This window comes from Cloacibacillus evryensis DSM 19522 (genome assembly GCF_000585335.1).
GTDB classification, from domain to species: Bacteria; Synergistota; Synergistia; order Synergistales; family Synergistaceae; genus Cloacibacillus; species Cloacibacillus evryensis.
The window spans coordinates 2,443,125-2,500,795 of record NZ_KK073872.1; the positions used below are offsets into that span (position 1 = coordinate 2,443,125).

Here is a 57,671-nt window from a genome sequence, read left to right on the forward strand (position 1 = left end):
TTCCGTGGGAAACATGAGATAATATAAAAAACACAGCCGCTCCGCCGGCATCCGGCGGCGGGCGGCGATCACAGAGAGGGAATCTACAATGTTCTGGAGCAACGTATTTGAAACAGTGATGCTGTTGTGTTTCGCCGCCGCCTGGCCGGCTTCGATATACAAATCATGGGTCAGCCGCACAAGAAAGGGCAAGAGCCTCGCCTTCATGCTGATCGTGCTGGTGGGATACATGGCCGGGATCACCAAGGTGCTCGTGAGCCACACGGCGATATACATGCTGATCCCCTACACCGTCAACACGACGCTCGTCGCCTGCGACATCGTGCTCTACTACCGGAACTACCGCATCGACGAGGGAATGCCGCATATATTCGGGGAACATTGATAACACTACTATTCGAGCGGCGGCATGTTGTTTTTCTGCCGCCGTTTTTACAGCCCGCAACATTTGAAACACAAATATTATTTTTGTCGCGAACATCTGCGTTTTTCAAAAAGTTACTAAATTTCATTGTCATTAGCCTTGTTACAATAGAGATAAAACTGTATACTTTTTAATAATATGATGGGAGGCGGTTCTATGCCTTTTAAGAAAAATCCAACGTCACGCCATCGAGGCGCCGCGTTGCTGATGATAGTCCTAGTGGGATTTGCCGTGCTCTCAATTATAAGCGGAGTGGCGATCAATGTTGCATGGCGCACACTCCGTGCCGAGGCAAAACAGACACAGGAAATAGAAACAATCAGAACAGACGCGCTTGCACGCTCCGCAGTAAATACCGTTATTGAGGCGGCAAATGCAACTTCGGGTGATTTCTTCGGAGGAGCGTCAAATTCCATATCGTATGAAAGCGAGCAAGAAACGATCTTCTCCGCCCCCGATAAAACAACACTAAAGATAACGCTCAATGGAACGGCTAGAGACTACAATGTCACCGCCATAGTTTCCGCAGATACGAAAGCGTCTTCTGAGATACGGGCTGATGTGCTTCAAAGCGGCGACAAATACCTCATAACATGGAGGAAAATCAAATGATGCGGCGAGGCAGCTTACTTGCGGAGGTACTGGTTTCAATACTGGTATTCACCATCGGCCTACTGGCCCTCGGCGGTTGCATCCTCTACAGCATGAGACTGATCGCAGCCTCGAAAGAAACATTGCAGCAGGAGCAGGATGTCATAAACGCCTATGACAAATACATGCTGAAACGCGTCATTGACAATGACGGCACGCCGGAGGGAGCTCAAAGCGGCGGCAGCGGTACGATAAGGTTCAGCGGGAACGGTAGTGAGGAAGAAATTTCATACAACCTCTACCGTTATTCCGTAACCGGCAAAAAGGGCAGTGAAATATATGTCATACAGAGGGATAATTGATGAAGCGTTACATAAAGCTGAGGGGATTTACCCTCGTAGAGATGCTTATCGGGATCGTGATGATGGCGATAGTTATCGGCGGGATAACCTTCGGCATCAATGCGGGTCTTAAAATATATACGCGCGCCGACGCAGAAAGTGAGATCCTGAGCGGCATGAGGTGGACGCTAAGGGGTTACAATACCGAAGTCTCGCCTCTGCTCGCGAACGCCGTATCGATAGATATCCGCTCGCGCGACGCGGCCTATCTCAATACGATAAAAGACCTTAGTATCGACAACAACGAGTATTACCTCTACATGGACCCTTCCGCAAATGCTCTGCGTTTTAAAACCAGCTCCGAGGACGCCATACTTGCCGGTTCTGAATATCTGGAAGAGTTGCTTTTTTATATATTCAAAACAGATGATTATCTACTGAAAATGGGAATTACGACGCGCCATCCCGAATTTCGAGACTTGAAACTGCATGTCGACGTAAACCAGGGGCTTTATAACAAGCCTAAAAAGGACGGAGACAGCGCGAGCGATATAACTGACAAAAACATGTATACCGGGAACGTGATTCATTTCTGGGTACCCAGTAACGACGGGATAGAGGCCTCGTTGGATATCGTAAGCGACAGTACGAAAAGAATATTGAATTATGCGAGCGTTGACAAAGACATCGTCCTGCTGGCGAGCTACGACCTTTCGGTTTCCGGACATAACTTCTCGACCGGGACCTCTGGCGACAAATCTGTGATCGAGTGGTACATTTCGGCATCGTCCTCCGATTCTGCGCCCAGATATGCGATATCCGGCAGCAGCGGCGACATCACTCTGGATACGGAACAGAAAAAGAACGATTACAAATTCAAGGTAACCTCCGGGGATTCCGCTGTGACATGGGGAATGTTCGGCGTTATACGCTACAAGCTGATCCCAACCGTGGAATCGGACGGAGTGACGTACACGGGGAAAGAACAATGGAGCCCTTGGGTGGAACTGACGATGAAGGAAAACATTGATGGCAGCGCAGAAGGATTAACAAGCGACATATTTAAGCGCGGAGACGAATTAGAAAATAATAACGTCCAGGGAGAGCAAACCTTTAACACAACAACAGGGATATTGACCAATACAAGGCATGACGAGCAGACACAAATAAAAACCAAACTGGCGTCCTCGACGGAAAATGGGGAGAAGTACCTTACTTTGACGCCTCAAGGGGGAAAAGCCGCCCAAAAATGGACTTCGGATTTGGCCATTGATTTAATAACGACTATCAAAAGCAAGGATCTGTATTTTAACAGGTTTGGGAAAAATGTACCGAATTTCACTACACCGACCAACTACTCTGTCGTCGTAGACGCGGAGATAGCAGACGCCGACGCCTACGGGCTTTTCCTCAGCGGCGCCGTCAAATACCAAAATAACCCCAATAATGTCAAAAACGCAGAGAACTCCGGATATCTATTCCATTATGGATGGTATGGAGATCCTACATACCAAAACCGTTTAAAAATGCGCCTAATCTCTGGTATGGCAGATAATACCAATAAACCCGGAGATCACCTTAGCGATATCTCAGCAGAAATAGGCTATGATAGCAATTATTCATTAGATAAGCATTACCATTGGACGCCTAGTTATCTTCAGAACAACTCATTTACGTCATCGGAGACGAAAGAGTTCTGGCATTCTCGTCGAAGAGTAATATATACGATTCTGGAATATTATGACAATATCGAAAAAGCAACGGCCCCACGCTATATTGTCCGTGCCAGATATCTGAAGCAGCCTGATGAGATTCTCTCATCGCTATCTCTTGAAGAACGATATCGCGTCAAGAAGCTTGATCCATGGTACACAGGGAGACTCTTTTTCGACTCAGAACCGGCATGGTGGGGCGGATATATGGGGATGGCTCCGGAAAAGACTAATGACCCCCTCGTTGTAAAATACAAGATAATGAACTACACGGAATACGCTGGGAAATACTGGGAAACGCTCAAAGTTTTTGATACTGAAGAGAAGACAAGATACCCATTAAGATGCTCAGAGAGTGTAACAGCAATTCTTACAGCAAGGTCCATGGATATCATAGCGGATGTTGATAAATTCAATCTGAATAATATAGACATTTTTAAGTCCCGTACAAGAGGACGGTTCCTTGGCATCAATGTCTGGGTCAATGATATAGGCAACATCAAAGACATCGGCATGAAACTCTTCGAGTTCAACCTAGCTCCCGGTTTTTCAAAAGCGGAACTTAAAGCGATCATGCCAAAAGGCGCTAAGATGTACGAACTCAGCGATCTGGTCGGCAGCGACTGGCAATCAAATTATCCATGGCTAAACAGTGGCAATCAAAATATGAACAGCGCATTATTCAGCGGTGCCTCTTCAAACGGAGACGGCAATGGCAGCATATACACAAAAAGAGGCTCCGGCATTATGGGACTGCAGCACATACCCAGTGATTCATGCGAATGCCCATTGTGCCTAAGGCAGGCCGGAAAAGAGTATTAACGTCAAAGGGGATGTCACTATGAGGAAAAAGGCTTTCACTCTGGCAGAAATATTGATCGTCATCGTCATCATCGGCGTACTGGCGGCCATTGCCATGCCGTCGCTCACCGGTTCCACGGAGAGCGCGAAAGAGGCGGCGTGCAACGGAGAGATGGAAAAAATAAAAAATGCCATTTCGCTTGAAGAATTTGGCAGAAACGCGAACTTCGCCGAAACGGTCGAGAAAATAATGAAGGAAGCACCCAAAGCGAAAAAAGGGCAGGTCGGAGACGATTTGGCTTATTATTCCGGCCTTTGTCAGGATGATGGTATATATTTGATAACACGCGGTAATATGAGCGCAAGCGTAAGGTGTACGAAGCATGGAGGAACCGTTGCGACAGTTCCTGTTACAGCAAATAATATTATCGCTGAACTCGATAGAATGACAAATACTCTAAATAATGCTGCAAACAAATACTTTTCAAGTCGAAACCCTAAATTTGAAAATGGCGTTGCGCAAACAACGCTCGATAAGAACGGCAAGAACTTTGCGCCTGACGTAAATAGTATCCTTGAGAACTTGTTCGGTTCAGATGTTAATTTGGGAACATGGCGGATTGAATTGACATCAAAAGAATCGCCGTTCGGATATAATTATTTTTACACGGCCTCGGATATTACAAAAATGAACGTAGGCGAGATGGTCGACGTGTCCGCCGTCATCACGAAAAATTTTACGGACAATGAGAATACATATTCAGAAGGGACTTATACTGGGCAGGCAAGCGTTGAAACGAAATCTGTTGATAATGAAACGGTATATTACCTTAAGCCAATTTATTCATCTCTGAAATAATCACTGTAAATAAAAAACAACAGTGACATCGAGGACATGTTTCCTGCGGCCTGTTAAAATCAATAATACCCGTGCTGTTCGGCAGCACGGGTATTGGTAGCTAACTGTCGATGCGGTCACATTAGCGCCGCCCACACTTTCCGTGATATCCGCGATGTTTTTGTATAATTTACTGCGCAGTGATGATACAATAAATTCGCGGCAGAGAAAAAACAGGAGGCATTATGATGATCGACGAAAATAAGCGGGAATCTTTCGGGAGCCGGGTCGGCTTTGTGCTTGCGGCGGCGGGGTCGGCGGTGGGACTCGGCAATTTGTGGAAGTTTCCGTATATTGCGGGAAAGAACGGCGGGGCGGCTTTTCTTTTTATTTATATTGTGATAATCGTCTGTATCGGCGTCACCGCGATGACGGCGGAGGTCCTTATCGGGCGCATGGGCAGGCTGAACGCGGCGGACGGCTTTGAAAAGCTCGGCGGCAAGAGGTGGAAGCCGGTCGGGCTGGCCGGGATATTGTGTACCTTTATCATCCTCTCGTATTATTCCGTCATCGGCGGCTGGATCGTAAAATATTTCTTTATGTCTTTCACCGATCTTTTAGAATATGCCGGAGCGGGAAAAACCGGCGAGATTTTCGGAGCCTTTGTTTCAAATCCGACGGAGGTGATCTTCTATCAGGGAATATTTATGCTGGTCACGGCGATCGTCGTATTGTTCGGGATAAAGGGCGGCATCGAGCGGAGCTGCAAGATAATGATGCCGATGCTGTTCGTGGCGATGCTTATCCTCATTCTCCGCGCGGTGACGCTGCCGGGCGCGATGGCCGGGATAGAGTTCTATCTCAAACCCGACTTCTCAAAAGTGACCTCCGAGACGTGGCTCGCGGCGCTGGGGCAGGGATTTTTCTCGCTTTCGCTCGGCGCGGGCGCGATCATGATCTACGGCAGTTATCTGCCCAGGACGGAGAACATCATCTCTTCGGTGAAGCAGATATGCTTCATCGACACGGCGGTCGCTTTCCTCGCGGGGCTGATGATCTTCCCCGCCGTTTTCGCCTTCGGCGCGGAGCCGGCGGCGGGTCCCGGACTGACCTTCATCACCGTCCCCACTCTCTTCGCGAAGATGAGCGGCGGCGTGGTCTTCGCGGTGATTTTTTTCCTGCTCTTTTTCGTCGCGGCGCTGACCTCCTCGATATCGCTGCTTGAGTGTTCCACGGGATATTTCGTGGATCACGGCATGGACAGGAAGATGGCGACGCTGATTACGGCGGTGCTGATTTTCATCACCGGCATTCCCTCGGCCTGCTCGCTCTCCGGCGGCCTCAAGATCGGCAGCCGCGACTTCATCGACGCGGCGGGTTATCTGACGGACAGCATCATGATGCCGCTCTGCTCGATGTTCTGCTGCCTCTTCGTCGGCTGGGCGCTGAACAGGGAGCTGGTGAAGCGTGAGGCGACCAACGACGGGAAGATCAGCTTCGGGCTTTTCGATATCTGGATGATAATGGTAAAGGTGATCGCCCCCGCCGCGATCCTGGTGATTTTCTTTACGGGGCTTAAGTGGTAGGGGAAAAGAACAAACAGCTCTAATGTATAAGGCAAGGAGGGAATGGCTTTTACCTCGCGCCCTTCCTTGTCTTATATAAGATGATTTATTTCAGAAATGGTGAGAATCCAGGCACTTCGGTCCAAGTAACATTTACCAGCTCTGATCCATATATTATCTCCGAACCGTTTTTTATTGACCCATACACCTGATTTTTTATGTCACCATTCATGGCTGCTGTATTAATTGATGGAGAACACTTATACCATCTATCTGTTTCGCTGTTATATACATACTCCGCTACATAGCTATTGGCTCCGCCAAACTTATTTTCACTTGCATATAACAGAGGATCTCCGCTTTTGCCCTTTATATCCGCTTTGACATAATATTCCTTGCCGTCATAAACATAAGGGCCTCCCAAAAGTTTTCCCACTAATTCCATTAATTTGCGCCCCGACGGCCACTCCACGCCACTCGCCATCTCTTTATATGCGGCCAGCACATGTTCATATATTGTTTTCGTTCTGTCCATTTTTTCTTCATCATGCCCCTCAATGGAGCATGATATCAACAGCCTATCATTACTCGTAGTCGTCATTGAATATGTGCCTCCTGCATGACATACTCCGAGGCAGAAAGCTGAATCATCCGCTGTACTCAGATTTTTAACCTTTGTAAACTGCGCCATCGCCTTTTCCAAAGATTCTTTGAAAGTTTTCCCATTTTCCGCGCGCTCCACATAATAGGCGCTCTTTATCGTGCGGCGATCCCCCCGGCACGCCGTTTTCTCCGCCGTTTCCGTCGACGAACCGGCGCTCAGCGCCATGAGGCCGGCGAGGATGCCGATGATGATCACGACGATCAATATCTCCACGAGGGTGAATGCCCTCTTTTTTTTATTTTTCAAAAGTTTATCCACAACGACCACCCGCTTTCAAAGCCCGCGATATCCGGGGCTTTCTAATTTCATCCTTATAAAAACAGTCGCTTTACTTTTTATAGGGACTCTCCCATGTCTATTATTTTAAGGCATTTTCAGGTATCTGGCGAGCGTATCGCAGAGCAGTTTCGGGTCGATCGGTTTTGCCAGATGTTCGTTCATTCCCGCGGATTTGGATTTTTCCACGTCCTCGTCGAAGGCGTTGGCGCTCATCGCGACGATCGGGATGCTGCGGGCGTCGGCTTTTTCGGTATGGCGGATGGATCTGGCGGCGGTAAGCCCATCCATCAGCGGCATGCGGATGTCCATAAGTATGAGGTCGTAGTAATGATCGGGGTTTGCGACAAACGCCTCTATCGCCGCAAGACCGTTTTCCGCGACCTCCACTTCGAGGCCCACGGAGGTGAGGAGGCGCCTGGCAACTTCGACGTTGAGCAGGTGGTCCTCCGCAAGCAGCACGCGGCGGCCGCTGAAGTCATATTTTATCTTCGGCTCCCGCGCCCCCGCGTATTTTTTTTCACCGCGGCAAGGCCGCTCTTCGCAGAGTTCAAGAGGCAGCGTGATGACAAATTCGCTGCCGGCGCCCTCTATGCTGCTCACCGTTATGCGGCCGCCCATGAGTTCCGCGAGGTTCCTGGATATCGCCAGCCCCAGCCCGGTGCCGCCGTAAGCCGAGGAGGCTCCGGAGTATTCCTGTTCGAACGGATCGAAGATTTTCGTAATAAATTCTTCTTTTATGCCGATCCCCGTGTCGTTGACGGAGAAGCGCATGTAGGCTTTGCCGGCGGATATCCTGTCCTGGCTGACCGCAAACCGCACGCGGCCTCCCGCCGGAGTGAATTTTATCGCGTTGGAGATGATATTTATCAGTATCTGCTGGAGTTTAATCGGGTCGCCAAGATAGCCGCTCTCTGTGAAGGTCATCATGACGCAGTCGTAGTCGACGCCCTTCGCCTCCGCCTGTTCGCAGCAGATGGTATTGATGCCGTTGATGAATTCCTCAAAGGGGATCTTTTCTTTCTTGATGACGACTTTGCCGCTTTCGATGCGGCTCATGCCAAGTATGTCGTTGATAAGGGTCAGCAGGAAGCGCGCCGATATCCCGACTTTCGCCAGACAGTCAGAGACCTGTTCCGGGTCGTCCACACACTGCGCGGCGATCGCCGACATCCCTATTATCGCGTTCATCGGCGTTCTGATCTCATGGCTCATGCGCGAGAGGAATTCAGACTTGGCGAGGCTGGCCTGCTTTGCCTGGGCGAGCGCCTCTCTGAGCATCTCCTGCTGCCTCGCCTGCTCGTTGAAGATCTCAGTCACATCGCTCTTCGTCGCCAGTATAAAACGTCTGATGTCGTCAAGATAGCAAAACTGCCATTTTTTCCGCGCTTTTCCGCCGCGTTTATCCTGCACGTTGAAGGAGCAGCTGAAGAGCTCCTGTCTTTCAAGTTCGCGCAGTATATTGTCCAGCTTCATCACCCGCACGGCTTCCGGCAGTTCTTCGTCCAGCACGTAACCGCCCAATATCGTATTCAGCCCGTTCCTGTAGTTGGAGGCGTCCGGACAACTGTCCTCAAGGGATTGATATATCGTCATCGCTCCGGTGCTGACGTCGATGAGGACGATCCGGTCATATTCTATCTCGGTTATCCGCTTGGTGATCATCTCCGGGTTTTTCTCTTTGCTGATATCATAGGTATAGAGGAAGCACATTATATCCCGCGTCTCCGGGTGGAGGAACCGCTTCGCGGAGGTACGCGCCCAGATGACTCCCCCGTCGTTGGTCCCGCGCAGGTACTCGAGCGTCGCCGGCGTCTCTTCGAGCGAGATCGGGGCGGAGAGGTTTTCGAGGCTGAACGTATCGAGTATTTCCTTTCTCTTTTCGTCCCTGATCGCGGTGGCGGAAAGAGCGGAGACCGCCCGGCTGAAGGGCATCCCCTCATGGCAGACGCCGATGTTGGGACCGGCCCGATAGACTTCTATGATATCTTTGGTGATGTTGGCCCTTGCCCTTGTAAGCGCGTTTTTGCTTTCCGCCGTATCCTGGAAACGCTTTTCTTCTTCAAAACGACGCTCCATCTCCTTCAGCCCGGTCATGCGGAGGTTCGCATTCCGGACGGCGGCATCCGCCTTTTGCCGCTTCGAGCGGGCGAGCGGACGTTCTTTGCCAAACCGCTCTCTCTTCCGTTCCGCCGTCACGTCGGAGAGCAGACAGGCGCAGTACCCCTCCGCAAGACGGTAGCTGAACACGCAGAGGTATTTATCTATTTCAGGACTGTAGTCGACGATGGAGATCCCCGCTCCGGCAGAGGCCGCCCGTCCGTAAAAGTCCAGCCACTTGCGGTCGGCGTTGTCAAACAGCTTGTAAAAACACTTGCCGTTGACGTATTCCGCATCGAAACCCTCCAGCCGTGCGAGCGCCCTGTTGAGGTAGACGAAGCGAAAGTCCGCGAAATTGCCGTGATCGTCTTTCAGCATCTCTATTATGCAGGACGGCTGCGGGCTGTCGTCAAAACAGGCGCGAAAATCATCAAGCCTCTCCGTATTTTCCATCGGCGTCCTCTCCTTTATGATATCAAACCGTCATCTTTCAAAAAATTTCGCAAGCACTCTGTAGAGTACGGATATATCTATCGGCTTCACCACATGCGCGTTCATTCCCGCCGCGCGCGTCTTTTCCACATCCTCGTCGAAAGCGTTGGCAGTCAGCGCGATTATCGGGACCGTCAGAGCGTCGGCGCGCTTCATATTCCTTATCGCGCGCGCCGCCTCGTATCCGTTCATGATGGGCATCTGGATATCCATAAATACGGCGTCTATATCTCCCGGCTCCGAAGCCGCGAAGATGTCGGCGCATATTTTGCCGTTATCGGCCATGAGGCATTCGATTCCTTTTTTCTCAAGTATTTTCCGCACGATGTTTGCGTTGACCGGGTGGTCTTCGGCGATTATCATTCTTCGCCCTTTGAGATATTCCCCGGACTTCCGGGAGGCATCCGGCCTGGCCGATACGGCGGGCGCGCGCTCCAGGCACAGTTCAAAGGAGAAGCGGCTGCCCTTGTCAAGTTCGCTTTCAACGTTTATCCAGCTCCCCATCATCGCGGCGATCCTGGATGCTATCGCCAGCCCCAGCCCCGTGCCTTTTATGGCGCCGCTGTTGCGCCCCTCCTGTTTGAACTCGGTAAATATCGCGTCGATGTTTTCTTTTTCTATACCGATGCCGGTATCCTCCACGGAGAACGAGACAACGGCCTCTCTTTCGGCCGCGCGGAGCAGCTCGGCGCGAAGGGTCACCTCTCCTCCGGGACGGTTATATTTGATGGCGTTCGAGATAAGGTTTATCAACAGCTGCTTGATGCGCAGCTCGTCAGAGAGGACGTACAGGCTTCCCTCAAAGGACGCCAGTCTGAAAGCCAGCCCCTGCCGCGCCGCCGCGTCGGAGTATATCAGCCCGATGGCGCGCACCGTCTCCGCCAGGTCGAAGGATTCTTTGCGCAGCTCCATCTTCCCTTCGTTTATCTTACTCATGTCGAGCACGTCGTTTATAAGGGAAAGAAGGTGCCTCGACGCCTTTTTGATTTTCGCGCTCGCCGTCTTTATCTCCGCGAGGGATTCGGCTTCGGCGATCTCGTCGTTGATGCCGATTATCGTGGTGAGAGGCGTGCGTATCTCATGGCTCATGGAGGCAAGGAATTTGCTTTTCGCCTCGTTCGCCAGCTCAAGTTCCTCGTTCTTCTCTTTTTTTATCTTATACATGCCGCAGAGAAACAGGAACGCCGCCAGCGTCGCCGCAAAGAGACCGGCCAGCGCGCCCGCCTTCATGGGGTCGGTGTAGAATATGTCGCTCCACTTGGGCTGGTAAAATTTTTCCGTGTTCCTGCGCACGATATCGCGGATGTCGCTCGCGGGAAGGCTTTCGAGAGTCTTGGTGATTATGGAAAAAAGCAGCGGGTCGGCCTCGGCCGACACTCCGAGGGAAAGGCGCTGAGTTTCTCCCGATACCCCGATATAATAAAGGTTCCGATACTTGGCGAAGGACGAATAGTAACCGGCCTCGTAGGCGTTTATGAAAGCGCAGCCGGCTTCGCCCGTCCTTACCGCCTCTATGCAGTCCAGGGCCGAGGGGTAATAGTCGTACTTGAGGCCGGGGACGAATTTCCTCACCCTGGAGGAGATGTATTTGCGGTCAGTCACCGCCGCGCTGACGGCGGGGGCGGAGCGGCTCTTCCTCACGCAGACCACCATGGCCTGCGTGAAGGGCGGCGTAACGTGCGCCCCTTTTTCAGCGGCCCAGGCGTAGTCATAGGTCATGGCGCTGACTATATTTTTTTCGTCTTTCGTCCCGCCCTCCGGCCGGTCGACGCTCTCCGCGGCGAACTTGATCCCCGATTTTTCAGATATCAGTTCGACGATCTCGGGGACGATGCCGGAGAACTTTTTCTCCCTGGCGTCATAGTACTCCATCGGATGCCATCCTTCGTCATAGAGGGCGACGACGCGGGGAGAGCTCTTGATGTATTCGCGTTCTTCCCGCGTGAAGACGACGGGCGTCTCGCGCTCCGCGCCGTAATATTTGTTGTAAAGATCTGAATTGAAGCCGGGATAAGAAAAATTGATCTGATTAAGAGCCATATTAAGCTTTTCCAGGAGGGCGATGTTGTCCTTCCTCACGGCAAAGTAAAAGTTTTCAGGGGCGAATCTGGCGACGACTTTGAGGCCGCCGTCCATCCGGAAGTTGTCGGAGAACAGGATGTCCGCCTTCCCCGCCGCTATCGCGAGGCCGGCCTCCTCATAGTTTGGGTAAAACTGATTGCCGGTGGCGAAACCTTTAGAGCGGCAGTAATCGAAATATTTCTCGTTGTTGGGGTTGCCGGCGACAAGCGCGGTACGCGCGCCGTCAAAAGAGGCAAAATCCTCGTAGGCGAAGCGGTCGTCATCTCTCCTCACGACCAAACAATAGGCGTTGCGCCCGGAAGCGAGAGCCGTAAAGGCCAGTTTCTTTTCCCTGTCCCGGTCCTTGCGCAGATAACCGACGACATCCACTTCACCGCGTTCAAGTCTGCCGAGCGTCTCCGCGAGGGTACCGTTTATGAACTCATATTTCCAGCCGGTAAACTGCGCGATCGCTAAAAAGTATTCGTAAATGTAGCCATTATGGCCGCCGGGCATCCCGTCGTCTCCGTACAGAAAGCTGCCTACACGCAGGACCGCCCCTCTGCCGTACTGTTCGGCCGGCGCGGCCTCCCCGTGTTCGCAGGGGGACAGGACGGCAAGCGCCGATAGGATGATACACAGGGCGAGGCGTCTCCATAGACACGGCACGCGCCCGCCGCGTTTCGGCTGCCGATTTGCATTTTCGTACACAGGCATCAACTCCCTGCCGGCGGACATATCAGTACCGGGCAGCGCCGCCCGATACATATGCCTCTATATTGACCTATTGATTATAACATCCTTGATGTAATATAAAACCAAGGGCTGGCGCATCAACAGGCCAACAGAGGGCGAATTGGCGTTTATAAGCGATCACGATGGAAAGATAAGCTGCGATTTACATGACCTTTTTCGACGCGCCGGCGCTATATCAGCCTTTCAATATATGGGATACGGCCTCTCCGCAGAGCTTGACCGCCCTTTCCGCCGCCTCCGGGTCTATCGTCAGCGGGGGGTTGAAATAGATGACGTCGCCCAGCGGCCGCAGCAGCAGCCCAAAATCAAGGGCGCGTTTATATATTTTATAGCCGGTTCGTTCGGAGGCGGGAAAGGGCTCTTTTGTTCTCCGGTCGCGCACAAGCTCAACGGCGTTGACGAGGCCGATCCGGCGTATTTCCCCGACGTTCGGATGTCCGCCCAGCCGCTCCCTCAGCGCGGCGTTGAGAATGTCGGCCACGGCGGCCGCCTTTTCGAGTATTTTATCCTCGCGCAAAACTTTCTGTACCGCGAGCGCCGCGGCGCAGCCCAGCGGATTGCCGCTGTAGGTATGGCTGTGCATGAAGGCGCGCCCCTCGCCGTAATCGGCGTAAAAGGCGTCGTATATCTCGTCGGTGGCGACGGTGATCGCCATCGGCAGGTATCCGCCGGTGAGGCCCTTGGAGACGCACATGATGTCCGGGCTCACGCCGGCATGGTCAAAGGCGAACATCTTCCCCGTGCGGCCGAAACCGGTGGCGATCTCGTCGGCGATGAGAAGGACGCCATAGCCGTCGCAGAGCGCGCGCAGTTTTTTCAGGTACAGCGGCGGGTATATCCTCATGCCGGCGCTGCCCTGAAGAAGCGGCTCGACGATCATCGCGCAGCACTCGCGCGCGTGGCGGGCGAAGGTTTCCTCCGCGGCGGCGAAGCATTCGCAGCCGCAGCTATCGCGCTCCAGGCCATATTTGCAGCGGTAGCAGTCGGGCGCCTCGACGCGCACGGTATCCATCAGCATCGGCCGGTATATCTTTGCGTAGAGGTCCATCGTTCCGACGGAAAGGGCGCCGATCGTCTCCCCGTGGTAACCGTCTGTGAGGCAGAGGAAGCGCGTCCTTTCGGGATGGCCGCACTGGTGCTGATATTGGAAGCTCATCTTGAGCGCGCATTCCACCGAGGCCGAGCCGTTGTCCGAGAAGTTGAATTTCGACAGCCCGCGCGGCACGATCCCCGCAAGCTCCTCGCATAACCGCACCGCCGGTTCGTGCGTAAAGTTGGCGAATATGACATGTTCGAGCCGGTCCAGCTGCTCCTTTACCGCGGCGTTTATCACGGGATGGCAATGGCCGAGAAGGTTGCACCACCACGAGCTGACGATGTCGATATATTCTTTGCCGTCATAGCCGTAGAGGTATACGCCGCGTCCCTCCTTTATCGCGATGGGGGGAAGTTCCTCGTAGTCCTTCATCTGTGAACAGGGGTGCCATATATGTTTCAGGTCGCGCTCCGCAAGGCCGCTCATCTAATTCCCGCCTCCGTAAAGTTTCCGCAGCTCCGCCGCCCCTATGCCGATGTCCTCGGCGCCGCGCGCCACGGTCGCGACGACCGGCACCCCCGCAAGCTCTTCTATCATCATTCGGTTGTCCTCCTCAATAATGCCGCCGGCAGTCCAGTTGTTCATGATCACGGCGCGCGGTTCCAGGCCGCGCGCCCGCATGTAGCTGACTGTGAGGACGGCGGCGTTGATCGCCCCCAGCCCTGATCCCGAGACGACGACGGAGGGAAGCCCAGTCTCGCGCACGATATCTTCGAGCATCAGGCGCGGCCCTTCGCCGAACGATATCGGGCAGACGATGCCGCCGCTGCCCTCAACGGTCAGGAGGTCGAATTTTTTCATCATGCGCAGAAAGTCTCTCCGCACGACGGCAAGGCTCGCCGGCCTCCCTTCCATTCGCGCGGCGAGGTGCGGCGAATAGGGATGTTCGTAGATATGGGAGACCGCCTCCGCGGGGTCTCCGCCAATACCGGCCATACGGTGGACAAATTCCGCGTCGCCGGGGACCGGCGCGCCGCCTCTGCGCTCCGCTCCGCTTAGGGCCGCCTTATAATAACCGGCGTTCGATCCTGATTCGCGGAGCTTTTTCACGATCAACGCGGTAACGTAAGTCTTTCCGACATCCGTTCCGGTGCCGGTGACGAAGAGCCCCTCAGCCATCTCTTCTCACCTCAAAACCGAGCGAGGCGATCATCTCGCGATCCCTCCGCGGCGATATTCCCGCGGTGGTGAGCATATCTCCGGTTATAGCGGCGTTCGCCCCATACTTGAAGCAGGAATACCCCTTGTCGGCGAGCAGCCCCCGGCCTCCCGCGAGGCGTATCGAGGCCTCCGGCAGAATGAAACGGTATATCGCGACGGTGCGCAGTATCTCTTCGTGTGGCAGCGGCCTGTTTTTCTCAAAGGGAGTGCCGGCGATCGGGTTGAGTATGTTCAGAGGCACCGAGCTTATTCCCAGCTCACGCAGCTCCAGAGCCATCTCTATACGGTCCGCCATCCTCTCGCCGAGTCCGATGATGCCGCCGCTGCAAACGGAAAGGCCGGCTTCGCGCGCCGCCGCTATCGCCGCGGCCTTCTCACGCCAACCGTGCGTCGTGCAGATGTTGGGAAAAAATTTCTCCGAACTCTCAAGGTTGTTGTGCGCGCGCTCCGCCCCCGCCTCTTTGAGCACCGCGAACTGCTCCGCGCTCAACAGGCCGAGCGACACGCAGGGAGACAGCCCCGTCTCCCTGCGTATCATCGCTATCGACCGGCAGACAGAATCAAGCTCTTCGTCAGAGAGCGCCCCGCCCGAGGTGACGATCGAAAAACGCAGCGCGCCCCCCGCCTCCGCCGCGCGGGCCTCCGCGACGATCGCTTCCGGGGAGAGCAGCCGATATTCACAGGCGTCGGTCCGGTAATGGGCCGACTGCGCGCAGAACTTGCAGTCCTCGGAGCAGCGGCCGCTCTTCGCGTTCACGATCGCGCAAAGGTCGAACCCGCCGCCGCAGCGCCGTTTACGTATCTCGGCGGCGGCGGCGCATAGGTCGCCAAGCGGCGCAAGGCAAAGCAGCGCGGCCTCTTCGGCGGATATTTCGCCGCCGCTCATAACGGCATTTTTCAGTTCTTCAAGAACGGGCATAGCGCAGCGGGCTCCTCTCCGCAAGGCGTACCGCGATCAGCGCCCCGACGAAGCAGAGCAGGATGTCGCCCGGGACGGCCAGCAGGAAACAATAGATAAAGAGCGCCTCAAAGCTCAGCGGCTGCGCAAGGACGAAGTTTGAGATCAGGCAGCAGTAGGCAATGCCGCAGAGATAGACGGCGGCGAGGCCGGCGACCGAAGCCGCTACGGCGAGCTTGAAGCTGAGCCGCCGCGCGGAAAAGGCGATCTTTCCCGTGAGCCAGGCTCCGAGCATAAACCCGATCAGATAGCCGAAGGAGGGCTTTAACAGGTAGGCTGGGCCGCCCCCTTCCGTAAAGACTGGCGCTCCGACAAGGCCAAGCACAAGGTAGACGGCGACGGAGAGCGCGCCGAGCCTGCCTCCAAGCAGAAGGCCGGCAAGCGTGGTGAAGAGAAATTGAAGCGTGAACGGGACTACCGGCAGAGGCACCTTTATCTGCGCGCCCACCGCTATCAGAGCGGTGAAGAGCGCGCATAATATCATTTGCCGGGTATCAAGGCCGCCTTTTGACATGACGCAAATCCTCCTGAAAGAAAGTTTTCTTCCCGGAGAATTTATCATATCTGCTAAAGATATGTCAACTTATAATTTTATACTAGTTGACAGCGCTTTCCACCATCTTCTCCAGCCGCCCGCGCGATTCGAGCAACTTTTCATATTCAGCGAGGACTCCGTCCGTCTCTTCGGCGCGGAGCGGCTCGACTATCCGCACGACGATATCATAGATGGGGATGAGACCGAGATTGGCCAGCACGCCCTTCAGCGTATGCGCGCAGTAGAAAGCCCTCTCCCTGTCTCCGGCGCGCAGGGCGTCGCCAAGGGCGAAGAAGGCCTCGTCGCGGGCGATGCTCCGCAGACAATCCATATATAGTTCATCGTCGCCGACGACCCGCTCCAGCGCGCCGTCGACATCGCAGCCCCATCTTTTGAGTTCTCCATATAATTTTTTCATTATCTCGCCCTTCTGTTGACCAGATTATCATCCACGGCCAGAATACATTTTCCCGGCACCGATCCAATCCCCCTAAGATCGAGAACCGCCCAATTCAGTCACTGCGAGGGCATCTGTGAAACCTACGTCAGGCTAAAATCAATGGCTATGATTATACGTTATTTTTTTATTTCCCGTATTGTTTTTATTCACATTTTGGAATATTCGGCGGTAAAATATACCTTGTTTATCCGCTGTTTAGAGTTATACTTCTACAGTAATTTTATGAAGGTATCATCAATTTGAAAGAAGGTATAGATTTTGGCTCTTTGCTACTACAACGAAAAATTCTCCCCCGTCGCGGAGTGCGCGCTGCCCCTGACAGATATGGCGATCCAGCGCGGCGTGGGCGCCTTTGAATCGATCAGGATATACGACGGGACGCCGTTCGCCATGAAGCAACATCTTGACAGGCTCGCGGGAAGCGCGGCCGGCTCCGGGATCATGGCGGGGCAGATCATCGAAAAACTCCCCGGGCTCATCCGCGACGGGCTCGCGCTGCCGGAAAACGTAAAATTCGACGGCCTTGTGAAGCCATACATCACAGGCGGGGACGTGAACAATAAGGGCAGCTTCCCCGACCCGCGCTTTTTCATCATCTTCGACGAGGTACACAAGCCGACCGAAGAGGAAAAGAAGAAGGGCATCGTGCTCGAGCCAAATCATGTCGCGCGTCCGTTCCCGCTCATCAAGAGCACCAATTACCTGTTTGGCCTCATCCCGCTCTCAAAGGCCCAAAAGGTAAACTTTGAAACGCTTTACATCACCCCCGAGGGTGAGATCACCGAAGCCATGAGCAGCAACTTCTTCCTCTGCAAAGAGGGAAAGATCATCACCGCCCCCGTCGGCAAGGTCCTCAAGGGCGTGACGCGCGACATCATCATCACGCTCGCGAGGGAAAACGGCTTTACGGTCGAGGAACGCTGCCCGCTGGAGAAGGAACTCGCGGAGGCTGACGAGGCATTCATCACCGGCACAGTCAAGGAGATACTCCCCGTCGTGCGCGTGGGCGCGCAGCAGATCGGCGGCGGCCGCCCCGGTCCCGTCGCGCAGAACCTTCAGCATATCTTCCTGAAGAACCAGCACCGCTGGATGGACTGACCTCTCTAAAAAGGCCGGCGGGGCATCTTCCGCGACGCCCCGCCCTTCCGCTTTCCATGAACAAATATCTGCGTCCCGCCTTTCTTATTCCGATCTCGTATTCGCTGTTCAGCGCCGCGCTGACGATACTCCTGCTCGCGGCCGCCGCGTCCCGGTATACGGCGCGCGGCGGCGCGGCGGCGGTTTTCTTTTTCCGTTACGGCTATCTCATCTTCGCCGCGTTCGGAGCGGCCGCGGCGGTCAGCCCGCTAGGGCTCCCGCTCTGTCTTTGGCTCTCGCTGCGCCACCGCGGAAAGAGCGCGGGCGAAAGCCCCCTATACAGGACGTCGCCGCTTGTTATGAGCGCCGTCACCCAGGGCATTTTGCTCGCCGCGCTGCTGTTTTTCATCATTTCAAACCTTTTCTAACGCCTACGAGGGGATTTTTATTTTGCCGGCCTCCGGCATGCCGGCGGCGGCGATAAATTCCCGCAGCCGGTAGAGAGAATAGCGATAGGTCTCAGTCAGCAGCTCCGCGAACTCGCTCTCGCTGCCGCCGTCAAGCGCGCACAGCGCCTGGGCGCACTTGTCCTCAATGAAGTCCAGCCCCGCGCGCGCCGCGGGCTGGAACATCAGGTGGTTTCCCCAGAGGAGCAGGCTGTTCGTCTCATTGAAGATGTCGCGCAAAGGTTCGCCCGGCAGCGCTTCAAAGATACATTTCATAAAGGTCCTGGGGACGACCGTGCCCCGCTCGCTGAGAACTTCGCGCATGCGCCTCCTCTGGCCGTCCGTAAACCGCCGCGCGGCGAGCGGGGCGGCGTGAGGCAGCATAGCCGTCATCAACTGCAGGGCGCAGAGATAGACCCAGATGTCCCGCTTTTGGTTCGGCTCCGAAAAACGGCTGATGTCCTTCCCCACGCAGGAAAGTTCGACCCGTGGGCGGCAGCCGTTGCGAATGGAGACAAAGCCGCGCCCCCGCAGCATTTCAAGCGCCTGGCGCACCACATAGAGCGAAACTCCGTAATCCGACGCCAGCTCCTTCGAGGAGGGCAGGAGGTCTCCGTCGTTCCAGCGTCCGACGGCGATGCCGTCGATAATGTCTCTCGCGATCTCGGCATAGAGATAGATCCGCCCTTTGGCGGCATTCCAGTGAAATTTTTCCCGCTCACGGGGGCGGATATCCGGGTTCGCCGCCTCTATCTTCGCAATGTAGCTTTCGGCATACGCTCTCGCCGAGCGGTACATCAAACGCAGCCGCGCTTCGGCCGTGCCGTAATCGCGCCGCCGCAGCGGCTCCATCACCCAGCAGAAGCCGCGCCCATCATCCTCTCTAAGTGCGTCGTAGGGATGCTTGAAGCCGTCGGCCCGCGGGACCTGCGCGCTGAGTTCGAGGCTCGAATAAAGGTCGCCTAAGAGAGGGTTTCCCGATTTTTTAAGTATCGCGTGCAGCACAAGCGAAGATAAACGCCAGCTCTCCTCGCCCCGCGCGCGGTCGGCCTTTTTTATAAGCGGGTCCAGGACATAAAAATCATCGTCGCCGCACTGTCTGGCGCAAAAGAGAAAAAGCGGCGGCATCAGGAGCTCGAGCACGTCATATATTTCAGGCACGGACTCTTTGCGGGCGACCGCCTCCGCCAGCTTCTGCCTAGTTCCGCCGCCGGGGTCTTCCGCCCTGACGACGACGGCGCGCCGCCTCTCGGCGGTGCTGATATACCCGTCGTCGCGCAGAGCCCTCAGCACGTCCCGGGAGGTGCGGATGCCGACGTTATACATGCGGCACAGCTCCGGGGCGGAGGGCAGAGGCGAGCCGCAGGCATATCTGCCGGCCCTTATCTGCGCAAGAATACTGTTATATAGGTATTGAAACATACTATTCTTTTTCATAGGCGGCCTCATCTCCTGCCAGTTGAATTGTACAATTTTATTATAACGTTTTTTGTTAAGCTATATGGATACGTATACAAAAAGTACCTTGCAAGATTTTTCTTCATATTTATAATCGGGGTGGATAATGAAATCAGTCGCCGGGGTAATTCGTTCTTCAATTATGTACAGAGGCATTGGCATGTTAGTCAAATACAGGAATTTTTCCCAATATAAAACCACTATTATTTTTTTATCGTGCGCCTTCGTCTTTTTTCTGGCGCTTTCAGGCATGATGATCCACAACGCCGTCGAGCTCAGGCGGTCCATAAACGACCTTACGGAAACTTACTTGAGCGACGTGGCCGACGAGGCGTCGCGCTCCGTCAATAACAGGCTCGCGGAGATATTCGGCTCCATGCGCATCATCGCAAGCTCGATCCCGCACCTGAAGGAGGCTGAAAGAGGGCCGTTCCTCGCGGAAAAGGCCGAAATTTCCGATTTCATCAATATGGGGATCGTCGGAGACGACGGCATCGTCCATTTTATATATGGAGAGTCCTATAATATAAAAAACAACCCGCTTTTTACCTCGTCGCTGGATAAAGATTTTCGTGCCGGGACGGAGGGGAAAGATATTTTTTATATAGCGCCTATCCCCGGCGGCGACCGCGACAGCCGCGCGCTTGTCGCGGTGAAGACAAAGAGGGATATGCAGGAGCTTATTGCCGGAAATTTTTTCGGCGGAGAGGGCAGCACCACCATACTCAACCAGAAAGGCGCCCTGATCGTTCCGCCGCTAAAAAAGAAGCATTCGGAGCTCATAAGAAAATCAAATTATCAGGGGACCGAAGACTGGGCCGTAAGGATGCTTGACGATCTCGGCAAAAACAGGCAGGGGCGCTTCATCCTGCCGACCGTCAGCGGCAGGGGGATCTACATAGATTACAGGCCGCTCGCGATAAACGGATGGTTTCTCGCCATCGCCGTACCTACGGATATCATCGCCTCACACGCCGAAATATTCATCGCGCGCACGTTCCACGGGACATTTATCCTGATACCGATCCTCTTCTTGCTGACGGCCGCCGTCATCGGTATCCAGAACCGCTGCCGCATAATGGTGGAGAACGTTTCCTTCTACGATCCGGTGACGGACGGCGTCAGCAACGCCTGCTTCCTGGTCAGGGCGCGGAAAATCCTTAATAAAGCCCCGCGCGGCAGCTTCGCCGTCGCCTCCGTGAATCTCAGGAATATGGGGCTCATCAACGAATACGAGGGCAGGATGTACGGAGACGGGCTCCTGCGCAAGGTCTATGACATTCTCAACGCCGAGGCCGCCAAAGCCGGTGAGATGGCCGCGCGCGGCAATGCGGCGACTTTTTATATGCTCATGGAAAACATGGCGGCGGAAAAGCTCCTGAAACGCCTCAAAGGGATCGCCGATAAGATCGAGAAGCTGGGCGACAGTATGGGGCCGATACGCGTCGACGTCGGCATTTTTCTCCCCTCTGACGAACCCATGACCGCGGAAGAGGCCGAAGTCTGCGCCGATACGGCGCGCAAGAGCGCCGAGCGCTCCTATCTCAGCACCTTCACCTTTTATGACGAGGAATTCAAACATAAACAGCATGAAGCGGTCTGCATGCTTAACGACATCGAAAGGGCGATCGAAGAGAAAAAGCTGACCATTTACCTGCAGCCGAAGGTCTGTACGCGAACGGGAAGGGTCGCCGGCGCGGAGGCCCTGGTCCGCTGGAAACATCCCAAGCTCGGCTTTGTCAGCCCCTCGGTCTTTATACCGCTTTGTGAAAAGAACGGCATCATCGCCCGCCTCGACCTTATGGTATTCAGGGAGGTCTGCGAGGTGCTGTCCGGCTGGAAAGAGGCCGGCATGCCGCTGCTGCCGATATCGGTAAACCTCTCGCGCCAGCACCTGAAGAACCCCTCGTTCTTCGCGGACTACAAGAAGACCGCGGACGCGGCGGGCATCGATCCGAAGTTCATAGAATTTGAGCTGACCGAATCGCTGATGCTGGAGGGCAACGACTTCAAAAACGCGCGCCAGGTCCTCTCGGAGATACATAAGGCCGGCTTCACCTGTTCACTGGACGATTTCGGCTCCGGCTACTCGTCCTTCGGGCTGCTGAAAGACCTCCATATAGACTGCCTCAAGCTGGACGGGATCTTTTTCGTCAACCGTTTTGAAACGCCGGAGACAAAGGCCGTCATCGAGAGCATCGTCTCCCTCGCAAAGAGACTTAACATACGGACTGTGGCCGAGGGCGTGGAATATAAGGAGCAGGCCGATTTCCTGCGTTCGGTCGGCTGCGACCTGATACAGGGCTTTTACTATTACCGGGCGGTGCCGGTAAAAGAATTTGAGCGCATCATCCTTGAGGACAGGAATAAAAGCGCGGGCGGAAAATAAAGACGTAGAGATGAGAGTCCGCCCCATACTGCCGGGCGGACTCTCTGTTTTTTAGTTTAGAGGCGGCGCGGACGGCTTCGCGCTATTCGTACCAGACCACGCGCGGGAATACCACGGAACAGGCCTCTCCCACCTCGAAGCGCGGCTCGCGGCGGCCCTTCTGCACGCGCACCTCCTGCGAACCGATCCTGACGATGTAATCGACCGTCTCGCCAAGGTACGCCATACGGGCGATGACGCCCTTGACGCCCTCGCCTTCGGCTACGAAATCGACCTCAGAGGGACGGCAGGCAAGCGTCGCCTTCGCCGCCGAGGCAAATTCTGCGGGGACCTCGCTCTTCAGCGCGCCGGCTTCGGGAGCGCTTTCTATGACGGCGCGCCCGCCGTCCAGCTTCACCTTGATGAAGTTGGAAAGGCCGATGAAGCTGAAGACGAACTGGTTCTTCGGCTTCGCGTAGATGTTGAGCGGCGAGTCTATCTGCATCGTCTGGCCGTCTCTCATGACCATGATGCGGTTTGAGAGCGCCATCGCCTCTGACTGGTCGTGCGTTACAAATATGATCGAGAAGTCATATTTGCGCTGGAGGTCCTTTATCTCAAAGCGCATCTCCTCGCGGAGGTGCGGGTCGAGGTTTGAAAGCGGCTCGTCAAGCAGCAGCAGCCCGGGGTTGATCGACAGCGCGCGCGCAAGCGCGATGCGCTGTTTTTCGCCGCCGGAGAGGTCGTTCGGATAGAGCCGGGCCTGTTTGGTCAGGTTCGTGTTTTCAAGCGCCTGCTTTGTGCGCGACTCTATCTCCGAACGAGAGAGGTTCTTTATCTTCAGCGGAAAGGCGACGTTGTCATAGACCGTCATATGCGGCCAGACGGCGAAGGCCTGGAAGACCATGCCGAAGCCGCGGTGTTCGGGCGGAACGTAAAAGTTCTTCGCCTTCGAGGATATCAGTTTGCCGCCGACCTCGATCTCTCCCTCGTCAAGGTCCTCGAAGCCCGCGACCATGCGCAGCGTCGTAGTCTTGCCGCAGCCGGAGGGGCCGAGGAATGAGAAGCATTCGCCCTTTTCTATCGACAGGTTCAGCTTATCGACGGCGCGTACCGTTCCGAAAAGTTTCGTTACGTCTCTGAGTTCTACATATGCCATCTTTAGGCACCTCCGTTATCGGCGCGGCGTTTCTTTTCAAAGAAGCGCTTGATAAGTATTTCGCCGCCGACGATAAGGAGAAGCGCGACGCCGGCCAGCGCGCAGGCGTAGACCGTTTCGCCGTCCTCATTGAGCGTGTAGATGGCGACGCCTATCGTCCTCGTCGTCGGGCCGTAGAGCAGGACGGAGGTCGTCAGCTCGCGGAGCGCGGGGAGGAAGATGAGGAAGAATGCCGCGACCATGCCGGGGCGGATAAGCGGGATGACGATGTCGCGCAGCGACTGCCACGGCGTGGCTCCGCTCGCGCGGCTCGCCTCGACGAGCGAGTCGTGCACCTGTTCGAGCGCGGCGCTGTTGGACTTCAGCGAGAAGGCCATGTAGCGCGCGATGTAGGCGACAAAGATTATCCAGGCGGTGTTATAGATATTGATGCCGAAGCGTCCGCTCCAGGTCAGGATGACGCCGAGGGCGATGACCGTTCCCGGCAGCGAGAAGGGAAGCATCCCGAGGAATTCGAGGAACCACTTGCCGCGCACCTTCAGCTTGACGAGGACGTAGGAGATGATGCCGCCGGCGATCATCGTCACGAAGGCCGCGGAGAGCGAGAGGTAGGCCGAGTTCCAGATCGCGTCCTTCGTGAGCTTCCACTCAAAGAGGACGTAACGGTAGTTCTCCCACGACATATTCTCCAGCGCGAGCGGCAGGCCGTAGGTGTTGAGGAACCCGACGAGGAAGATCGTCACCGTCGGCATTACGACCGTGATGAGCAGATAGACGCAGCAGAATATGAATAGCGGCGTGCGCAGCCCGCGAAGTTTGAGGACCGTCGGGCGCACGCTCTTTCCCGCGATTATCTGGAAGCGTCCTGATTTGATGACCTTGTTCTGCGCGTAGAGTATCACCGCGGCGGAGAGGACGAGGACGACCGAAAGCACCGTCGCGGCGCGGATCGCGGTGAAGCTGCCCGCGCTCTGGTGGATGAGCTCGTAGATCATCGTCGGGATCGTGTAGATGCCGACTTCGGTGCCGAGGATGGCCGGCGTTCCGAAGTGTGAGAGCGAGTACAGGCAGACGAGCAGAGCCCCCGCGACGACGGCGGGCATGATCAGCGGTATCGTGATCTTCCGCGTGATCGTGAAGAGCCCCGCGCCTGAGATGCGCGCCGACTCCTCAAGCGTCGGGTCCATGCGTTCGAGCGCGCCGCTCACCTGGATGAAAACGAAGGGGAAGAGGTACATCGTCTCGATGATGACGATCCCCCAGAACCCATAGATGTTGAAGAGCGCGTGCCGCGTCCCCGTGATCGCCATCCAGAGCTGATTGATGTATCCCGCGCGCGGCGAGAGGAGCATCTTCCACGCCAGCGCCCCGATGAACGCGGGCAGCATGAAGGGAACCGTAAAGAGGACCTTCATCGTCTCCTTGAAGGGAAGGTCGGTCCTCGTAACGAGCCAGGCGAAGAGCGTGCCGACGAATGTGCAGGTGACCGTGACGCAGGCCGCGATCATGATCGACATTTTAAGGGCCTGGAAGGTCTCCTCCTGCATGATGGTGTTCATGACGGCCTGCATGTTGAGGTGGCCGTCGACGATGAATGACGTCCAGAAGATAAGGACGACCGGCAGGGCCACTATTACGACAAGGATCAGGACGGAGAGAAGGAATATGATTTCCGCCATTCCGAACTTTTTAGCGCCGGCGCTAGGCATCCTCTATCACTCCTTCCATTGTCCTTGAATCAAAGATGAGCTGGTTGGCGAGCCTTATCCCCACGCGGTCTCCCTCGTTGAAGATCAGATCGTTGTCTACCGCCCTGTGGGTCTCGATCTGGGAACGAAGCTCCATTCCCGCGAAATCAAGACGCTGGTCGACGATCGGTCCGAGCAGGTTAACCCGCTTTACGACGGCGGTCGGCATCCCAGCCTCCGGTTCACGTATGAGGTCTATGTCGGAGGGACGGCAGCCAAGGACGGGGTCCGCGGGCACGCCGCCCTTCACATCTTCGGCGAGGAGCTCTCCGCTCCCCTTCGCGTAGGCCTTGCCGTCGCGCACTTCGACGGGGATCATATTCGATATTCCCATAAAACGGAATACAAAGGCGTTGACCGGATTCTCAAATACGTCCACCGGCGTGCCGATCTGGCAGACGTTGCCGTTCTGGTCAAGCACCGCGAGGCGGTCGGAGATGGCGAGCGCGATCTCCTGATCGTGGGTGACGTAGAGGACGGTGACGCCGGTCCTTTTTTGCAGGGCCCTGATCTCGAAACGCATCTCCTCGCGCAGGTTGGCGTCAAGGTTCGTAAGCGGTTCGTCAAGGAGCATGATCTTCGGCTCGGCGACAAGCGCCCTCGCGAGGGCGACGCGCTGCTGCTGTCCGCCGGAGAGCTGTGAGGGGAGCCTGTCTTCAAGTCCCGTGAGGTTGACGCTGTTGATCGCCTCCTGAGTCCTCCTATCGGCTTCGCCCTTCTCCACCTTCTGCATCTTGAGCGGGTAGATCACATTTTCCTTGACCGTCATGTGGGGCCATACGGCATAGTCCTGGAAGACGACGCCCAGCGAGCGCTCGTCGGGCGGGACCATTATCTTCTCCGCCGGCGACGACTGCGTTACGCCGCCGATCTTTATCGTGCCCGCGTCGGGCGACTCAAAGCCGGCGATCATGCGGAGCATGACCGTCTTGCCGCATCCCGAGGGGCCGAGCAGCGTGAAGCACTCGCCGTCCTTTATGGTCAGGTTGAGATCCTTGTAGACGACTTTGGGGCCGTAGGCCTTGCGCACATGTTCGATTTTTACTTCAGCCAATCAAGACAACTCCTTTCGTTAATAAGATATGGGGAAGGTCTGTTGTCAGCCCTTCCCCGAAAATTAAAGATTACATCATCGAGGACTCCGGTCTCCCGTCGTCCCGCATACGCTCTTTATTTGCCGGGGCGCATAGTATCCTTGAATTTCTTTATCGTGCCTTCCTTCGCGGAGCTCATGTTCTGGAAGTCAAGCTTGATAGCGTTGACGACCGCGTCATGCGGCTTCGGCAGCGGGCTGTCCTTGGGCATCACAACGTCCGCTCTTACAGGCAGCGTATAGTTGTCGGCGATGATCTGCTGGCCTTCCTTTGAAAGGAGGAAGTCGACAAATTTCTGCGCGGCGGAGAGATTCTTCGTTCCCTTGATGATCGCCACGGGGCTGGGGAGGACGATCGTCTCTTTCGGGTAGGCCATCGCGAGCGTGGCGCCCTTCTTTATCTTCGCCATCGTGATGTAGTCGACGCCGATGCAGGCGACAAGGTCGCCCATCGCCGTGTCGTCTATGACCTGGCCGGAACCCTTGCCGAGGATGCCGCCGTTCTTCTGGATATCTTCAAAGTATTTCCAGCCATAGAGCTTCTCAAGCGCTGCCACGCTGCCGTAGGCGGTGCCGGAGAGGGCGGGGTCGGCGATGCCGAAGGCGTCTTTATAGTCCTTGCCGAGTACGTCCTTCCATGTCTTGGGGGCCGTCTTGATGAAGCGGGTGTTGTAGACTATGCCGAGCGTCCCGTTGCGGGCGGGGGTGAAGTAGCCGTCGGGCTCTTTGACGGGGCTTTCGACATACTTAAGGTTGGCCGACTTGTAGGGCTGGAGCACGCCCTCCTTCTTGAGCTGGTAAAAATCGGGAACTTCGCTGTGCCAGAGCACGTCGACGACGAGCTTGCCGGCTTCGCGTTCGGCGGCGATCTTCGCCATCAGCTTGCCCGCGCCCGCTACATAGGCGTCGAACTCTATGCCGGGATTCTTTTTGAGGAACTCATCTTTCAGCGCTCCGATAAGAGAATCCTTCATCGATGTGTAGACGGTGAGCTTTTCCGCCGCCATCGCCGCGCTTGAAACAAAAATCATAGAGACCAGAAGCGCCGCTGCAAAAACTTTTTTCACAATGTTACCTCCTTGAAATAGTCGGGGGGGCTTCCCCCAATTTATTAAATTCCGCACCGCCGCCGCTCAAATATGCGGCGCGGCGGCAAGTGCAAAAGTTAATTCGGTATTCGATAACAGGTACGCTGATCAATTAAAGGCTCCCGCTAACATAGTTAATGGTCAAATCGTTACATTCTTAACTTGCGGTTCAGGTATAGATTATATACCCATAACAGCAAAAATCAAATAGTAAGATTTTTATCTTATATAACTGACGAAAAGTTAAATGTAAAATTATTACATAAATAGTTTCTTATTTATCGATAAACCTTATAAAAAACGGCGGCTGGGATCGGCGTAAAAATTCCTCCGCGCCGCCCCGGCCACAGTTTTTAATTTTTGCCGATCTGTGTCAGCGCTTCCCCGTCAGGCTCATCTGACAGGCTTCGACGACGTGCTTGGCCAGCACCGCCGTTGTAACGCGCCCGATGCCGCCCGGCACCGGCGTGATGGCGGCCGCGCGTCCGTCCGCCGCCGCGCCGTCCACATCGCCGCAAAGGTTTCCCTCTTCGTCAAAATTTATACCGACGTCGACGATCACCTGTCCCTCTCCCAGATGATCCCCGCCGATCAGCTTCGCCCGGCCCGCGGCAACCACGAGGATATCAGCCTCGCGGCATATCTGCGCGAGCCCCTTCGTCTTCGTGTGGCAGATCGATACGGTGGCGTTGCGGCGCAAAAGCATCATCGCCACAGGCTTGCCGACGACGAAGCTGCGTCCAACGACGACGGCGCGTTTTCCCTCGATGCCGACGCCGTAGTGATCGAGCATGTCAATGCAGGCCTCGGCGGTGCACGGGGCAAAGCCTACCCGTTTGTCGGAATAAAGGCCGGCCATCGAGTATTCCGTGATGCCGTCGATATCCTTTTCCGGCGCCAGCGCGCGGCAGACGGCGCGGTCGTCAATATGTGGGGGCAGCGGGCGCAGGATGAGCACTCCGTGGACGCTCCCATCGTCGTTTATCGAACGCACCAGCCCGACGACCTCCTCCTGAGTGACATCCGCAGCGAAGTGGTATTTACGCACGCCGACGCCGGCGGCTTCGCAGCATTTAGCGGCGCCGCGCTCGTAGGCGATATCATCGCCGTTTTCCCCCACTCTGATTATCGCGAGCGTCGGCGCGGCGCCCAGGGCGCGCAGTTCGTCGCATCTGTTTTTCAGGTGAAGGTTCAAGGAATCTACAACGGGCTTTCCTTTAAGGATCTCTGTCATCTATCTTTTACCATCTTTCATTAAGATAAAACCATAATATGCGCTATATTTTAGCATATCGCCGCCCGCGCGCCGTCGGACCGGCGGCCTCTAATTTTCTCCAAACAGCGCCGTATCCACGCTCGCGCTGAAGTGTTCCCTGTCAAGGACGTCGTAGATGTTGCAGCGGTCGAGCGTCTGCATCACCTTCGGATGGACGCCGCAGATGAGCACGCTGGTCCCGGCGAGGAGGCGTTCCCTTATTATATCTATGAGAGTGGTGGCGCCGACGAAATCTATCAGCGGAACGCCGCGCAGCGATATTATCACCTTGTCGCACTTCGGCAGATCGCGGAAGCTCCTGACGAGCTTGTCGTCGTTGGAAAAGAAGACGACTCCGGTTACGTAGGCGATGTAGGCCTCGCCGTGCATCGCCTCGACGTCGTCGTCGCGCCCGCGCAGCTTGCTGTTGAGTATCTTCGAGAAGTATATGTTGAGCTCCGCCGCTTTAAGGATAAAGACAAGCATCGCGAACTCTATCCCGATCACGATCGCCACCGTAAGGTCGAATACCACCGTACAGACCATCGTGATGAGGAATTGCAGCATCGCGCTCTTGAAGCCGCTGGAGAATATCTTCTTTATCGCGTGCCACTCGTTCATGCGCCAGGCCGTCATCATCAGCACCCCGGCGAGCGCGGAGAGCGGCAGCGCCGACATCACGGGACTGAGGAAGAACATCGAGGCAAGCAGTCCGACCCCGTGGAATATGCCGGTGAGCCTCGTCTGGCAGCCGGATTTTATCGCGACGCTCGTGCGCGCGATCGCCGCCGTCGCGGGAACGCCGCCTAGAAGCGGGATCAGCATGTTGCCGATCCCCTGCGATATCAGCTCCTGGTTGGCGTCGAACCTGCCGCCCGTCATCTGCTGGCCGCTCGCGCCGCAGAGCAGGCTCTCGATCATGCCGAGCGCTGCGATCGTGATCGCCGGCGACAGCATCGAGGGAAGACGGAAAAAATCTATCCCCGAAAGCGAAAGGCGCGCCTCGGAGACGAGCGAGCGCGGGATATCGCCCACGGTGGCGACGTCAAAGCCGCATAAAAGGCTGAGGAGCGTCGCGATCGCGATCGCGGCAAGCGAGGATGGCACCTTCTCCGCAAGGCGCTTCGGCCATGCGGCCATGATGACGATGACCGCCAAGGCGACGAAGAGCGCGGCGCAGTTTATGTCGAAGCCAAGCGAATGATAGGAGATGAGACGCTCCAGCGCCGTCTCTCCCCTCGATACCGTGCCGAACATGTTGTCTATCTGTCCCAGAGCGATTATCACCGCGATCCCCGAGGTGAAGCCCGTGATCACCGGAGCCGGGATCAGGAAGATGAACTTTCCCAGTTTGAAAATACCAAGCAGCAAGAGAATGACGCCGGCCATAAAGCTGACGGTAAAGAGGCCGTCGATGCCGTAGCGCGCGACGACGATGGCCAGCACCGCCGACATCGCTCCGGTCGGACCCGATATCTGGAAGGAGGCTCCCGAGAAGAGGCTCATCACTATCCCGCCGATGATCGCCGTAATGAGCCCCGCGGCGGCGTCGGCGCCGCTGCCCACGCCGAAGGCGAGCGCCAGCGGCAGCGCGACGGCGGCGACCGTCATCCCCGCGCTGAAGTCCTTAGCCAGTCTGTCGGCGTTGTAGCCGCGGAATTCACTTCTAAGTATCCTGACGTAATTCTCAAACATGAAAGCAGTCTCCCCCGTAAAAGCCGTGATCATAAAACACGTCCGTCTATAATACGAAAAAATATTTATTTTATCAACATTTAATGAATTAAAGAAAAAAAGAACAATAACCGGAGTCACTTCGATAAAAAGTAGTTAAGTTCCACATTCACTACCGTTGACTGCAAGGAGTATAATTTACTTAATGATTAAGCGCAGGAGGTTCTTCTATGGCACACAACCACACACATGGGTCGCCCTATTCCCGCCTCGCGGAGAGGCTCAACAGGTTTCCGCAGGGCGCGCCCGAATCAAAGTTGCTCTTTGATATATTGAAGATTTTGATGACAGAGAAAGAGGCGGGGCTGATGGCCCAGCTTCCGATAAAACCCTTCAGCGCTCGTCAGGCGGCGGAGATTTGGAATCTTTCGGACTGTGAGGCGCAGAAGGTCCTCGACGAGTTGGCCCGCCGCGCCATCCTCGTCGACATAGAGCAGGGCGGGAAACAGATTTACGCCGTACCGCCGCCGATGGCCGGCTTTTTTGAATTTTCGCTGATGCGCGTGCGCGAGGATATCGACCAAAAGACGCTCAGCGAGCTTTTCCATCAGTACATCACCGTTGAGGAGGACTTCATGCGCGACCTCGTCCGCGGCGGCGATATCCAGATGGGGCGCATCTTCCCGCAGGAGCCGCAGATACCGGACGAATACGCGCTGCACGTCCTTGATTACGAGCGCGCGACGAACGTCATCGACACCGCCTCGGACATCGGCGTCAGCATGTGCTACTGCCGTCACAAGGCGCTGCACGCCGGCACCGTCTGCGACGCGCCGATGGATATCTGCATGACCTTCAACACGACGGCGGCGACGCTCATCAAGCACGGCCACGCGCGCCGGGTGGAGGCCGCGGAGTGCCGCGACCTGCTCGCGCAGGCCTACGACCACAACCTCGTACAGTTCGGCGAGAACGTCAGGCGGCGCGTCAACTTTATCTGCAACTGCTGCTCCTGCTGCTGCGAGGCGCTGCTCGCGATAAAGCGCTTCGGAGTCGCGCAGACGATCTGTTCCAACTTCATCTCCGCGATCGAAACGGAAAAATGCGTCGGCTGCGGCAAGTGCCGGAAGATCTGCCCCGTCGACGCGATCGGGATGACGGAGGAAAATGGCGTGAAAAAAGCGCGCGTCGTTCCCGAGCGCTGCATCGGCTGCGGCGTCTGCATCAAGCATTGCCCGACTAAGGCGCTTCAGCTGGAGCCGCGCCCCAACAGGATGATAACGCCGCTCGATACGACACACAGAATCGTCGCGATGGCGACGGAGCGCGGCAAACTGCAGGAGCTGATCTTCGACAACAAGGTCCTCTTCAGCCACCGGCTGCTCGGCGGCGTGCTCGGCGCTATCCTCAAGCTGCCCGGCCTCCAGCGCTCCTTCGCGCAGGCCCAGCTCAAGTCGAGATATCTCGAAACGATGATATCACGGGCCGCGGGAGGCGGGACACGGAAAGAGGGATAGGCAGCCGGAGCCGCGCGTGCGCATCGCGCGGCTCTTTTCCCAATATCCAGCGTATTTCGCGGCGACACAAAGGCGGCGGCCGAATTAAAATCACGCTTCGTATAGAATTCAACTTTATATCAAGTATAATGTTGTTTGCGAGGTGACGGTCCATGGATTTTCAGCGGCTTACGATAGGACAGATGGCAAAGCTCAACCATATCTCGGAGCAGACCCTGCGGCTTTACGCGCGCGAGGGGCTGCTGACGCCGCATACGGTCGACGGCAGGAGCGGCTACCGTTATTACCACATCATGCAGTCGGCGCGGCTCGACATGATCCAGTACATGAAGTCATACGGAATGACGCTCAAAGAGGTCAAGGAATATCTCGACCGCAGCGACGCGAAGGGGATACTGGAGATGCTCGCGAAGCAAAGCGGGGCCATCGACGGGCAGATACGGGCGCTGGAGCGCAGCAAGCGGGCGATCGCGCGCACCATGGAAAACTACCGGCGTTACGAAGCTCTGCCCAAAGACGACCTTATTTTTATCGAATATATCCCCGAGCGGCGCATCTACTGTTACCCCTCGCAAAGAAATTTTTTCGAGACGGACAGCGCCGGCTATGAATTTATGCTGCGCGAGCTGAAAGAGGACCTGATCGCAAGCGACCTGCCGATAACCTATTTCTGCAATGTCGGCACGGTCATGCGGCGCGGGCGGCTGTTGTCGGGCAATTTCTACGCCAACGAGGTGTTCCTCTTCGTGGACGAGGAGATAGGCGAAAGGTGCGAGCTGCTGCCGGGCGGCCTTTACTGCTGCCTATGTTCGGACGACTGCCTCGACGAGACAGGGAACGCGCGCCGCCTGCTCGCGGAGATAAAGGAACGCGGCTTCCGGCTCAACGGCGATTACATCTGCGAAGTGATCCTCGATTTTCCCGTTTTTGACACGGAAAGCCGCAAAATGTTTTATAAGCTCCAGATACCGATCCAGGTGAAATAATACGCGATTAGGGCTTGACTTTATAGTTGATATAAACTCTATTATGTAAATACTGAGAACAAATATTTTTTCGACGGAGGTAATTATCAATGGATCGTAAAGTCAGAGTTGCGCAATATGGATGCGGCAAAATGAGCAAGTACCTTATGCGTTACGTGATCGAAAAGGGCGGCGAACTTGCGGCGGCCTTTGATATGAATCCCGCCGTAATCGGCAGGGACGTCTGTGAGATCATCGGCGGCGCTCCCGTCGGCGTAAAGATATCCCCCGCCTCGGAGGCGGAGGCGGTATTAAAGGCGGTGAAGCCGGACGTCTGCATCATCGCCACGCGCAGTACGATGGCCGAGCTGAAAGAGGCCTTCACGGCCTGCGCAAAGAACGGCGTCAACGCCATAACGACATGCGAGGAGGCCCTTTATCCCTGGAACTCGTCGCCGGATATCACAAAGGAACTTGACGAACTGGCGAAGGCCCATGGCTGCACGCTCTGCGGCAGCGGCTATCCCGACCTCTATTGGGGCACGATGGTCACCAACCTCGCCGGATCTTCGGCAAAGATAACAAAGATACACGGCTCCAGCAGCTACAATGTGGAGGACTACGGCATCGCGCTCGCGAAGGGTCACGGCGCGGGGCTGACGATCGCGGAGTTTGAGAGGGAGATCGGCAACTACAACAGCCTCTCGTCGGACAAGATAAAGGCGCTCGTGGAAAAGGGCGGCTACATCCCCTCCTACATGTGGAACCAGAACGGCTGGCTCTGTGAAAAGCTCGGACTCACGATCACCTCGCAGACACAGAGGTGCGTGCCCTGCACCTATAAAGAAGATCTGCACTCGCAGACGCTCGGCATGACGATAAAGGCCGGGGACGCCACGGGGATGTCGGCGATCGTGACGACGGAGACGGCGGAGGGAGTCACGCTGGAGACCGAGTGCGTCGGCAAGGTCTACGCCCCCGGCGAGTTCGACCGGAACGAGTGGACGCTCTGCGGAGAACCGGAGACCACGGTGATCGTCAACCGCCCCGCGACGGTGGAGCTGACCTGCGCGACGATCGTCAACCGCCTGCCGCAGCTGATAGACGCCAGGCCGGGGTATGTAACGACGAACAACCTGCCTGACAACGCCTATATGGTGAAACCGATAAATTTCTACGTCAAGAGCAAATAAGCAAAAGGGAACGGCATTGCGAAAGACGGGCAGAGGCGCAGGCCCCGGCCCGTCTTTCACTCTTTTAGGCGAAAAGCTTTACCAGCACATTTATCACTACGACATTGACGATGTCGATGAAAAAGGCTCCGACCGCCGCCACCGCGAAAAAGGCGTCCGGGGCCATTCCGTACTTCGCGCAGACCGCCTCCATATTCGCGATCGCGTTAGGAGTCGCGCCAAGGCCGAAACCGGCATGTCCCGCCGTGATGACGGCCGCCTGATAGTCGCCTCCGGTAAGGCGGAAAGTCACATAAAAGGCAAAGAGTATCATCAGGACGACCTGAACGGCAAGGATGGATATCAGAGGGGCGGCCAGGCCGGCCAGCGCCGTCAGGTCGACGGACATCAGCGCGAAGGCGAGAAAAAAGGAGAGGCAGGCGCCGCTGATGTGTTTCACTATGCGCGGATTGACGCGAAACAGCCGCGCGTGGTCACCCGCGTTGCGTATCGCCATCCCCGCGACCAGGGCGATAGCGTACGCCGGCAAAAGTATGCCGCGCGCGCCGAGCCATTCGCTGAACCACATCCCCAGCCCGACGGCGAATGTTATCTGGAAGACGGCCATCAGGATCGAATGGGTGTTTATCTCCTCGCCGGTATCCCCGAAGCTGAAGACGTCGGGTATCATCTCTTTGCGGTAATTCTCGCCGATGTTTGCCTCATTAGCGAGAGAGCGCCCCTTGATGAGCCGTTCGGCGATCGGTCCGCCGAGCAGCGACCCGGCAAGCACGCCGAAGGTGGCGCAGGCGATCGCCGCCGCCTGAGCTCCCTGAAGGCCGAGCACCTTTTCAAATTCGTCGGCAAAGACGAGCCCGGTCCCGTGTCCGCCCGTCATCGTAGCGGAGCCTGCCAGCACCGAGAGCAGCGGATCGAGCCCCGAAAGTTTACCGATCATTATTGCCGCGGCGTTCTGCAGCACCAGCAAAAGACAGGCCGCCAGCAGCAGCCGGAAGGCCGCCCGGCCGCCCCTCCTGAGCAGAGCGACGCTCGCGCCGAGCCCTATAGTGGTAAAAAAGGCGATCATAAACGGTTCCATGAGAGTAAGGTCGAATTCAAAGCCGACCCTGGAGGCGGCAAGCAGCCGGAGCAGCGCGAATAACAGACCGCCGGCGACCGCGGGCGGGATGTTGTAGCGTATAAGGAACTTCACGCGGCGGCAGAGGGTGACGCCAAGCCAGTAAAGGATCGCGGCAAAGGCCATAGTCTGAATAAAGTCCATCTTCACCACAAAAATATCAGACATCTCTTATCCCTCCCTAAAGAAACGCCACAAAGCTCTGTATGACGACGGCGTTCACGATATCGATGAAGAACGCCCCGACGATGGAGACGACAAAGAAGGCGCGCGGCGCGGCGCCGTAGTTGCTTGTGATCGCGTCCATATTGGCGATGGCGTTAGGCGTGGCACCGAGGCCAAAACCGCAGTGTCCCCCGGCGATCACCGCCGCCGTGTAATCGCGGCGCATTACGTTGAAGGTTATAAAATAGGCGTAGAATCCCATCAACAGAGTCTCTCCAAGCAGGATCAGCGACATCGGCCCGGCAAGGTCGGCCAGCTGCCAGAGTTTGAGCGACATCAGGGAGAGCGCGAGGAAGAGCGAAAGGGCGACGGCGCCGATGGTGTCGGCAAGCCGCAGGTGGACCTTGTACAGCCCGCTGACGTCGCTCAGGTTGCGGATAAAGATGCCGACGAAGAGCGCGCACAGATACGTGGGAAGCTGTATGCCGATCTTGACCAGTTCCTCGTAGATGAAAGCGCCGGCGCTCATCGCGATCGTGATCTGCATCAGCGTCGTCATCAGCACGGAGGCTGAAACCGGGCCGTCAGAGGCGGCGTCGAGACTCTCATCGACCGTCTCATAGGTCATTTCATCAGGGTTAAGATGCGATTTTGCCAGGTGATTGCGTTCTATGATGCGGCGCGCCACCGGGCCCCCGAGGATGGAACCCATTACGAGGCCGAATGTGGCGGCGGCCATCGCAAGCTCCATGCCGCCCGCGAGGCCGTATTGTTTCTCAAAAAGGTTGGCGTAGACCGCGCCGGTGCCATGGCCCCCGGACATCGTGATGGAACCGGCCAGCATACCGAGCAGCGGATGTATCCCCGTCGCGTAGGAAAGAGCCACGGCCAGCACGTCCTGCAGGATCACCAGGACAGAGGCGATCATAAGAAAGATAAAAACCTGCGGCCCGCCCTGCTTCAGCATTTTGAAGCTCGCGGCAAGCCCTATGCTCGTGAAGAAGGTTATCATCAGCGGATCTTTGACGAGCATGTCGAAATTGAAAGAGAAACTGTCTTTGAGCGCCCAGCTCGCCAGCGCGAAGATCACGCCGCCGATCACCGGCGCCGGTATATTATACTTGCTCAGAAAGGATATCCTCTTTCTGAGAAACATACCCAGCCAGAGAATGGCGGTGGCGAAAGCCACGGTCTCGACGAGATTGAAGCGGAGTTCTGTCATCTCTTACACATCTCCTGTCCCAGAGAGGCGGCGCCGATCACCGCGGCTTCGCCTCCCAATTCTGAATTTTTTAAAATGAAAACAGGCCGGAAGGGCCGGGGAAGGTATTTTTCGATCCTCTCCCGCAGCTCGTCGGCGAGCCCGGCGGCCAGGCTCATGCCGCCGCTGAGAATGACCGCCTCCGGGTCCAGCGTCACCGCGAGCGAGGCGATTCCGCGCGCCAGCGCCTCAAGCGCGGGGGCAAGGAGGTCCGCCGCGTTTTTGTCCGTACGGCGGCGTTCCCATATTTCACGAAAGACGGGCGGCAGCCCCAGAAGCCCGGCGCGCCGCTCCAGCCAGTCGGCGGAGGCGGATTCCTCAAGATGTCCCCTGCCGCCGCAGCCGCAGCCGCTGAGCGCCGGGTCGCCGCTGACCGCCATATGTCCGCATTCCGCCGCCATTCCATGCGCCCCGGACAGCAGCCTGCCGTTTGTCACGATGCCGGCTCCGATACCGGTACCCAGGGTGAGCACCACATAATCGCTCATTCCGCGCGCCGCGCCCGCGGCCCCCTCTCCGAGCGCCGCGCAGTTCGCGTCGTTCTCCAGACGGATCACGGCCTTGACGCCGAGTTCCCTGAGGTCAGCCGATATCGTTTCTCCCAGATATACTCCGTCGCAGCCGGAAAAGTTTGTGAGGCGGAGTATCCGCCGCCGTTCCTTGTCTGCAAAGCCGGGGATGCCTATTCCGACCGAACATTCCACGCCTGGGGCGGTCCACGGCAATATCAGCTCCTCGAGGGCGCGGGTAACGCTCAAGAGATCCCTTTTTTCCGGAGTGGGGACGGTCCGCGCGGAAATTATCCGCGGCCGTTCATTGGAAAAATCGACCGGGCCCGCCGATATCGTATGTCCTCCGAGGTCGATCCCTATTCTTTTCATCAATAAGAAGAAAGCGTCGCCGCCGCGCACTCCATCAGAGAGTAAAGGAAACGGCGCAGCTCAAGCGCATCCTCCGTCTCAAAGCGCAGCGTGCGCGCCGCGGTTCTGACCGCCCCGGGCACCAGCGAGGCGGCGTCGGTCTGCAGGGTGTTCATCAGCGTCACTTCGAGCAGGTATGGCGCGGCGGGGGTGAAGGGAGCAAACTCTCCTTTTTTCAGCCGTTCCACCGCTCTCTTCACTCCTGAACGTATCAGTTCGGCGCTGCTCTCGGGCGTAAGACACAGCGCGGCGGCGCGTCCCAGCCCCTCTTTGACGGAACAGGTCTCAAGCTGCCGGCCGAGCAGGCTTCCGGCCTCCAGGCAGAGCGCGTCGTCGCCGCTGACCATGATGACGGGCACGCCAAGAGCGCCGCAGAGCAGCGCGTTGACGCCTGTCTCTCCCATCTTCCGGCCGTTTATAGCCAGTCCGTATATTGTGTGCTGGTCAAAGGTATGGTCGAGCACCGCTTTCTCGGTACCGGCCATCGCGTGATATCCCAAAAATATCGCGGCGTCGCAGCCTCTCGCGCCCTCGACCATGCCGAGCAGCTTCGGCGCGCCCGTTATCAGCCGTACCTCGCCGCCGAATCCCGCGATATCCAGATTCGTCATCGTGCAGTGAGAATCATTGACGACCACGCACTCGGCCCCGGAATCAATGGCGGCCTTTACGGCGGCGGCGACGTCGGCGGCCTGCATGGCCCTGCCAAAGGCATACTGCGGCTTTGTACAGTCGACCTGCGCGGCGCTCACAACTCCCGTCGAGCCCTCCATATCCGAACTTATGTAAATTTTCATAGATCAGCCCTCCATTTATCAAGGAAACCGGCGTCGGATAAAAGCGGCCTACCAACTCCGATGAGATCGCAGCATCCGTCCGCGAGCAGGCGCTCGGCGTTTCCGATGCCGCGGACCCCGCCGGTGCATTCCACAGGGACCTTTACGCCGACGGCCTCACGAATTGCCGCGGCGTAGGGGGAGAAGTAAGCTCCGTCGGTACGGTCGGCGCCGTAACCGCAAAGGTTGCCGGAGACGCTCAGCAGGTCCGCGCCGAGCGCGGCGAGTTCGCGGGCGACGGCCCCGGCATCCGCCACTGTAAGGCCGCGCGGTTTTTCGTCCGGCATCGTGTCGGCGGCCCCGAGGCGCACTGACAGGAGCGCGTCCGGCAGAGTGTGCCGCACGGCGTCGGTGATCTCGTAGAGAAAGCGCGCGCGCCGGTATCCCGTGCCGCCATAAGCGTCGTCGCGCAGATTTGTCAGCGGGCTCAGGAACTGTCCGGCCAGATAACCGTGCGCGGCGTGTATCATGACGCCGTCATAGCCGCCGAGGCGCACCATACGTTCGGCGGAGGCGGCAAAATCCTCGACGATCTTTTTTATCTCCGGCAGAGAGAGTTTCTCTGGCTCTCGCCGGAGCTTATCCCAAACCTTGCCCACCTTCACGCCCGACGGCGACAGGCAGCGAAAACCTTCCATTTCAAAAACTCCGGCGCTTGAAATGTTCGCGCCTCCGTGGCTTATCTGGGCGACGGCGGTTTTGCCGCCCTCCCTTATCAGCGCCGCGATCTTCGCGTGCGCGGCGGCCGCTCTGTCGCTGTCGGCCAGGAACTGCTCGGGCCTTACGCGCCCGGAGGGATTCACCGCGCAGTGTTCGACGTTGACAAGCGCGACGCCGGAGGCGGCGATCTTTCCGTAGACCTCAAACGACCGTTCCGTGGGGAGCCCGAGTCCGTCACCCGAGGAGGAGGCCAAAGGAGCCGCGCAAAGGCGGTTGCGCAGCCGGACGCCGCGCAGTTCAAAAGCGTCAAAGAGCATCAGTCGTCACCTCTTTAGTGGTTTAAAAAGCGTTGAGGCCGCCGCGTCCGCGGCGGCCTGCGTGTTAAACGTTGAAGCGTATCTCGATCATATCTCCGTCTTTTACGATATATTCCTTTCCCTCAAGGCGGAGCACCCCGGCCTTGCGGCAATCGTCGAAGGAGTGCCCGTATTTCATATAATCGTCATAGGCCACGACCTGCGCGCGGATAAAACCGCGGGCGAGGTCCGAATGTATCGTTCCCGCCGCGTCCACCGCCGTCTCGCCTTTGTGCAGGGTCCAGGCGCGCACTTCGTCGGGGCCGGAGGTGAAGAAGCTGATAAGGCCGAGTACGCGGTAAGCCTCCTCTATGAGGCGTTCGCGTCCCGGCTCGGAGATATTGAGCCCCTCGGTGAACTCCGCCGCCTCTTCGGGAGAAAGGTCCATAATATCCATCTCCAGGCTGCCGTAAAGCGTGCAGAGCTTCGCGCCGTGCTCTTCGGCCCGTTTTTTGAGTTCGTCCCACTTTGGGATACGGGATTCCTCGCTCTGGCTCTCGTCAAGGTTAAGCAGGATTATCTGCGGTTTCGACGTTACGAAGGAGAATCCGCGAAGCTGCCGCCATTCCTCCGGTTTCAGCTCGATGCTCGAAAGCGGCCGTTCCTCCATCAGGCAGTCATAGCATTTTTCGAGCAGCGCCTTTTCCTTGTCTTCGTCCGGCGTCAGCTTTTTCTTCGCGCGGAGTTTGCCGAGACGGTTCTCAATTACGGCGAGGTCGCGAAAAATCAGCTCGTTGTCAAGAATATCCCAGTCCCGCACGGGATCGACCGAGCCTTCGGGATGCTCCACCGCCGGGTTGCCGAAACAGCGGATCACTTGAATGAGGGCGTCCGCGTCGGCGACGAAAGAGAGAAAGGCGTTGCCCAGCCCCTCGCCCTTCCCCGCGCCGCGCGACAGTCCGGCCAGGTCGACAAATTCCACCTGCGCCGGGGTCTCTTTGCGAGGCGAGTTGATCTTCACAAGCTCGTCAAAGCGCCTGTCGGGAACGGAGACGACGGCCTTATTGGGGTCTGTTTTCCCTCCCGCGTAAGGCTTCACCTCCGCGCCGGCTCTCGTTATCACATTAAATACTGTAGATTTTCCGCTCAGAGGCAATCCAACGATTCCGCAATGCAGCATCTATATCAACTCCATGTTTTTTATATATCTAAGGAAGAGTTTACTATAATTGAGAGACAGGGGCAATTGACTTAGGTAATTTTTCAAAACGGATATCTCAACGATGATCAAAAAAATGATAAACTGCGATTTATCCCGTCATGCCGGGTTTGACCAAGCATCAGGCGGTTTAGGTTTTGCTTCACAAGCGAAAAACAAAAACTTAAAGCCCCCGGCCCCGGGGGCAGGCCCGTGGCGGCGGTGGATTGGCGACGGCGCGCAAAAACAGAAAAAATCCTATTTGACTGACATTCCCTGGTAATTCGTCTCTTTTATCTTGATGAGCCCGGATGACACCTTCTCCTCCAGCTCGTCGATACGCTTGCGGATGTCAATGGGGACGTTCCGCTTCGTCTCGCGGGTCCACGTCGAAATGTCTATGCAGTCCTCCTTCAGTCCAAGGGAGAAACGATCCCTTGGAAGCTTATTCTGCACGAAATTCTCTATTACCTTATAGATCACATGGCCGCTGCGCTTGACGACGCTGGTCAGCACCATTTCCGGATATTCGCTCTCAAGCTCCGTATCGACGCCGATCGTCCAGTATCCGCCCTCTTTGGCGCGCTCTATCGCGCCGATGCCGGCGGCGCCGTTGACACAGAATATTATATCCGCGCCGGCGTTCTTCAGCTTCATCGCCGCCGCGGCCGCCTTCGCGCGGTCAAAGAAATCGTTCGTATACTCGCACAGCACCTCGATACCAGGATCGACGTACCAGGCCCCGGCGATATAGCCTCGTTTGAAGCGTTCTACGGGAGGAGTTTTATCTCCCAGGATGATGCCGATTTTTTTACCGTCATTGATGCGCTCAAGGTCAACTCTCGTCGTGATCATCGCGGCCAAAGCGCCGGCAAGAAACCCGCCCTCCTCCTCACGGAAAGCGATCTCAGTTATACCGTCTATATTGTTGGTGTCAAAGGTGAGGAACGAACATGAGGGATATTCCCTCCGCACCTCCGGCAGGTATTTGATATAGGCGACCGAGGTGATGATGACCAGGTCGGACGAAGCGGCGGCCTCTTTGAGCAGCGGCAGCAGCTTATTTTTATCGTCGAGCGCGTTATAATATCGCGTGGATATCTTTTTATTCCCGAAACGCACCTGGGCGTTTCTCATACCCTCAAGACAGAGCCAGTTAAATCCGGAGGCGGAGGCGGTGTCGGCCCCCTCCAGCATCAGCGCTATCCGCTTCGGAGCGGCGAACGCGGAGCATTCCATCAGCACCATCAAAATAAGCGCCGCCGGCAGAATAAATTTTTTCATTAACCAGCACATCCTTTCGTTAAACCAAAAGAATATCTTTTTTATAAATTATCGCTATAATTATACCTTAGAAGAGGGGCGGCGGGGAACCGGCATCTTGCCTCGCTGCTTGACAATTTTAGAGCGGTTGCGTTAGCATTTACTAATTAAACAAAGTTGACATACTCTTGGAGTTGAGCGTATAGATGAATCTTGTAAGCATGAAGAGCGGGGAGCGGGCCGTCATAAAAACGCTGCCTGAGGGAGAGGCTGCCCAGCGCCTGGAGGCGCTTGGGCTGCGAAGCGGCAAGGAGATAGAAAAGATATCGTGCATGCCCTTCGGAGGGCCGGTGACGGTGATGCTCGAGGGACGACATTTTGCGGTGTCTCACAGCATCGCCGAACATATTGAGATCGAGAGCGCCGGTTCGCGGCAGATCAGGGGCGAGCGGGAAAAATAGATGAGCTGCAAAGACTGTAAATTATGCCTTGAAAAAAATGATCAGAAAAAAGACGGCGCGCGCCGCCCAGCGTCCGCTTTGGAGGACGTGAAGGATAACCATAACGACCGGGCCTGCGACTGCCGCAAACGAATACGCATCCTCCTGATGGGGAATCCCAACGTCGGGAAGAGCGTATTTTTTTCGCGCCTCACCGGCGTACACGCGCTCTCTTCAAACTACCCCGGCACTACCGTCGGCTTTACGCAGGGGCTCATAAAACACGGGGACATCTGCGGGGACCTGATCGACGTTCCCGGCGCTTACACGCTGGACCCGACGAACGAGGCCGAGGAGATCGCGCGCCGGATCATCGGCGAGGGGGCCGACAAGGTCATACTCGTCATCGACGCGACGGCGCTCGAACGGAACCTCGTGATGGCGCTCCAGGTGCTGGCCTATCATATACCGACCGTCGCGGCGCTGAACATGACCGACGAGGCGCGCCACAAAGGCATTCTACTCGACGTGAAAAAACTCGAAGACGAGCTCGGCGTCCCCATATACCAGACGGTGGCGACGACCGGCAGCGGCATCAGCGCCCTGGTCGAGGGGCTTGAAAAGGCTCGCGTCAGCCCCATAGAACCGATGACGAAAGAAGAGCGCTGGCAAAAGATCGGGGAGATCATCGCCGGCGTCCAGACGGTGACGCACCGCCACCATACTCTGCTAGACCGGATCGAGGACATATCGGCCCGCCCCGTGATCGGCGGACTGATGGGTTTTCTTGTGCTCGCGCTGAGCTTCACGCTTATCCGTTTTGTCGGCGAGGGGCTCATAAGCTACATTTTCGACCCGATCTTTGAAAATTTTTGGCTGCCGCTTCTTGAGAAGCTGAGCGGCCTCTTCGGCGACGGCTACCTGCGCGCGCTGCTGATCGGGAAACTTTTCGACGGCTCCATAGACCTCGAGCAAAGCATGGGAGTGCTCTCTACCGGCTTCTACGTAGAATTCGGCATGGTGCTGCCTTATATCATCGCCTTTTACGCCGTGCTCTCGTTCCTTGAGGATTTCGGCTACCTGCCGCGCCTCGCCGTCGTCTTTGACGCGCTGCTCCACCGTTTCGGCATCCACGGCTACGCCATCATCCCCACGCTGCTCGGCTTCGGCTGCAACGTGCCGGGGATATTGGCGACGCGCGTCCTGGAATCGAAGCGGGAGCGTTTCATCGCGGCGACGCTGATATCCGTCGGCGTTCCCTGTGTTTCAATACAGGCGATGCTGGCCTCTACACTCGGAGGTTTCGGCATGAGATACGTCGGCGCTGTGTACCTTATATTATTCATAGTCTGGCTCATACTGGGCCGCCTCATGCATCTGACGCTCTCCGGCTACAGCCCCGAGCTGATCGTGGAGATACCGCCGTACCGCCTGCCCTCGCCCAAAGCATGGATGAGCAAATTATGGTTCCGCATCAAAGACTTCTTTCTTGAGGCGACGCCGCTCGTGCTCGGAGGCATCCTGTTAGTCAATATATTAGACACCGTCGGCCTGCTGGAATGGATCGGGGATGCGCTCGCTCCCTTCTTCCAAACGGTGCTGGGGCTGCCGCCCGCGACCGCAGTGCCGGTGGTAATGGGACTTTTCCGCAAGGATATCGCGATGGGGCTGCTCATACCGCTTGAGCTCACGGCCCAGCAGATGCTCGTCGCGGTCATCGTCCTCTCCATGACCTTTCCCTGCATCGCGACATTCGTCGTCATGTGGAAAGAGCTCGGCGTGAGGCGCATGCTCCAGAGCAGCGCGATCATGCTCTCCGCGGCGCTGATAACGGGCGCGGCGCTGAACCTCATATTGAACGCGCTGTAAGGGGCGGGGCCGGGATATGTTTCGCCGCCTGCGCGTCCGTTCCGCAATGATCCTCTGCGGTCTTTTAATGACGGCGGCCGCCCCTGCCGGAGCCGACGTGACGCTCGGCGCGCCGGCCCTGGCCGAGATCGGCCAGCCCTTCGTCGTAACGGTGGAGGTCACTGGCGAAGAGATATCCGACCTGCGCCTGTCGTGGCAGGGACACGAATCCCTGCTCTCGCCCGAAGAGACCGAAGGCGGACAAAGATATTCCGTCCTGACCGGTACGGACCTGAAAAACGCCAAGCCCGGGCCAAATCCGCTCACCGTCTCATTCAGCGCCGGCGGAAAAAGAGAAAAGATCGAACACCTGATAAAGCTGTCTCCGCGTAAATACCCCGTGGAAAAACTGACCGTCGCCCCATCGAAAGTCACGCCGCCGAAAGAGCTCTCGGAGCGTATAGCGCGCGAGGCAAAACTCGGACGCGCCGCGATGCAGAGCAACAGCGCGGGAGGCGCGCCCAAGCTGCCGCTCGTGCGCCCAGTTCCAGGCGGCTTCAGCTCCGTCTACGGCAAGAGCCGCTACTTTAACGGTGAATTCCGCGGCCGCCACGGCGGCGTCGACATGCGCGCAAAAGAGGGAACGCCGGTCAAGGCGGCGGCCGACGGTATCGTCGTCCTTGCGGGTAACAACTTCTGGTTCGCCGGCAACTGCGTCTACCTCGACCACGGCGCGGGGCTAGTCACCTTCTACGGCCACATGTCAAAAGTAAATGTCAAAAAAGGAGACCGGATAAAGGCCGGAGACATCCTCGGCCTCTCCGGCCGGACGGGACGCGTCACCGGCCCCCACCTCCACTTCAGCGCCGCCTGGCGCGGAGAGTTCTTCGACCCGGCGGGATTGATGGAAGATTAGGTCAAAATGCTATAGATTGCGGCAAGTTTCAAAGATCATCTTCCATAACTTTTCTTCGTCGACGGAAAGCACGATGCGGGCCGTTTGAGCTCCCTTCGGAGCGCCCCCTTTAAAGGCCAGCGTCTGCCCGTAGGAAAGTGAATAGCTGTCGTTTACGTCGATCGGCAGACTCGTCTCTTCTGTGATTATCGTGGGATCGATGATGATCGCGGAGACGATCGTGTCCCATATATAGGTGACATAATCCGGGTCCGCCTTGAATTTCTCATGGCGGAAATTACGGCGCAGCATCTCTCTGAATATAGGGTTTTTTATATTTTTTTCAGTCTCGGCGTAGCGTTTGGCGGAGAGCTTTACCTTTTCGCAGACATCGAGCGGAACGATTATCTGCTCCCTGAAAGGGCTTCGAAAGGCGATCTTTGCCGCTTCGGGGTCGAACCAACAGTTAAATTCCGCGGCGGGCGTAACATTGCCCTCCTGAAAAAAGGCTCCTCCCATATAAACAATGCGCTTGATCAAAGGTATTATCTCCGGGGCCCTGCGCACCGCCTCGGCGATATTGCCGCAGGGGCCGATAGCGGCGACCGTCACCTTGCCGGGATATTTTTTAACCTGTTCGATGATGAAATCGACGGCGTGCTGTTCGATCGGGGCAAACTTCGGTTCCGCTTTATAAGTGCCGCGGTAGACGGCGCGCCACGATTCGGGCCTGGCATATCCGCCCGCGCCCTGCCAGTCGTCGCGGCCGAAGCCGAAGAGTTCACGCTCTTTTTTCATATTGCCGAGACGCCCCTCTCTCAGCGGGGCGTTTTTACCCATCGCCACCGGCACGGAAGCGGCATGGCCGGCGCCTTCCAGCTGCCGCAGCGCATAGGCTGTCCCCTCTTCCACCCACGTGTTGCCGGCCACAACAGTTACACCCAACAGCTCGATTTCCGGCGAGGCCGCAAGCATCAGCATCGCGATGCCGTCATCGTATAGCTCCACCATGTCCGTATCGAGGATGACAAGCTCTTTCTCTTTAGGACAGCTCTCCGCGCACGCAGGAAAAGATAACAGTAAAACCGCCAGCGCAAGTAAAAAAATACGGCACAAATCACCGCCGACAAACATTCGCAGCACTCCCCCGCCTCTCTATTTTGGCGGTATTATACACCAACAGGCACGAATAGAGATTGCTCAAAGGCGATCAACGCAAACAGCCGTACTGCCCAAAGTCCGTTGCCGCATCGGTGGTATTTGATATTTTCCCTTCGCTGAAAACTCAATACTTTATGAGTTTCAGCCTCTCTCATATCACATAATGCGCCCCGACGGATTCTTTTCTTGCCAGCGCGGCCTTTGCCACCGCTTCGGCGCTGGCGAGGAGTCCGGGCATTTCCAGGGCCAGGAGGCGTTCATGCGGGGTTTCCGCCTTCAGTTTTTCTTTTTTCAGCGACTCTATATATAGGAGGAAATCTTCTATTTCCGCCGCGCGGCGGATGGGGCCGATCGCCTGCCAGGCTTTTTCCCGGAGCTCTTCGCGAATTTCAGAGACGGGGCGTCCGTCCGTGGATACGGTCTCTATTTCGTCTCTCGCGGTAAGTCCTTGCCAGGCCTCGCGCGGGTGTCCGGCCGCGGCGCGGCCCGCCCGCAGGCCGAAGGTCACTATGTGCGCGAGCGCGTTTCCGCCCATACGGTTCGCACCGTCGATGCCGCCGGTCACTTCGCCGCAGGCGTAGAGGCCGTCAACGGCGGTCTCGCCGCAGGTCCCGATCTCGACGCCGCCGCAGAAGTAGTGTTCCAGCGGCGCTATGCGCAACGGCTCTTTGCGTCCCCGGAAAAATTCCCGCGGCAGCGTGAGCGCGTAGATAAACCCGGGGTCGTCCCACAGTTCCGCGGGGGTCTCCTCTATATGGGCGTAGGCCCCGCCCTCGCGGTCTTTTTGCGCAAGCAGCAGCGACAGCCTGTCGCGGGCGTAGTAGTTGCATTCTTTGCCGTCTTTTACGCCCCATTCTCTGTAGGCCTCCGGCAGAAATTCCCGCCCTTCGGAGTCGGTAACGCGGATGAAGTCTCCCAGCGTGGTGTCGGCCATCCACATCGGAAAGTTTTCCTGCGCCCAGCCGACGGGATAGAACTGGACGAATTCCATGTCGCGCAGTTTGAGCCCGGCGGCAAGCGCGAGCGCATAGCCGTCGCCGGTCATGCGTTCGGGATTGTCGGTGTGGCTGTAGAGGCGCCCCGCTCCGCCGGAGGCGAGGATGACCGCGTCGGCGTGAAGCGCGGAGCTTTTCCCGCCGCGCCAGTCGGTCACGGAGACGCCGCAGGCGCGTCCTCCGCGGATAAATATTTCGCGCGCGGCGGACCATTCGACAAATTTAACGCCGCTGTCTTTGGCTATCCGCACGAGCTGCTCCACCAGGCCGCTGCCGCCCATGAGTCCGTTTTTCGCGGCGGCGCGGGCGCTCGCGCGTCCTTTGCTGAATTTCAGCGTCACTCCCCAGGAGGCGAGTTCCTCAAGCGCGGGGCCGCTCTCTTCGGTGAGCGTCTTGAGCAGCACACGGTCATTGAGTCCGTAACCCGTCTTTAAGAGTTTTTCGTACTGCTCCCGCGGCGAAACTCCGCCGCAGGCCAGAGAAAAAAGTCCGGCAGAGTAGGCCGTGCAGGAGGCGACGGCCGCCTCCGTCTTTGATATTACCGTAACGCCGGCGCCGGCCCCGCGCGCGGCGATCGCCGCGGTGAGCCCGGCTCCGCCGCTGCCGACGATCACAACATCAGCCATCTTCAATCTCCTCCCTGGCTGTCCCCGTCCCGCGCCGTATATTTCCGCGCGGCGGACATTTACTTACGGAGCTAACCGGCGGACGCCTCTGATGCGAGCATCTTTTCGTAAAGAGCCTCCGTGCGCGACTGTATCCTTTCCATAGAGACGCCGAGCCGCTGCGCATACCAGACCGCGCCTCCCGCGCCGACGCCCTCTTTTATAAATCCTTTCTCGTAGTCGGCAAGGCCGATGAAGCGCGAGCCGGTAAAGTCTAGCGGAGCCGCGTACCAGCGCACGCCGATCTTGGCGGCGTATTCTTCCAGGCAGCTCGTCGGGTCTTTGTGTACATATTTCGTCGTCGCCACAAGGAGGTCCTTCGTACAGCCCATGTCGCGCAGCAGCGCCGCGACGGCCATCATCTGCGTGCCGCCGGCGAGCGTTACCCCCACGTCATCCGGAAGCGCTGCGGCATAGGCGGCGACGGCCACCTGCATGGGGTCGCCGAGCTCCGCGGCTGCCCGGAGGCCCAGTCCTTTAAGTCCGCCGGCTTCGATGCCCAGGCGTTTTGCCGTGTCGCGCCAGATCTGTTCTTTTAAAGGAAGCGGGTTCTCCGGTCCCGCCGAAGAGACGGTGCCGGCGTGCCCGAGGGCGCGCAGTACCAGCAACGCCGTCGTCGTGCCGCCGGGAACGGATTCCGCGAGCACGACCTGCTTCACTTTCTTATCAAGGGCTCCGGCGAGCGCCGCCGATCTTCGGGCGATCTCTTCGTAATGCGGCACCGCCGTTTCGACGCGCATGTCGCGCCCCGTCTCCTCGCAGATTGTCTCATGAGGCGAGGCCGGGGCTATCGAGGTCCCGACCCTCACGGTGGCGGCGTCAAAGCCGGCCTCGAGCAGGGAGGCGCGGGTGATGAGCGCCGGCGATGGATGGCCGAACGGATCGAAGGGCAAAGAGGCCGCGACCCTTGGCCGGTCATAGAAAAGCATGTCCGCGTCGGCCGGCGCGGTATAGGGCAGTGCGTCAAGATTGGCTCCGGCGGCGGAGAGCCCTGGAACTTTTGACAGCGCCGTCTCGCTGATAAACAACAGAAACATTACTTAATTTTCCCCCTGTACGTAGCTTCGTTTAAGCGTTAAAATGCACTATAGACTGTCCCCACGCTGAGTGAGGGTTATCTTTTTGTGCGGTGTCAATCGTTTTATGGCCTTTATAGCCATGATTGATAGATTATATAATAGATAAGGGATTTGTGCTTCACCGTTATCTATTGTTTGAGGGGGAAATTTCGTGGCTTCAAAACTTGCACCAACACGAGGAAACCTTGTCAGACTCACGAGGGACATGGCGATGGCCCAGTCGGGTCACGATCTTCTCGACCAGAAGCGTCAGGTGCTGATGATGGAGCTGGTACACTACATAGACTCGGCGAAAAAACTTCAGGAGGACGTCTCCAAGATATTCAAGGAGGCATACGAGGCGCTCCAAAAGGCCAACATATCTCTCGGCATTGACACCGTCGAGGATATCTCGGAGTCTGTCCCGGTCACGTCCAATATTACGGTAAGGCTGCGTTCGGTGATGGGCGTCGAGATCCCCGACGTCGACCCGTTAAGCGCGGAGACCATACCAAGTTATTCCTTCCACGGCTCGTCGGGGGCGATGGACGCGGCCTACGCCAAGTTTCGCCGCGTGATGGCGCTGGTGGCGCAGCTTGCGGAGATCGAAACGAGCGTTTACCGCCTGGCGGTACAGATACGAAAGACCCACAGACGAGTCAACGCGCTTGAGAAGGTAGTCATCCCTCAGGACAAAGCTGAGATCAGCTTTATCAGCGACGTACTTGAGGAGGGAGAGCGCGAGGACTTCACCAGAATGAAGCTCGCGCAGAAGAAGATAAAGGAATAGTGGGACTCAGCGGCTCCACAACGCTTTCATAAATCAGGGAGGGAATTTTGCAATGAGTACTCTGCACGAAGTTCTGGCAGTTCTGTTGGGAGCGGAATCGGAGGCGAAGAGGATCGTCGACGATTCAAAGAACGAGGCCGAATCTTTGCTTCGCACCGCGCAGGATAAATTTGCCGCGGAGCGCACAAACCAGATGGCTTCCGCCAGGGAGCAGGCAAAGGGCATTATGGAGACCGCGCTCAACTCCGCGAAGACCGAGGCGGCCCAGATCGCCGGCCTTGGCAAAGAAGAGCGGACGCGTATGCAGAAGCGTTTTGAAGAAAACGTGGACGCTGTGATCGATTCCATCGTCTCTGAGACCGCCGAGAGCTTCATTTCAAAGAAGAGAGGCTGAATTTAGTGTCATCTTCACACGGCTCCGCGACCGCGCTTGGGGTAAAGGCGCACGTCCTCTACAGCCAGCTTCTGAAGGCTGAGGAGTATTGGGCGTTGTTGGGCCTCAATTCCACCGCGGAGATCGCCGCCTTTCTGAAGCAGACGACGGGCTATAAAGATCAGTTGGAGACATTGCTTCCGGCGAAGGTACACCGTATCGACCTTGAGAACGCGGTCCGTTCCTCCATACTTGCGGAGGCGGACTCTTTTCTCTTCTATCTGCTCGGCGTATGGCGGAAGTTTTTTCTCGACTGGCTTAGCTGGTATGAGTCGGAACAGCTGAAGAGCATCTTCCGCTGGATACACTCAAAGAGGCTGGACCGCGACATGATGCGCCAGCATCTCTTCCGCGTTCCCGGGTCAAAGCTGCCCTACGAGGCGCTTCTGAACTGCCGGGACTATAAAGAGGTGCTGGAGACGCTGTGCGATACAAAGTATTACAAGGTGCTGCGGGAGCCGGTGCGGCGCCTGATAAACGGTGAAAGCTCACTCTTCTCCCTTGAGCTGGCGATAGACAATATGGTAGAGATGGATCTTTACAACGACATCAAAAAGCTCCCGGCGGACGAGCGGAAGGTGCTCGAACCGCTCTTCGGCTCGCGTGTGGATCTGCTGAACCTCTATCATTTCCACCGCTGCATGTGGTATTACAACATGACCATCGAAGAGACGATAAGCCGCATGCTTCCGGTCAAATATAAGGTAAAGGCTCATCACCTGCGCGAGATGGCGAAGGGGCCGAGCTGGGAGGAGCGCATCGCGCTGATGGAAGAATACTTCCCCACCTACGGGAAAATATTCCGTGAGGCTCTTGCAGAGGACGACAAGGAGCTCGCCCTTGAGATGTCCATAAAGAGGTACAACTACCTGAAGGCCCTTTCGATATTGAGAAACGGCGTGCCCGGCTTCCACACCGCGATCGCCTACTTCATGCTGAAGGACCACGAGGTTACAGATATAATACGAATGATAGAGGACGTGCGCTACGATTATGACCGCCGTTCCGCGGCCCAGTACCTTATCAGGCCGATAATCAATGGGGGTGAACCCGCATGGCAGTAATGAAAATGGTCGCTCTGACCATGATCGGACCGCAGTCCGAAATGGAGCCGGTCGCCCGTCAGATGGTTCTGACTGGCGGTTTCCAGCCTCTGCCGCTTGATATTCTCATCAACGACAGGTCGCTGCGCTCCAAGCTTACGACCGAGACCGAGAACCCGTACGATGAGCTTGTAGCTAAGATCTCAACGATATGGAAGGTCGCGGGAGAGCCCGTACCCGACCCGCAGCCGGTCACCATCACAAAGGATTTCACGCTGACGCGCGCGCGTATGCTCGTGGATCAGACCTCCAAAAGGCTTCAGGTCTGGGAGCAGCGCCGCCGCGTACTCATCGAGGAAGAGGAGCTGCTCTGCGCGACAAAGCTCTTCGTCGAGGCGCTTTCGGGAACGGAATTCGGCCCGAAGGAGCTCGCCGCGGGGCGTTTTGCGAAGACCTTCTTCGGCTACCTCTCGAACGAAAACTTCCAGAGGCTGACGGAGAGCGGCGAAGAATCACCGATCGCGATCAACGAACTCACCGTCTCAAACGGCAACACCTGGGCGCTGATAATCACCGTACCGGGATACGAAGAATCAACGAAGAAACTGCTGGAAGCGGTCTACTTCAAAGAATTCTCTCTTAAAGACATCGCCGGACAGCTCGACGGGGACGACCCTCTCTCCCTGGTAGAAAAACGCATCGCAAACCATCAGCGGGCGATCCGCGGCCTCGCGAAGGCGGCCAAGGATATGCTGCGCGAACACAGGGCGGATTACGAACTGCTCTTCTCACAGCTCTATACGATGCAGAGGGTCTATGACGTCTGCAAGGGACGCGGCGAAGTGAGCGGCATGTTCGTCCTCTCCGGATGGATACCGGCGGACACCTACGCGGAGATCCGCAAGACGATCGCGGAAGAGGCGCCGATGACGACGCTGATGGTCGAGGAGACACAGGATATCTCCTACACGGGGATACGCATCCCGACAAAGCTCAAGAACAACGCGCTTTTCCGTTCCTTCCAGGATATCGTCGCGATGTACAGCCTCCCCTCGTACGGAGAGATAGACCCGTCGCCATTCGTCGCCATCTCCTTCATCCTCTTCTTCGGATTCATGTTCGGAGACATCGGACACGGCCTGATGATATTCCTCGGGTCGATACTGCTCGTGAAGCGCGGCATCATGCGCCGCTCGCTCGGGCAGGTCATGAAGATGGCCTCAGTATCGTCCATGTTCTTCGGACTGATGTACGGAAGCATCTTCGGCATCGAAGGCATCATACCGGAAATATGGCTCAACCCGATGCACGACGTCAACAAGCTGCTCGCGGTCTCGATCGGCCTCGGCGTTTTCATGATAAGCCTCGGGCTGATACTGAACATGATAAAACAGTACAGGGCGAAAGATTTCGGCCGGCTGCTCTTCGACGGGCAGGGGCTGGCGGGGCTCGCGCTCTACTGGACGCTCTGCGCCCTGGGCATGATATACATCACCGGCTCGCCGATAACGGAACTGACGGCTGACCTCATGTGGGGCGGCATCGGCGTACTCATCGGCGTGATGATCTTCCGCGACATCCTCGCGCGCTACCTGCTGCGTCAGAAGGGCGCGGGGGAATCTCCCGTGCTGAACCTTTTTGAAATAATGCACAACCTGATGTCCTTCGTCTCCAATACGGCGTCGTTCGTACGACTGGCAGCCTTCGCCCTGAACCACGTGGGGCTCTCGCTCGCGGTGATCATGCTCTCCGAGATGGTCCGCGCTCTGCCCGGAGGCATCGTGATGAAAGGGATAATTTTGATCATCGGCAACGTGGTCATAGTTTGCCTTGAGGGTTTGATAGTATTTATCCAGACGCTGCGTCTAGAATACTACGAATTCTTCGGGAAATTCTACAAGGGAGGAGGCAACGCCTTCAAACCTGTTGGCTGGAAAAAAGAGGGAGGCAAATACTCCAGGGCCAACGCGGAGGACCTGTAAATAAAAAAACGTCATTTGTGACACCATAGAAGTTATTTGATTACAAAATCAGGATTTAACAATTTTAAAGAGCATAAGAAAAGGAGAGATTTTTCATGTTTGGATTGATATTGAGCTGCGGTACGGTGGTAACTCTGATGACAGCCGGATATATACTCCAGCGTAAGGGATTCCGCGGCGGCAGGAAAATCTATGCGACCGTACTGGGGCTCTCGGCGCTTCTAGTCTTCACGGGAGCGGTGCTTGCCCTCTTCTCGGGCACGTCGTTCGCCGCGGAGGGCGCGGCGGCGGCTAAAGAGGTATCGGTCGGAGCCGGACTCGGCTTCATCGCGGCGGCGTGCGCCACGGGCATCGCCTGCCTCGGCGCGGGACTTGCCGTCGCCAACGTCGGCGCCGCGGCCCTCGGACTCGTCGGTGAAAAGCCGGAAATGCTTGGAACGACGCTCATCTACCTCGGACTTGCGGAAGGTATCGCCATCTACGGCGTCATCATTTCACTGCTTATAATCCAGCGGCTGTAGGCGGACATAAACGTCCATGAAGGCCTACCTTGTGAGCGACAATCATGACTCCCTTGTGGGGATGCGTCTGGCCGGAATCGAAGGGACGCTCGTTCACACTCCCGATGAAACATACGCAGCTATCGAAGCCGCGCTGAAGATGCGCAACCTCGCTATACTCGCCATCACGGAAAAAGCGGCCGAGATGGCGGAGGAGATCATTCAGCAGCTGCGTGAACGCGGAGACCTGCCGCTTGTAGTCGAGATACCCGACAGATTCGGCACCAAAAGGGGACCTGATTTTCTGACGAGATACGTCCAGGAAGCTATCGGGGTAAAGATGTGACGGGACTGGCGGACGGGGCCATCCCCCGGCTGCCGGCTTTCGCCGTTACCTCCGAAGCGGCCATGCTTCGAGCAGAACTAGGACTAAATTAAGAGGTGAAACGTGATGAAGGAAGTATCAAACGAAAAGATAAGCAATCTTAGAGATATAATATTGGACCGCGCCGACAACGAGAAAAAGGTCAACATGGCGCAGGGCCGCCGCGAGGCGGACGATTGGCTCACGCACGAGACAGAAAAGCTCCAGCGCGAGACGAACCTCATCCTCCAGGACGCGCGCAAGCGCGCGGAGGACATCCGCCGCCGCCAGATACTCTCCGCTGAACGTGAAAAATCAACGGAGACATTACGTCTGCAAAACCGGATACTTTCGGACTCTATGGGACGCCTTCAGGACAAGCTGGTACACCTCAGAGAGCGCGCGGACTATTCTGACATCCTGACGGGGATGTGTATTGACGCGGTCGAATCGCTCGGCACCAAGACACCGCTCAAACTGAGGCTTTCGGCGGTAGATCTGGCCCTAGCCGACGAAGTGATCGCGAAGACGCTCGCCTTCAACCATGAACTCACCCTTACGTTCGACCCCGATCCGGCTCCCATACTGGGCGGCTGCTGGGTGGCCACGGCGGACGGGCACAGACAGGTGAACATGGACTGGCAGAGCATTACCCAAGAGATGGCGGATTCTCTGGCGGAACGCCTCCTGCCTCTGCTGTAGCCGCAGCGGCCTGTTCGCGCGCAGCGCGAACACTAAGAACTACCGTAGGCCGCAAGGCTGCGAATGCTTCTGTCGTAGCCGCGAACACTTGGAACTACCGTAGGCCGCAAGGCTGCGGATGCTTTTGACGTAGGAGGAATAGCCTTTGGAACTTAAAAATAATTCGCAAAATCTCCATCAGGGAACCGTCGAATTCGTCAACGGCCCCGTCATAAAGGCGAACGGCATGCGCGACTTCGGAATGCGGGAGGTCGTGAAGGTCGGTCCTCACAAGCTGATGGGAGAAATAATAAAGATGGACGGCGACAACGCCACCATCCAGGTCTACGAAGACACCGACGGCCTGCGCATCTACGAGGATGTGACCGGCACCGGCGAACCTCTCTCGATCGAGCTCGGCCCCGGACTGATAGGCAGCTTTTTCGACGGCATCGGACGCCCGCTGGACTCGCTCCTTGAAAAAGAGGGCATGTACATTTCGCCGGGGACCTCGGTAAACATGATAGACCGCGAGCGCCTCTGGAACGTGACTCCGGTAGCCAAGGTCGGAGACCTCGTCTCCGGCGGCATGGTACTGGCGACCATCCAGGAGACGCCGCTGCTGGTACATAAGGTAATGACGCCCCCCAACTTTGAGGGCGAGATCACTTGGATAATCCCCTCCGGAAAGCACCACGCCAACAGCGACGTCGCAAGGGTGAAGGACGCCTTCGGACGCGAGGTCTCCATTCCGATGATCCAGCGCTGGCCGGTGCGCACGCCGCGCCCCTACCGTGAAAGGCTCCTGCCGAACGAGCCCTTCGTCACGGGACAGCGCGTCATAGACGGCCTCTTTCCGCTCGCGAAGGGCGGCACCGCCTGCATCCCCGGAGGATTCGGCACCGGAAAGACAGTCACCCAGCACCAGCTCGCCAAATGGGGCGACGCGCAGGTCGTCATCTACATCGGCTGCGGAGAGCGCGGCAATGAGATGACCGACGTCCTCGAGCAGTTCCCCGTGCTGGAAGACCCGCGCTCCGGCCGCCCGCTGATGGAGCGCACGATCTTGATCGCGAACACCTCCAACATGCCGGTCGCGGCGCGCGAAGCTTCCATATATACCGGCATCACGATCGCGGAATACTTCCGCGACATGGGCTACGACGTGGCGATCATGGCCGACTCGACCTCACGCTGGGCGGAGGCCCTGCGCGAACTGTCGGGACGACTTGAAGAGATCCCCGCGGAAGAGGGCTTCCCGGCCTACCTGCCGAGCCGCCTCGCGGAATTCTATGAACGCGCGGGACGCGTCGTCACCATCGGCGGCGAAAACGGAAGCGTCAGCGTCATCGGCGCCGTCTCCCCTCCGGGAGGAGACTTCACGGAGCCTGTAACGCGCCACACCAAGCGCTTCATCCGCTGCTTCTGGGGACTCGACAAGAACCTCGCGAACGCCCGCCACTACCCCGCCATCTCCTGGACGGACTCCTACAGCGAGTACGCCGCGGAGGTCGACGGCTGGTTCTGCACCAACGTCGACGCGCGCTGGGGCGAACTTCGTGAAGAGGTGCGCAACATCCTCGCGGAAGACAACAAGATACAGCAGGTCATAAAACTTGTCGGAGAGGACGTTCTTCCAGACGACCAGAGGCTCATCGCCTTTACGGCCTTTCTGATAAAGAACGGCTACCTTCAGCAGAACTCCTTCGGCTCCGACTCATACTCGCCGCCGATGAAGGGCTTTGAGATACTCTCCGTCATCCTCGAATTTCACCACAAGGCGATGGAGCTTGTCCATAAGGACATCCCCATCTCTCTGATAAAGGACGACGAGTCTATCGACTCGATAACCCACCTGAGAGAACTCGCGGCGGAGGACAAAGAGGGCTTCGACCAGCTTCGCAAACGCATAGACGCGCACCTTGAACGCGTCGCCGCGGAACGCACAAGAAAATTAAGGGGTGGTGAATAGGCATGGCGCAGCCCGAATACATAGGCGTAAAAGATATAGAGGGGCCCTTTATACTCGTTGAGAACGTAAGCGGCGTCGGTTACGGAGAACTTGTCGACATCCGCGACGGCAAAGGAGTGCGCCGCCACGGCCAGGTCAAATCGCTCAGTGAAAAGGCGACGCTCGTCCAGGTCTTCACGGGAACGGAAGAGCTCGTGCCGAACACGACGAAGGTACGCTTCCTCGGTAAACCGCTCGAAGTGCACCTCTCAAGATACATGCTCGGCCGTACCTTCAACGGACTCGGCGAGCCGCGCGACGGCTGCGGCGAGATCTACGGAGGCAAGCGCGTGAACATCAACGGACTGCCGCTGAACCCGATGGCGCGCCAGTACCCGCGCGACTTCATCCACACGGGGATCTCGGCCATCGACACGCTGACGACGCTGATCCGCGGCCAGAAGCTGCCGATATTCTCCGGCAACGGACTGCCGCACAACCAGCTCGCCGTCCAGATAGCGACGCAGGCGAAGGTCGTGGGCTCCGAAGAATTTGCCGTCGTCTTCGCGGGGATAGGCGTCAAGCACGACGACGCGGCCTATTTCACGCAGGAACTATCGACGCGCGGCCACTCCAACAACATCGTCACCTTCCTCAACCTGGCTGACGACCCCGTCATCGAGCGTATCGCCACGCCGAGAATGGCGCTCTCGACCGCGGAATACCTCGCCTACGAGCTTGGCATGCACGTCCTCGTGATCATGACGGACATGACGAGCTACTGCGAGGCGCTGCGCGAACTCGGCGTCGCCGCGGGAGAAGTGCCCAGCCGCAAAGGATACCCCGCCTACCTCTACAGCGACCTGGCCTCGCTCTACGAGCGCGCCGGCGTCGTGCGCGAGCGAGAGGGCAGCGTGACGCAGATACCGATCCTTACGATGCCCAACGACGACATCACACACCCGATCCCCGACCTTACCGGCTTCATCACCGAAGGTCAGATCGTCCTTTCGCGTGACCTCGACGCGAAAAACATCTACCCGCCGATAGACGTCCTCACAAGCCTTTCGCGCCTGATGAAGGACGGCATCGGCAAAGGGTACACGCGCGAGGACCATCCGAGCGTAGCGAGCCAGCTCTTCGCCTCCTACAGCAGGGTGCAGGAGGTACGTTCGCTCGCGGGAGTCGTCGGAGAGGACGAACTTTCAAAGACCGACAAAGCCTTCCTCGCCTTCGGACGCGTCTTTGAGGACCGATTCCTCAAACAGGGGAAAGAG

Annotated in this window: 49 protein-coding genes (1 of these 49 only partly in view); 24 read left to right on the top strand and 25 right to left on the bottom strand. The window is 57.1% G+C overall.

Annotation, left to right across the window (positions count from 1 at the left end):
• The first annotated feature begins 88 nt into the window (after window positions 1–88).
• From CLOEV_RS10985 to CLOEV_RS11010, 6 genes are all read left to right on the top strand, one after another.
• Complete coding sequence (locus tag CLOEV_RS10985; protein ID WP_008712861.1) at window positions 89–385, top strand: hypothetical protein; 297 nt, start codon at window positions 89–91, stop codon at window positions 383–385.
• A gap of 195 nt (window positions 386–580) precedes the next feature.
• Window positions 581–1,036, top strand: a complete 456-nt coding sequence (locus tag CLOEV_RS10990) for a hypothetical protein (RefSeq protein WP_034443719.1) — start codon at window positions 581–583, stop codon at window positions 1,034–1,036.
• Entirely contained in the window at window positions 1,033–1,377 is a 345-nt protein-coding gene (locus CLOEV_RS10995; RefSeq protein WP_034443721.1) for a type IV pilus modification PilV family protein, read from the top strand. The genes CLOEV_RS10990 and CLOEV_RS10995 overlap by 4 nt, the downstream gene beginning before the upstream one ends.
• The gene (locus CLOEV_RS11000) at window positions 1,377–3,890 is read left to right on the top strand and encodes a PilW family protein (RefSeq protein WP_034443724.1); all 2,514 of its coding nucleotides are present in this window, start codon (window positions 1,377–1,379) and stop codon (window positions 3,888–3,890) included. Before CLOEV_RS10995 ends, CLOEV_RS11000 begins: the two co-directional genes overlap by 1 nt.
• Window positions 3,891–3,909: 19 nt before the next feature.
• Window positions 3,910–4,728: a prepilin-type N-terminal cleavage/methylation domain-containing protein gene (locus tag CLOEV_RS11005; protein WP_034443727.1), complete on the top strand. Its 819-nt coding sequence runs from the start codon at window positions 3,910–3,912 to the stop codon at window positions 4,726–4,728.
• A gap of 224 nt (window positions 4,729–4,952) precedes the next feature.
• A complete protein-coding gene (locus CLOEV_RS11010) occupies window positions 4,953–6,293 on the top strand; it encodes a sodium-dependent transporter (RefSeq protein WP_315968562.1) in 1,341 nt (446 codons plus the stop codon).
• Window positions 6,294–6,378: 85 nt separating this feature from the next.
• On the opposite strand, the gene CLOEV_RS16115 is transcribed toward CLOEV_RS11010, so the two are convergent.
• The 8 genes from CLOEV_RS16115 to CLOEV_RS11050 all read right to left on the bottom strand — a co-directional run bounded on the left by CLOEV_RS16115 (window position 6,379) and on the right by CLOEV_RS11050 (window position 16,789).
• Complete coding sequence (locus CLOEV_RS16115) at window positions 6,379–7,194, bottom strand: prepilin-type N-terminal cleavage/methylation domain-containing protein (protein WP_051485045.1); 816 nt, start codon at window positions 7,192–7,194, stop codon at window positions 6,379–6,381.
• A 105-nt stretch (window positions 7,195–7,299) separates the two neighbouring features.
• The gene (locus tag CLOEV_RS11020; protein ID WP_051485046.1) at window positions 7,300–9,765 is read right to left on the bottom strand and encodes an ATP-binding protein; all 2,466 of its coding nucleotides are present in this window, start codon (window positions 9,763–9,765) and stop codon (window positions 7,300–7,302) included.
• Between the two features lie 30 nt (window positions 9,766–9,795).
• Window positions 9,796–12,576 (bottom strand): ATP-binding protein, encoded by a 2,781-nt coding sequence (locus CLOEV_RS11025; protein WP_169732224.1) that lies wholly within the window; start codon window positions 12,574–12,576, stop codon window positions 9,796–9,798.
• Window positions 12,577–12,796: 220 nt separating this feature from the next.
• Entirely contained in the window at window positions 12,797–14,143 is a 1,347-nt protein-coding gene (gene bioA / locus CLOEV_RS11030) for an adenosylmethionine--8-amino-7-oxononanoate transaminase (protein WP_008712877.1), read from the bottom strand.
• On the bottom strand, window positions 14,144–14,836 hold the full coding sequence (gene bioD / locus CLOEV_RS11035) for a dethiobiotin synthase (RefSeq protein ID WP_034443733.1): 693 nt from the start codon (window positions 14,834–14,836) through the stop codon (window positions 14,144–14,146).
• Window positions 14,829–15,797, bottom strand: a complete 969-nt coding sequence (bioB, locus tag CLOEV_RS11040) for a biotin synthase BioB (protein WP_034443734.1) — start codon at window positions 15,795–15,797, stop codon at window positions 14,829–14,831. Before bioB ends, bioD begins: the two co-directional genes overlap by 8 nt.
• A complete protein-coding gene (locus tag CLOEV_RS11045; RefSeq protein WP_034443736.1) occupies window positions 15,784–16,350 on the bottom strand; it encodes a biotin transporter BioY in 567 nt (188 codons plus the stop codon). The genes bioB and CLOEV_RS11045 overlap by 14 nt, the downstream gene beginning before the upstream one ends.
• An 82-nt stretch (window positions 16,351–16,432) precedes the next feature.
• Window positions 16,433–16,789, bottom strand: a complete 357-nt coding sequence (locus CLOEV_RS11050; protein ID WP_008712881.1) for an Hpt domain-containing protein — start codon at window positions 16,787–16,789, stop codon at window positions 16,433–16,435.
• Window positions 16,790–17,089: 300 nt separating this feature from the next.
• Between CLOEV_RS11050 and CLOEV_RS11055 the strand changes: the two genes are divergently transcribed.
• Window positions 17,090–17,929, top strand: a complete 840-nt coding sequence (locus tag CLOEV_RS11055; RefSeq protein ID WP_034443737.1) for an aminotransferase class IV — start codon at window positions 17,090–17,092, stop codon at window positions 17,927–17,929.
• Between the two features lie 56 nt (window positions 17,930–17,985).
• Window positions 17,986–18,336, top strand: a complete 351-nt coding sequence (locus tag CLOEV_RS11060; RefSeq protein WP_034443739.1) for a hypothetical protein — start codon at window positions 17,986–17,988, stop codon at window positions 18,334–18,336.
• 3 nt (window positions 18,337–18,339) lie between these two features.
• On the opposite strand, the gene CLOEV_RS11065 is transcribed toward CLOEV_RS11060, so the two are convergent.
• On the bottom strand, window positions 18,340–19,791 hold the full coding sequence (locus tag CLOEV_RS11065) for a FadR/GntR family transcriptional regulator (RefSeq protein ID WP_034443742.1): 1,452 nt from the start codon (window positions 19,789–19,791) through the stop codon (window positions 18,340–18,342).
• Between the two features lie 181 nt (window positions 19,792–19,972).
• Between CLOEV_RS11065 and CLOEV_RS11070 the strand changes: the two genes are divergently transcribed.
• A complete protein-coding gene (locus CLOEV_RS11070; RefSeq protein WP_034443744.1) occupies window positions 19,973–22,201 on the top strand; it encodes a bifunctional diguanylate cyclase/phosphodiesterase in 2,229 nt (742 codons plus the stop codon).
• A gap of 82 nt (window positions 22,202–22,283) precedes the next feature.
• On the opposite strand, the gene CLOEV_RS11075 is transcribed toward CLOEV_RS11070, so the two are convergent.
• The 6 genes from CLOEV_RS11075 to CLOEV_RS11100 form a co-directional block, all read right to left on the bottom strand.
• On the bottom strand, window positions 22,284–23,339 hold the full coding sequence (locus CLOEV_RS11075; RefSeq protein WP_008712886.1) for an ABC transporter ATP-binding protein: 1,056 nt from the start codon (window positions 23,337–23,339) through the stop codon (window positions 22,284–22,286).
• 2 nt (window positions 23,340–23,341) lie between these two features.
• Window positions 23,342–25,048 carry an ABC transporter permease gene (locus tag CLOEV_RS11080; protein WP_008712887.1) on the bottom strand — a complete coding sequence of 569 codons (1,707 nt, stop codon included), beginning with the start codon at window positions 25,046–25,048 and terminating at the stop codon, window positions 23,342–23,344.
• Window positions 25,041–26,141, bottom strand: coding sequence for an ABC transporter ATP-binding protein (locus CLOEV_RS11085; RefSeq protein WP_008712888.1), 1,101 nt, complete (start codon window positions 26,139–26,141; stop codon window positions 25,041–25,043). Before CLOEV_RS11085 ends, CLOEV_RS11080 begins: the two co-directional genes overlap by 8 nt.
• Before the next feature lie 116 nt (window positions 26,142–26,257).
• Entirely contained in the window at window positions 26,258–27,247 is a 990-nt protein-coding gene (locus tag CLOEV_RS11090; protein WP_008712890.1) for an ABC transporter substrate-binding protein, read from the bottom strand.
• 394 nt (window positions 27,248–27,641) lie between these two features.
• Window positions 27,642–28,502, bottom strand: coding sequence for a bifunctional 5,10-methylenetetrahydrofolate dehydrogenase/5,10-methenyltetrahydrofolate cyclohydrolase (locus CLOEV_RS11095; RefSeq protein ID WP_034443747.1), 861 nt, complete (start codon window positions 28,500–28,502; stop codon window positions 27,642–27,644).
• Window positions 28,503–28,592: 90 nt separating this feature from the next.
• Window positions 28,593–30,218, bottom strand: coding sequence for a SulP family inorganic anion transporter (locus CLOEV_RS11100; RefSeq protein ID WP_034443749.1), 1,626 nt, complete (start codon window positions 30,216–30,218; stop codon window positions 28,593–28,595).
• Between the two features lie 209 nt (window positions 30,219–30,427).
• On the opposite strand from CLOEV_RS11100, the gene CLOEV_RS11105 reads away from it, so the two are divergent.
• The 3 genes from CLOEV_RS11105 to CLOEV_RS11115 all read left to right on the top strand — a co-directional run bounded on the left by CLOEV_RS11105 (window position 30,428) and on the right by CLOEV_RS11115 (window position 33,872).
• Entirely contained in the window at window positions 30,428–31,714 is a 1,287-nt protein-coding gene (locus CLOEV_RS11105; RefSeq protein WP_034443751.1) for a 4Fe-4S binding protein, read from the top strand.
• A 152-nt stretch (window positions 31,715–31,866) separates the two neighbouring features.
• Complete coding sequence (locus CLOEV_RS11110; protein WP_034443753.1) at window positions 31,867–32,700, top strand: MerR family transcriptional regulator; 834 nt, start codon at window positions 31,867–31,869, stop codon at window positions 32,698–32,700.
• A gap of 89 nt (window positions 32,701–32,789) precedes the next feature.
• Window positions 32,790–33,872 (top strand): NAD(P)H-dependent amine dehydrogenase family protein, encoded by a 1,083-nt coding sequence (locus tag CLOEV_RS11115; RefSeq protein ID WP_034443755.1) that lies wholly within the window; start codon window positions 32,790–32,792, stop codon window positions 33,870–33,872.
• A gap of 64 nt (window positions 33,873–33,936) precedes the next feature.
• Here the strand turns inward: CLOEV_RS11115 and gltS (CLOEV_RS11120) are convergent, their stop codons facing one another.
• The 7 genes from gltS (CLOEV_RS11120) to CLOEV_RS11150 form a co-directional block, all read right to left on the bottom strand.
• Window positions 33,937–35,157 (bottom strand): sodium/glutamate symporter, encoded by a 1,221-nt coding sequence (gltS, locus tag CLOEV_RS11120; protein WP_034443757.1) that lies wholly within the window; start codon window positions 35,155–35,157, stop codon window positions 33,937–33,939.
• A gap of 13 nt (window positions 35,158–35,170) precedes the next feature.
• Window positions 35,171–36,376 (bottom strand): sodium/glutamate symporter, encoded by a 1,206-nt coding sequence (gene gltS / locus CLOEV_RS11125; RefSeq protein ID WP_034443758.1) that lies wholly within the window; start codon window positions 36,374–36,376, stop codon window positions 35,171–35,173.
• Window positions 36,373–37,296, bottom strand: coding sequence for an ROK family protein (locus CLOEV_RS11130; RefSeq protein ID WP_034443759.1), 924 nt, complete (start codon window positions 37,294–37,296; stop codon window positions 36,373–36,375). Before CLOEV_RS11130 ends, gltS (CLOEV_RS11125) begins: the two co-directional genes overlap by 4 nt.
• A complete protein-coding gene (locus CLOEV_RS11135) occupies window positions 37,296–38,132 on the bottom strand; it encodes a M55 family metallopeptidase (RefSeq protein ID WP_034443761.1) in 837 nt (278 codons plus the stop codon). The genes CLOEV_RS11130 and CLOEV_RS11135 overlap by 1 nt, the downstream gene beginning before the upstream one ends.
• Window positions 38,129–39,148 carry an oxidoreductase gene (locus tag CLOEV_RS11140; protein WP_034443763.1) on the bottom strand — a complete coding sequence of 340 codons (1,020 nt, stop codon included), beginning with the start codon at window positions 39,146–39,148 and terminating at the stop codon, window positions 38,129–38,131. The genes CLOEV_RS11135 and CLOEV_RS11140 overlap by 4 nt, the downstream gene beginning before the upstream one ends.
• 64 nt (window positions 39,149–39,212) lie before the next feature.
• The gene (ychF, locus tag CLOEV_RS11145; RefSeq protein ID WP_008712913.1) at window positions 39,213–40,307 is read right to left on the bottom strand and encodes a redox-regulated ATPase YchF; all 1,095 of its coding nucleotides are present in this window, start codon (window positions 40,305–40,307) and stop codon (window positions 39,213–39,215) included.
• Between the two features lie 276 nt (window positions 40,308–40,583).
• Window positions 40,584–41,609 carry a BMP family lipoprotein gene (locus tag CLOEV_RS11150; RefSeq protein WP_034443764.1) on the bottom strand — a complete coding sequence of 342 codons (1,026 nt, stop codon included), beginning with the start codon at window positions 41,607–41,609 and terminating at the stop codon, window positions 40,584–40,586.
• A 185-nt stretch (window positions 41,610–41,794) separates the two neighbouring features.
• Between CLOEV_RS11150 and CLOEV_RS11155 the strand changes: the two genes are divergently transcribed.
• From CLOEV_RS11155 to CLOEV_RS11165, 3 genes are read left to right on the top strand one after another with little or no spacing between them, the layout of a single operon-like run.
• Window positions 41,795–42,049 (top strand): FeoA family protein, encoded by a 255-nt coding sequence (locus tag CLOEV_RS11155; RefSeq protein WP_008712918.1) that lies wholly within the window; start codon window positions 41,795–41,797, stop codon window positions 42,047–42,049.
• On the top strand, window positions 42,050–43,897 hold the full coding sequence (locus tag CLOEV_RS11160; RefSeq protein WP_008712920.1) for a ferrous iron transporter B: 1,848 nt from the start codon (window positions 42,050–42,052) through the stop codon (window positions 43,895–43,897).
• Window positions 43,898–43,913: 16 nt separating this feature from the next.
• Window positions 43,914–44,792 carry a M23 family metallopeptidase gene (locus CLOEV_RS11165; protein WP_051485050.1) on the top strand — a complete coding sequence of 293 codons (879 nt, stop codon included), beginning with the start codon at window positions 43,914–43,916 and terminating at the stop codon, window positions 44,790–44,792.
• 9 nt (window positions 44,793–44,801) lie between these two features.
• Here CLOEV_RS11165 and CLOEV_RS11170 read toward each other — a convergent pair whose 3' ends face one another.
• The 3 genes from CLOEV_RS11170 to CLOEV_RS11180 all read right to left on the bottom strand — a co-directional run bounded on the left by CLOEV_RS11170 (window position 44,802) and on the right by CLOEV_RS11180 (window position 48,629).
• Window positions 44,802–45,905: a nucleoside hydrolase gene (locus CLOEV_RS11170; RefSeq protein WP_051485051.1), complete on the bottom strand. Its 1,104-nt coding sequence runs from the start codon at window positions 45,903–45,905 to the stop codon at window positions 44,802–44,804.
• 178 nt (window positions 45,906–46,083) lie between these two features.
• Window positions 46,084–47,553: an FAD-dependent oxidoreductase gene (locus tag CLOEV_RS11175; protein ID WP_034443767.1), complete on the bottom strand. Its 1,470-nt coding sequence runs from the start codon at window positions 47,551–47,553 to the stop codon at window positions 46,084–46,086.
• 71 nt (window positions 47,554–47,624) lie between these two features.
• The gene (locus tag CLOEV_RS11180; RefSeq protein ID WP_034443770.1) at window positions 47,625–48,629 is read right to left on the bottom strand and encodes a nicotinate-nucleotide--dimethylbenzimidazole phosphoribosyltransferase; all 1,005 of its coding nucleotides are present in this window, start codon (window positions 48,627–48,629) and stop codon (window positions 47,625–47,627) included.
• 193 nt (window positions 48,630–48,822) lie between these two features.
• On the opposite strand from CLOEV_RS11180, the gene CLOEV_RS11185 reads away from it, so the two are divergent.
• The 9 genes from CLOEV_RS11185 to CLOEV_RS11225 form a co-directional block, all read left to right on the top strand.
• Complete coding sequence (locus CLOEV_RS11185) at window positions 48,823–49,440, top strand: V-type ATP synthase subunit D (protein ID WP_008712931.1); 618 nt, start codon at window positions 48,823–48,825, stop codon at window positions 49,438–49,440.
• 52 nt (window positions 49,441–49,492) lie between these two features.
• The gene (locus tag CLOEV_RS11190) at window positions 49,493–49,834 is read left to right on the top strand and encodes an ATP synthase F0 subunit B (RefSeq protein ID WP_008712933.1); all 342 of its coding nucleotides are present in this window, start codon (window positions 49,493–49,495) and stop codon (window positions 49,832–49,834) included.
• Window positions 49,835–49,839: 5 nt separating this feature from the next.
• Window positions 49,840–50,937 carry a V-type ATPase subunit gene (locus CLOEV_RS11195; protein WP_008712935.1) on the top strand — a complete coding sequence of 366 codons (1,098 nt, stop codon included), beginning with the start codon at window positions 49,840–49,842 and terminating at the stop codon, window positions 50,935–50,937.
• Entirely contained in the window at window positions 50,928–52,898 is a 1,971-nt protein-coding gene (locus CLOEV_RS11200; RefSeq protein WP_008712936.1) for a V-type ATP synthase subunit I, read from the top strand. The genes CLOEV_RS11195 and CLOEV_RS11200 overlap by 10 nt, the downstream gene beginning before the upstream one ends.
• 95 nt (window positions 52,899–52,993) lie before the next feature.
• On the top strand, window positions 52,994–53,419 hold the full coding sequence (locus CLOEV_RS11205) for an ATP synthase subunit C (protein WP_008712938.1): 426 nt from the start codon (window positions 52,994–52,996) through the stop codon (window positions 53,417–53,419).
• 16 nt (window positions 53,420–53,435) lie between these two features.
• Window positions 53,436–53,744, top strand: a complete 309-nt coding sequence (locus CLOEV_RS11210) for a V-type ATP synthase subunit F (RefSeq protein ID WP_008712941.1) — start codon at window positions 53,436–53,438, stop codon at window positions 53,742–53,744.
• A 105-nt stretch (window positions 53,745–53,849) separates the two neighbouring features.
• Window positions 53,850–54,464, top strand: a complete 615-nt coding sequence (locus tag CLOEV_RS11215) for a V-type ATP synthase subunit E (RefSeq protein WP_008712943.1) — start codon at window positions 53,850–53,852, stop codon at window positions 54,462–54,464.
• 145 nt (window positions 54,465–54,609) lie between these two features.
• A complete protein-coding gene (locus CLOEV_RS11220) occupies window positions 54,610–56,415 on the top strand; it encodes a V-type ATP synthase subunit A (RefSeq protein WP_008712945.1) in 1,806 nt (601 codons plus the stop codon).
• Between the two features lie 2 nt (window positions 56,416–56,417).
• Window positions 56,418–57,671 carry the 5' portion of a V-type ATP synthase subunit B gene (locus CLOEV_RS11225; RefSeq protein WP_008712948.1) on the top strand. Its footprint extends 126 nt past the window's final position, so the window shows 1,254 of its 1,380 coding nt (coding positions 1–1,254); its start codon is at window positions 56,418–56,420; its stop codon lies off the right edge, out of view.

Coding starts and splice junctions, on each gene's coding strand:
- CLOEV_RS10985 (WP_008712861.1), top strand. CDS start 89: ATGTTCTGGAGCAACGTATTTGAAACAGTGATGCTGTTGTGTTTCGCC.
- CLOEV_RS10990 (WP_034443719.1), top strand. CDS start 581: ATGCCTTTTAAGAAAAATCCAACGTCACGCCATCGAGGCGCCGCGTTG.
- CLOEV_RS10995 (WP_034443721.1), top strand. CDS start 1,033: ATGATGCGGCGAGGCAGCTTACTTGCGGAGGTACTGGTTTCAATACTG.
- CLOEV_RS11000 (WP_034443724.1), top strand. CDS start 1,377: ATGAAGCGTTACATAAAGCTGAGGGGATTTACCCTCGTAGAGATGCTT.
- CLOEV_RS11005 (WP_034443727.1), top strand. CDS start 3,910: ATGAGGAAAAAGGCTTTCACTCTGGCAGAAATATTGATCGTCATCGTC.
- CLOEV_RS11010 (WP_315968562.1), top strand. CDS start 4,953: ATGATGATCGACGAAAATAAGCGGGAATCTTTCGGGAGCCGGGTCGGC.
- CLOEV_RS11020 (WP_051485046.1), bottom strand. CDS start 9,765: ATGGAAAATACGGAGAGGCTTGATGATTTTCGCGCCTGTTTTGACGAC.
- bioA (WP_008712877.1), bottom strand. CDS start 14,143: ATGAGCGGCCTTGCGGAGCGCGACCTGAAACATATATGGCACCCCTGT.
- bioD (WP_034443733.1), bottom strand. CDS start 14,836: ATGGCTGAGGGGCTCTTCGTCACCGGCACCGGAACGGATGTCGGAAAG.
- bioB (WP_034443734.1), bottom strand. CDS start 15,797: ATGCCCGTTCTTGAAGAACTGAAAAATGCCGTTATGAGCGGCGGCGAA.
- CLOEV_RS11045 (WP_034443736.1), bottom strand. CDS start 16,350: ATGTCAAAAGGCGGCCTTGATACCCGGCAAATGATATTATGCGCGCTC.
- CLOEV_RS11050 (WP_008712881.1), bottom strand. CDS start 16,789: ATGAAAAAATTATATGGAGAACTCAAAAGATGGGGCTGCGATGTCGAC.
- CLOEV_RS11060 (WP_034443739.1), top strand. CDS start 17,986: ATGAACAAATATCTGCGTCCCGCCTTTCTTATTCCGATCTCGTATTCG.
- CLOEV_RS11065 (WP_034443742.1), bottom strand. CDS start 19,791: ATGAAAAAGAATAGTATGTTTCAATACCTATATAACAGTATTCTTGCG.
- CLOEV_RS11070 (WP_034443744.1), top strand. CDS start 19,973: ATGTTAGTCAAATACAGGAATTTTTCCCAATATAAAACCACTATTATT.
- CLOEV_RS11075 (WP_008712886.1), bottom strand. CDS start 23,339: ATGGCATATGTAGAACTCAGAGACGTAACGAAACTTTTCGGAACGGTA.
- CLOEV_RS11080 (WP_008712887.1), bottom strand. CDS start 25,048: ATGCCTAGCGCCGGCGCTAAAAAGTTCGGAATGGCGGAAATCATATTC.
- CLOEV_RS11095 (WP_034443747.1), bottom strand. CDS start 28,502: ATGACAGAGATCCTTAAAGGAAAGCCCGTTGTAGATTCCTTGAACCTT.
- CLOEV_RS11100 (WP_034443749.1), bottom strand. CDS start 30,218: ATGTTTGAGAATTACGTCAGGATACTTAGAAGTGAATTCCGCGGCTAC.
- CLOEV_RS11105 (WP_034443751.1), top strand. CDS start 30,428: ATGGCACACAACCACACACATGGGTCGCCCTATTCCCGCCTCGCGGAG.
- CLOEV_RS11110 (WP_034443753.1), top strand. CDS start 31,867: ATGGATTTTCAGCGGCTTACGATAGGACAGATGGCAAAGCTCAACCAT.
- CLOEV_RS11115 (WP_034443755.1), top strand. CDS start 32,790: ATGGATCGTAAAGTCAGAGTTGCGCAATATGGATGCGGCAAAATGAGC.
- gltS (WP_034443757.1), bottom strand. CDS start 35,157: ATGTCTGATATTTTTGTGGTGAAGATGGACTTTATTCAGACTATGGCC.
- gltS (WP_034443758.1), bottom strand. CDS start 36,376: ATGACAGAACTCCGCTTCAATCTCGTCGAGACCGTGGCTTTCGCCACC.
- CLOEV_RS11130 (WP_034443759.1), bottom strand. CDS start 37,296: ATGAAAAGAATAGGGATCGACCTCGGAGGACATACGATATCGGCGGGC.
- CLOEV_RS11135 (WP_034443761.1), bottom strand. CDS start 38,132: ATGAAAATTTACATAAGTTCGGATATGGAGGGCTCGACGGGAGTTGTG.
- CLOEV_RS11140 (WP_034443763.1), bottom strand. CDS start 39,148: ATGCTCTTTGACGCTTTTGAACTGCGCGGCGTCCGGCTGCGCAACCGC.
- ychF (WP_008712913.1), bottom strand. CDS start 40,307: ATGCTGCATTGCGGAATCGTTGGATTGCCTCTGAGCGGAAAATCTACA.
- CLOEV_RS11150 (WP_034443764.1), bottom strand. CDS start 41,609: ATGAAAAAATTTATTCTGCCGGCGGCGCTTATTTTGATGGTGCTGATG.
- CLOEV_RS11155 (WP_008712918.1), top strand. CDS start 41,795: ATGAATCTTGTAAGCATGAAGAGCGGGGAGCGGGCCGTCATAAAAACG.
- CLOEV_RS11160 (WP_008712920.1), top strand. CDS start 42,050: ATGAGCTGCAAAGACTGTAAATTATGCCTTGAAAAAAATGATCAGAAA.
- CLOEV_RS11165 (WP_051485050.1), top strand. CDS start 43,914: ATGTTTCGCCGCCTGCGCGTCCGTTCCGCAATGATCCTCTGCGGTCTT.
- CLOEV_RS11170 (WP_051485051.1), bottom strand. CDS start 45,905: ATGTTTGTCGGCGGTGATTTGTGCCGTATTTTTTTACTTGCGCTGGCG.
- CLOEV_RS11175 (WP_034443767.1), bottom strand. CDS start 47,553: ATGGCTGATGTTGTGATCGTCGGCAGCGGCGGAGCCGGGCTCACCGCG.
- CLOEV_RS11180 (WP_034443770.1), bottom strand. CDS start 48,629: ATGTTTCTGTTGTTTATCAGCGAGACGGCGCTGTCAAAAGTTCCAGGG.
- CLOEV_RS11190 (WP_008712933.1), top strand. CDS start 49,493: ATGAGTACTCTGCACGAAGTTCTGGCAGTTCTGTTGGGAGCGGAATCG.
- CLOEV_RS11200 (WP_008712936.1), top strand. CDS start 50,928: ATGGCAGTAATGAAAATGGTCGCTCTGACCATGATCGGACCGCAGTCC.
- CLOEV_RS11205 (WP_008712938.1), top strand. CDS start 52,994: ATGTTTGGATTGATATTGAGCTGCGGTACGGTGGTAACTCTGATGACA.
- CLOEV_RS11210 (WP_008712941.1), top strand. CDS start 53,436: ATGAAGGCCTACCTTGTGAGCGACAATCATGACTCCCTTGTGGGGATG.
- CLOEV_RS11215 (WP_008712943.1), top strand. CDS start 53,850: ATGAAGGAAGTATCAAACGAAAAGATAAGCAATCTTAGAGATATAATA.